Source organism: Capnocytophaga sp. oral taxon 336 str. F0502 (assembly GCF_000411575.1).
Taxonomy (GTDB): domain Bacteria; phylum Bacteroidota; class Bacteroidia; order Flavobacteriales; family Flavobacteriaceae; genus Capnocytophaga; species Capnocytophaga ochracea.
In genome coordinates this window covers 581,714-639,384 of sequence record NZ_KE150488.1, presented here as the reverse complement: position 1 = coordinate 639,384, position 57,671 = coordinate 581,714, and the positions used below count along the sequence as shown (strand labels likewise).

General features: G+C 40.4%; 59 protein-coding genes (2 of these 59 running past the window's edge). 14 read left to right on the top strand and 45 right to left on the bottom strand.

Annotated elements, in window-relative coordinates:
- Together HMPREF1528_RS02805 and HMPREF1528_RS02800 are read right to left on the bottom strand one after the other, a co-directional pair.
- A protein-coding gene (locus HMPREF1528_RS02805; RefSeq protein WP_016478548.1) for an ABC transporter ATP-binding protein crosses the window boundary here: on the bottom strand, window positions 1–1,437 show its 5' portion. The gene continues 285 nt to the left of window position 1, outside the view; only the first 1,437 of its 1,722 coding nucleotides appear in the window; it begins with the start codon at window positions 1,435–1,437; the stop codon falls past the left edge of the window.
- Window positions 1,438–1,443: 6 nt separating this feature from the next.
- On the bottom strand, window positions 1,444–3,180 hold the full coding sequence (locus HMPREF1528_RS02800) for an ABC transporter ATP-binding protein (RefSeq protein ID WP_016478547.1): 1,737 nt from the start codon (window positions 3,178–3,180) through the stop codon (window positions 1,444–1,446).
- Window positions 3,181–3,833: 653 nt separating this feature from the next.
- Between HMPREF1528_RS02800 and HMPREF1528_RS02795 the strand changes: the two genes are divergently transcribed.
- The 11 genes from HMPREF1528_RS02795 to HMPREF1528_RS02740 all read left to right on the top strand — a co-directional run bounded on the left by HMPREF1528_RS02795 (window position 3,834) and on the right by HMPREF1528_RS02740 (window position 14,946).
- Complete coding sequence (locus HMPREF1528_RS02795; RefSeq protein ID WP_016478546.1) at window positions 3,834–4,742, top strand: hypothetical protein; 909 nt, start codon at window positions 3,834–3,836, stop codon at window positions 4,740–4,742.
- 151 nt (window positions 4,743–4,893) lie between these two features.
- Window positions 4,894–6,015, top strand: a complete 1,122-nt coding sequence (gene recF, locus HMPREF1528_RS02790; protein ID WP_016478545.1) for a DNA replication/repair protein RecF — start codon at window positions 4,894–4,896, stop codon at window positions 6,013–6,015.
- Between the two features lie 57 nt (window positions 6,016–6,072).
- Window positions 6,073–6,291 carry a hypothetical protein gene (locus HMPREF1528_RS02785; RefSeq protein WP_016478544.1) on the top strand — a complete coding sequence of 73 codons (219 nt, stop codon included), beginning with the start codon at window positions 6,073–6,075 and terminating at the stop codon, window positions 6,289–6,291.
- A 373-nt stretch (window positions 6,292–6,664) separates the two neighbouring features.
- A complete protein-coding gene (locus HMPREF1528_RS02775) occupies window positions 6,665–9,154 on the top strand; it encodes an O-antigen ligase family protein (protein WP_016478543.1) in 2,490 nt (829 codons plus the stop codon).
- Between the two features lie 5 nt (window positions 9,155–9,159).
- Window positions 9,160–9,720 carry a bifunctional pyr operon transcriptional regulator/uracil phosphoribosyltransferase PyrR gene (gene pyrR / locus HMPREF1528_RS02770; protein ID WP_016478542.1) on the top strand — a complete coding sequence of 187 codons (561 nt, stop codon included), beginning with the start codon at window positions 9,160–9,162 and terminating at the stop codon, window positions 9,718–9,720.
- A 35-nt stretch (window positions 9,721–9,755) separates the two neighbouring features.
- Entirely contained in the window at window positions 9,756–10,442 is a 687-nt protein-coding gene (locus HMPREF1528_RS02765; protein ID WP_016478541.1) for a hypothetical protein, read from the top strand.
- 10 nt (window positions 10,443–10,452) lie between these two features.
- Complete coding sequence (locus tag HMPREF1528_RS02760) at window positions 10,453–10,803, top strand: SPOR domain-containing protein (protein ID WP_009410186.1); 351 nt, start codon at window positions 10,453–10,455, stop codon at window positions 10,801–10,803.
- 19 nt (window positions 10,804–10,822) lie between these two features.
- The gene (locus tag HMPREF1528_RS02755) at window positions 10,823–12,277 is read left to right on the top strand and encodes a sensor histidine kinase (protein WP_016478540.1); all 1,455 of its coding nucleotides are present in this window, start codon (window positions 10,823–10,825) and stop codon (window positions 12,275–12,277) included.
- A gap of 20 nt (window positions 12,278–12,297) precedes the next feature.
- The gene (locus HMPREF1528_RS02750) at window positions 12,298–12,741 is read left to right on the top strand and encodes a copper resistance protein NlpE (protein ID WP_016478539.1); all 444 of its coding nucleotides are present in this window, start codon (window positions 12,298–12,300) and stop codon (window positions 12,739–12,741) included.
- A 156-nt stretch (window positions 12,742–12,897) separates the two neighbouring features.
- Entirely contained in the window at window positions 12,898–13,506 is a 609-nt protein-coding gene (locus HMPREF1528_RS02745; RefSeq protein ID WP_016478538.1) for a bifunctional nuclease family protein, read from the top strand.
- Window positions 13,507–13,518: 12 nt separating this feature from the next.
- Window positions 13,519–14,946 (top strand): NupC/NupG family nucleoside CNT transporter, encoded by a 1,428-nt coding sequence (locus HMPREF1528_RS02740; protein WP_016478537.1) that lies wholly within the window; start codon window positions 13,519–13,521, stop codon window positions 14,944–14,946.
- Between the two features lie 741 nt (window positions 14,947–15,687).
- Here the strand turns inward: HMPREF1528_RS02740 and rplQ are convergent.
- The 34 genes from rplQ to HMPREF1528_RS02575 all read right to left on the bottom strand — a co-directional run bounded on the left by rplQ (window position 15,688) and on the right by HMPREF1528_RS02575 (window position 36,995).
- Window positions 15,688–16,173, bottom strand: a complete 486-nt coding sequence (rplQ, locus tag HMPREF1528_RS02735; protein WP_002675077.1) for a 50S ribosomal protein L17 — start codon at window positions 16,171–16,173, stop codon at window positions 15,688–15,690.
- A 31-nt stretch (window positions 16,174–16,204) separates the two neighbouring features.
- Complete coding sequence (locus HMPREF1528_RS02730; RefSeq protein ID WP_009411648.1) at window positions 16,205–17,197, bottom strand: DNA-directed RNA polymerase subunit alpha; 993 nt, start codon at window positions 17,195–17,197, stop codon at window positions 16,205–16,207.
- 22 nt (window positions 17,198–17,219) lie between these two features.
- Entirely contained in the window at window positions 17,220–17,825 is a 606-nt protein-coding gene (rpsD, locus tag HMPREF1528_RS02725) for a 30S ribosomal protein S4 (RefSeq protein WP_016478535.1), read from the bottom strand.
- A gap of 84 nt (window positions 17,826–17,909) precedes the next feature.
- Window positions 17,910–18,311, bottom strand: a complete 402-nt coding sequence (gene rpsK / locus HMPREF1528_RS02720) for a 30S ribosomal protein S11 (RefSeq protein ID WP_002675071.1) — start codon at window positions 18,309–18,311, stop codon at window positions 17,910–17,912.
- A 13-nt stretch (window positions 18,312–18,324) separates the two neighbouring features.
- On the bottom strand, window positions 18,325–18,699 hold the full coding sequence (gene rpsM, locus HMPREF1528_RS02715) for a 30S ribosomal protein S13 (RefSeq protein ID WP_002675068.1): 375 nt from the start codon (window positions 18,697–18,699) through the stop codon (window positions 18,325–18,327).
- 2 nt (window positions 18,700–18,701) lie between these two features.
- A complete protein-coding gene (gene ykgO, locus HMPREF1528_RS12140; protein ID WP_002676536.1) occupies window positions 18,702–18,818 on the bottom strand; it encodes a type B 50S ribosomal protein L36 in 117 nt (38 codons plus the stop codon).
- Between the two features lie 276 nt (window positions 18,819–19,094).
- On the bottom strand, window positions 19,095–19,310 hold the full coding sequence (infA, locus tag HMPREF1528_RS02710) for a translation initiation factor IF-1 (protein WP_016478534.1): 216 nt from the start codon (window positions 19,308–19,310) through the stop codon (window positions 19,095–19,097).
- 7 nt (window positions 19,311–19,317) lie between these two features.
- On the bottom strand, window positions 19,318–20,661 hold the full coding sequence (gene secY / locus HMPREF1528_RS02705; protein ID WP_002675064.1) for a preprotein translocase subunit SecY: 1,344 nt from the start codon (window positions 20,659–20,661) through the stop codon (window positions 19,318–19,320).
- 10 nt (window positions 20,662–20,671) lie between these two features.
- Window positions 20,672–21,124, bottom strand: a complete 453-nt coding sequence (gene rplO / locus HMPREF1528_RS02700; RefSeq protein WP_016478533.1) for a 50S ribosomal protein L15 — start codon at window positions 21,122–21,124, stop codon at window positions 20,672–20,674.
- Between the two features lie 17 nt (window positions 21,125–21,141).
- Window positions 21,142–21,324 (bottom strand): 50S ribosomal protein L30, encoded by a 183-nt coding sequence (gene rpmD / locus HMPREF1528_RS02695; RefSeq protein WP_002675060.1) that lies wholly within the window; start codon window positions 21,322–21,324, stop codon window positions 21,142–21,144.
- A gap of 11 nt (window positions 21,325–21,335) precedes the next feature.
- Window positions 21,336–21,860: a 30S ribosomal protein S5 gene (gene rpsE / locus HMPREF1528_RS02690; protein ID WP_002675058.1), complete on the bottom strand. Its 525-nt coding sequence runs from the start codon at window positions 21,858–21,860 to the stop codon at window positions 21,336–21,338.
- 5 nt (window positions 21,861–21,865) lie between these two features.
- Window positions 21,866–22,222: a 50S ribosomal protein L18 gene (gene rplR / locus HMPREF1528_RS02685; protein ID WP_002679484.1), complete on the bottom strand. Its 357-nt coding sequence runs from the start codon at window positions 22,220–22,222 to the stop codon at window positions 21,866–21,868.
- An 11-nt stretch (window positions 22,223–22,233) separates the two neighbouring features.
- Entirely contained in the window at window positions 22,234–22,776 is a 543-nt protein-coding gene (gene rplF / locus HMPREF1528_RS02680; protein ID WP_016478532.1) for a 50S ribosomal protein L6, read from the bottom strand.
- 21 nt (window positions 22,777–22,797) lie between these two features.
- Window positions 22,798–23,196 carry a 30S ribosomal protein S8 gene (rpsH, locus tag HMPREF1528_RS02675; protein WP_002675052.1) on the bottom strand — a complete coding sequence of 133 codons (399 nt, stop codon included), beginning with the start codon at window positions 23,194–23,196 and terminating at the stop codon, window positions 22,798–22,800.
- Window positions 23,197–23,216: 20 nt separating this feature from the next.
- Window positions 23,217–23,486, bottom strand: a complete 270-nt coding sequence (rpsN, locus tag HMPREF1528_RS02670; RefSeq protein WP_002675050.1) for a 30S ribosomal protein S14 — start codon at window positions 23,484–23,486, stop codon at window positions 23,217–23,219.
- Between the two features lie 4 nt (window positions 23,487–23,490).
- A complete protein-coding gene (gene rplE / locus HMPREF1528_RS02665; protein WP_002675047.1) occupies window positions 23,491–24,042 on the bottom strand; it encodes a 50S ribosomal protein L5 in 552 nt (183 codons plus the stop codon).
- 1 nt (window position 24,043) lies between these two features.
- Window positions 24,044–24,358 (bottom strand): 50S ribosomal protein L24, encoded by a 315-nt coding sequence (rplX, locus tag HMPREF1528_RS02660; RefSeq protein ID WP_084667239.1) that lies wholly within the window; start codon window positions 24,356–24,358, stop codon window positions 24,044–24,046.
- 16 nt (window positions 24,359–24,374) lie between these two features.
- The gene (gene rplN / locus HMPREF1528_RS02655; protein ID WP_002675043.1) at window positions 24,375–24,743 is read right to left on the bottom strand and encodes a 50S ribosomal protein L14; all 369 of its coding nucleotides are present in this window, start codon (window positions 24,741–24,743) and stop codon (window positions 24,375–24,377) included.
- Between the two features lie 2 nt (window positions 24,744–24,745).
- Window positions 24,746–25,003 carry a 30S ribosomal protein S17 gene (gene rpsQ, locus HMPREF1528_RS02650; RefSeq protein WP_002675041.1) on the bottom strand — a complete coding sequence of 86 codons (258 nt, stop codon included), beginning with the start codon at window positions 25,001–25,003 and terminating at the stop codon, window positions 24,746–24,748.
- A gap of 14 nt (window positions 25,004–25,017) precedes the next feature.
- Window positions 25,018–25,209, bottom strand: coding sequence for a 50S ribosomal protein L29 (gene rpmC, locus HMPREF1528_RS02645; RefSeq protein ID WP_002675028.1), 192 nt, complete (start codon window positions 25,207–25,209; stop codon window positions 25,018–25,020).
- Window positions 25,210–25,219: 10 nt separating this feature from the next.
- Complete coding sequence (rplP, locus tag HMPREF1528_RS02640; protein WP_002675025.1) at window positions 25,220–25,639, bottom strand: 50S ribosomal protein L16; 420 nt, start codon at window positions 25,637–25,639, stop codon at window positions 25,220–25,222.
- Between the two features lie 20 nt (window positions 25,640–25,659).
- Window positions 25,660–26,400, bottom strand: coding sequence for a 30S ribosomal protein S3 (gene rpsC, locus HMPREF1528_RS02635; RefSeq protein ID WP_002679516.1), 741 nt, complete (start codon window positions 26,398–26,400; stop codon window positions 25,660–25,662).
- Window positions 26,401–26,408: 8 nt separating this feature from the next.
- Window positions 26,409–26,819 (bottom strand): 50S ribosomal protein L22, encoded by a 411-nt coding sequence (gene rplV, locus HMPREF1528_RS02630; RefSeq protein ID WP_016478530.1) that lies wholly within the window; start codon window positions 26,817–26,819, stop codon window positions 26,409–26,411.
- 8 nt (window positions 26,820–26,827) lie between these two features.
- On the bottom strand, window positions 26,828–27,106 hold the full coding sequence (rpsS, locus tag HMPREF1528_RS02625) for a 30S ribosomal protein S19 (protein WP_002675018.1): 279 nt from the start codon (window positions 27,104–27,106) through the stop codon (window positions 26,828–26,830).
- A gap of 11 nt (window positions 27,107–27,117) precedes the next feature.
- Window positions 27,118–27,945 carry a 50S ribosomal protein L2 gene (gene rplB / locus HMPREF1528_RS02620; protein WP_002675016.1) on the bottom strand — a complete coding sequence of 276 codons (828 nt, stop codon included), beginning with the start codon at window positions 27,943–27,945 and terminating at the stop codon, window positions 27,118–27,120.
- A gap of 21 nt (window positions 27,946–27,966) precedes the next feature.
- Entirely contained in the window at window positions 27,967–28,254 is a 288-nt protein-coding gene (rplW, locus tag HMPREF1528_RS02615) for a 50S ribosomal protein L23 (protein ID WP_002675014.1), read from the bottom strand.
- 7 nt (window positions 28,255–28,261) lie between these two features.
- Window positions 28,262–28,891, bottom strand: coding sequence for a 50S ribosomal protein L4 (gene rplD / locus HMPREF1528_RS02610; protein WP_009411642.1), 630 nt, complete (start codon window positions 28,889–28,891; stop codon window positions 28,262–28,264).
- The gene (rplC, locus tag HMPREF1528_RS02605) at window positions 28,891–29,508 is read right to left on the bottom strand and encodes a 50S ribosomal protein L3 (protein WP_002675012.1); all 618 of its coding nucleotides are present in this window, start codon (window positions 29,506–29,508) and stop codon (window positions 28,891–28,893) included. The genes rplD and rplC overlap by 1 nt, the downstream gene beginning before the upstream one ends.
- A gap of 164 nt (window positions 29,509–29,672) precedes the next feature.
- Entirely contained in the window at window positions 29,673–29,984 is a 312-nt protein-coding gene (gene rpsJ / locus HMPREF1528_RS02600; RefSeq protein ID WP_002675011.1) for a 30S ribosomal protein S10, read from the bottom strand.
- A gap of 12 nt (window positions 29,985–29,996) precedes the next feature.
- Window positions 29,997–32,117 (bottom strand): elongation factor G, encoded by a 2,121-nt coding sequence (gene fusA / locus HMPREF1528_RS02595; RefSeq protein ID WP_016478529.1) that lies wholly within the window; start codon window positions 32,115–32,117, stop codon window positions 29,997–29,999.
- A gap of 8 nt (window positions 32,118–32,125) precedes the next feature.
- Window positions 32,126–32,602, bottom strand: coding sequence for a 30S ribosomal protein S7 (gene rpsG, locus HMPREF1528_RS02590; RefSeq protein ID WP_002675008.1), 477 nt, complete (start codon window positions 32,600–32,602; stop codon window positions 32,126–32,128).
- Window positions 32,603–32,634: 32 nt separating this feature from the next.
- Window positions 32,635–33,042 carry a 30S ribosomal protein S12 gene (gene rpsL / locus HMPREF1528_RS02585; RefSeq protein ID WP_002675007.1) on the bottom strand — a complete coding sequence of 136 codons (408 nt, stop codon included), beginning with the start codon at window positions 33,040–33,042 and terminating at the stop codon, window positions 32,635–32,637.
- A 428-nt stretch (window positions 33,043–33,470) separates the two neighbouring features.
- Entirely contained in the window at window positions 33,471–35,903 is a 2,433-nt protein-coding gene (gene pheT, locus HMPREF1528_RS02580) for a phenylalanine--tRNA ligase subunit beta (protein ID WP_016478528.1), read from the bottom strand.
- 177 nt (window positions 35,904–36,080) lie between these two features.
- A complete protein-coding gene (locus HMPREF1528_RS02575; protein ID WP_002675001.1) occupies window positions 36,081–36,995 on the bottom strand; it encodes an SPFH domain-containing protein in 915 nt (304 codons plus the stop codon).
- A 241-nt stretch (window positions 36,996–37,236) separates the two neighbouring features.
- Between HMPREF1528_RS02575 and HMPREF1528_RS13180 the strand changes: the two genes are divergently transcribed.
- Window positions 37,237–37,323 carry a glycosyltransferase gene (locus tag HMPREF1528_RS13180; protein WP_410492502.1) on the top strand — a complete coding sequence of 29 codons (87 nt, stop codon included), beginning with the start codon at window positions 37,237–37,239 and terminating at the stop codon, window positions 37,321–37,323.
- 446 nt (window positions 37,324–37,769) lie between these two features.
- On the opposite strand, the gene HMPREF1528_RS02570 is transcribed toward HMPREF1528_RS13180, so the two are convergent.
- Window positions 37,770–39,722 (bottom strand): RagB/SusD family nutrient uptake outer membrane protein, encoded by a 1,953-nt coding sequence (locus HMPREF1528_RS02570; protein WP_016478527.1) that lies wholly within the window; start codon window positions 39,720–39,722, stop codon window positions 37,770–37,772.
- 12 nt (window positions 39,723–39,734) lie between these two features.
- On the bottom strand, window positions 39,735–42,929 hold the full coding sequence (locus HMPREF1528_RS02565; protein WP_016478526.1) for a SusC/RagA family TonB-linked outer membrane protein: 3,195 nt from the start codon (window positions 42,927–42,929) through the stop codon (window positions 39,735–39,737).
- A 383-nt stretch (window positions 42,930–43,312) separates the two neighbouring features.
- Between HMPREF1528_RS02565 and HMPREF1528_RS12860 the strand changes: the two genes are divergently transcribed.
- On the top strand, window positions 43,313–43,399 hold the full coding sequence (locus HMPREF1528_RS12860; protein ID WP_232211455.1) for a glycosyltransferase: 87 nt from the start codon (window positions 43,313–43,315) through the stop codon (window positions 43,397–43,399).
- Window positions 43,400–43,909: 510 nt separating this feature from the next.
- Here HMPREF1528_RS12860 and HMPREF1528_RS02560 read toward each other — a convergent pair.
- On the bottom strand, window positions 43,910–44,566 hold the full coding sequence (locus HMPREF1528_RS02560) for a carbonic anhydrase (protein ID WP_016478525.1): 657 nt from the start codon (window positions 44,564–44,566) through the stop codon (window positions 43,910–43,912).
- A 287-nt stretch (window positions 44,567–44,853) separates the two neighbouring features.
- On the opposite strand from HMPREF1528_RS02560, the gene HMPREF1528_RS02555 reads away from it, so the two are divergent.
- Window positions 44,854–46,593 (top strand): glutamine--tRNA ligase/YqeY domain fusion protein, encoded by a 1,740-nt coding sequence (locus HMPREF1528_RS02555; protein WP_016478524.1) that lies wholly within the window; start codon window positions 44,854–44,856, stop codon window positions 46,591–46,593.
- Window positions 46,594–46,668: 75 nt separating this feature from the next.
- Here HMPREF1528_RS02555 and HMPREF1528_RS02550 read toward each other — a convergent pair whose 3' ends face one another.
- From HMPREF1528_RS02550 to HMPREF1528_RS02525, 6 genes are all read right to left on the bottom strand, one after another.
- Window positions 46,669–48,954 (bottom strand): glycoside hydrolase family 3 N-terminal domain-containing protein, encoded by a 2,286-nt coding sequence (locus HMPREF1528_RS02550; RefSeq protein ID WP_034567775.1) that lies wholly within the window; start codon window positions 48,952–48,954, stop codon window positions 46,669–46,671.
- A 9-nt stretch (window positions 48,955–48,963) separates the two neighbouring features.
- Entirely contained in the window at window positions 48,964–50,607 is a 1,644-nt protein-coding gene (locus tag HMPREF1528_RS02545; protein WP_016478522.1) for a family 16 glycosylhydrolase, read from the bottom strand.
- 36 nt (window positions 50,608–50,643) lie between these two features.
- The gene (locus HMPREF1528_RS02540) at window positions 50,644–52,188 is read right to left on the bottom strand and encodes a PKD domain-containing protein (RefSeq protein ID WP_016478521.1); all 1,545 of its coding nucleotides are present in this window, start codon (window positions 52,186–52,188) and stop codon (window positions 50,644–50,646) included.
- Between the two features lie 21 nt (window positions 52,189–52,209).
- The gene (locus tag HMPREF1528_RS02535) at window positions 52,210–53,691 is read right to left on the bottom strand and encodes a RagB/SusD family nutrient uptake outer membrane protein (RefSeq protein WP_016478520.1); all 1,482 of its coding nucleotides are present in this window, start codon (window positions 53,689–53,691) and stop codon (window positions 52,210–52,212) included.
- Between the two features lie 15 nt (window positions 53,692–53,706).
- Complete coding sequence (locus HMPREF1528_RS02530) at window positions 53,707–56,721, bottom strand: SusC/RagA family TonB-linked outer membrane protein (RefSeq protein ID WP_016478519.1); 3,015 nt, start codon at window positions 56,719–56,721, stop codon at window positions 53,707–53,709.
- 871 nt (window positions 56,722–57,592) lie between these two features.
- A protein-coding gene (locus HMPREF1528_RS02525; RefSeq protein WP_034567774.1) for a triple tyrosine motif-containing protein crosses the window boundary here: on the bottom strand, window positions 57,593–57,671 show its final stretch. It continues 2,726 nt past the right edge of the window; the window shows 79 of its 2,805 coding nt (coding positions 2,727–2,805); its start codon lies off the right edge, out of view — the gene reads right to left on this strand; its stop codon occupies window positions 57,593–57,595.

The window sequence follows — 57,671 nt, the reverse complement described above, 5'->3', positions numbered from 1 at the left end:
ACGTGCTAACTGGAAGCGTTGTTGTTCTCCTCCGCTGAGATGTACCCCTTGCTGACCGAAAAATGTGTTGTACCCATTGGGCAGATTCGTGATAAAATCGTGTATTTGAGCTGCTTTGGCAGCCTCTATCACTTCTTCTTCTGTTTTATCCATTCCCATACGAATATTGTCATACATTGTTTGTTGAAACATAAAGCTATCTTGGAAAACAAATGATACTTTTTGCATCAAACTTTCGGTGGGTAACTCTTTGATGTCAATTCCACCTATAGTAATTCGTCCTTCTTGGCAATCCCAAAAACGAGAGAGCAATTGCCCTACGGTACTTTTACCTGCCCCTGAGGGGCCTACTAAGGCAGTAACTGTACCTTCTTTGGCTGTGAAGCTAACGTTGTTCAATACATAGTTCTCGCCGTCGTAAGCAAAGCTAACCTTGTCGAAACAGATATTATAGTGAGTAGGTATCTGTGCATTATGTCCTTCGGAAAGAATGGGTTGATTGAGAATTTTATCAATCTGTTGTACGCCTTGTTCTATCAGTTGTAGCTGCATTGCCATATTGCTAATGGCAAAAACGGGACGCATATAGCCTGTGCCTATGATGAGGAAAAAGAGCATAGTGGCAAGGGTCACCCCATTGTGAAAATAAAGATATAGACCTAATGCCAAAACAGGCAACATTGCATTACTGGCAAAACTCATAAAGATAGCGTAAGGAGGTGAGCTATGACGTATCCACTGGCTTACAAAACGGTTGAAAGATTTTACTTTCTTGCCGTATTTATCAAAACTCTCAGCTGATTGTTGGAATATTTTCATCACAGGCATAGCACGTACGTATTCTACGATACCTGAGCTCATCTCTTCTAACGATTGGTGATATAGCTGGGTAAGATTTTTGTTTCTTCCTCCAAACATTATTGGGAAAATAAGCAGTAGCAACAATAAAGGCAAACAGCTGGCAAGAGCTAATCGCCAATCTTGACTGAACAGATATCCTAAGGTGAACAAAGGCAAGGCAATAGCTTTTACAAAATCGGGGATTTGGTGAGCAATAAAGGTTTCTATACGTTCTACATCGTCCGAAATAATTTTCTTAAAAGCTCCTGAATTGCGGTTAGAAAGATAGCCCATAGGCAATACGCCGACCTTTTCGGTAATCGTTTTCCTGAGACCGTAAAGAATGTTGAAAGCGGCGATATGTGATAAAATACCCGATAAGAAGAAAGCGACCATACTCACGGCTATCATTACAATGGCGTAGATTACGTATTGTTGAGCGGTAGCAAAATTGGGTATTTGCTGTGTGAGTTCTTGTATGATATAGAATACCAAGGCATAAGGAATCAAGCTCAGTACTGCGTGAATAATGGCTAAAGTGCAGGAGGCTAAGAGTAAGGTTTTACGCTGTCCTGCTATTTGTAATAATCTTTTCATAGTTCGTTAATTGTTAATTGCTGTCCAGCCAGAGGTTTGTTGTTGGAGTGTCCAGAGGCGATGATAAATACCTTTTTTAGTCAAGAGTTCGGGGTGCGTACCTTCTTCGGCAATACGCCCTTCTTCTAAAACAAGTATTTTATCAGCATTTTTAATGGTGGAGAGCTTATGGGCTATCACCACTACTGTTTTGTTTTTTACAAGTTCCTGAATGGCTTTTTGAATGTATATTTCGTTTTCGGGGTCGAGACTGGCAGTAGCTTCGTCTAACAAGATAATAGGAGCGTCTTTCAGCAAAGCACGTGCGATGCTGATACGTTGTTTTTGTCCGCCAGAGAGATGGTTGCCTCCTTCACCTACGGGAGTGTGCATTCCTTGCGGTAATTCCCACGCAAACGAAAGTACTTGTGCTTTTTCGGCAGCCTCTATAATTTGGCTTTCGGTAGCGTTAGGATTCCCTATTTTGATGTTATTGTAAATAGTATCATCGAATAGGTATACATCTTGGAATACTTCGCTGATAAGTCCATAGAAGCGGTCTTGCCGGATATTTCTAATATCTACTCCACCGATGGTAATTCTTCCATTATTCACGTCCCAAAAACGCGCAATGAGTGAAGCAATAGTGGTTTTACCCGAGCCCGAATGTCCTACCAATGCTACCATACTGTGCTGAGGAATGCTGAAATTAAGATTGTTAAGTGTAGTTTTATCTTCTAAATACGAGAAACTTACATTATCAAAATTGATATTAAAGTGAGAAGGGAACTCGTTTTTATCGGTTTCCATAGTGGGTTCTTTCAGTACATCAATGACACGGCTGAGGCTTTCGTTCATATAGCGCAACATCATATAATCTACTAATACTACTTTGATGGGGTTGTACAGAATATAGCCTAAAATTAGAAAAACGATAAGCACAGGAATAGTAATGGTGTTGTGAGTGAGATAGTACAAGCCTAAAGCGAGCATCAACACAAAGCTTATTTCCAAAACAGTGAACGAAAGCATTACAAAAGGTCCTGGTATAGCTTCTAAGCGGATACTCTTTTGGCGCAAATTCTCATAAGCCTTTTCGAGCATTCGGTAATTACTACCTGTAAGACCATAGGATTTTAGGTGTCGTATTCCTTGTACATATTCCAAGAATTTAGCTGATACTTCGTTTCGTGCCTTTACTTGCCCTTTGCTGAGTTCCCATTTATCGACCATAAAAATACCGAGCTTTAAGAACGGTATTACCAGTAGAATGCCAATGAGCAAACAAAGGGTGAGTCGCCAATCGCAATAGAAGAGGAAGCCTGAGAGCATAAGTGTACCGAAAAGAGCGGCTGCTAAATTGCCAAAACTGTGACTGAAAATATGCTCAAACGAGGCGACATCTTGCATAATCACTGAAGCAATTTCGCCGGGGTCGCGCTTTTTGAAGAAACCTAATGAGAATTTTTGGATATGGTTACCTAAGCGAATGCGTACTTTTTCGGAAATACCATATACTAATAGGTTGGACGACACAAGGGTGCGCGAGGCAACGAAGAACTGTAATAGGAGTAGGATACCCATTAGGGCTACCATTTCCCAGATAAGGGACAGATTGGGTTGCGGTTTAAAAAGCTCCCATAATATTATGAGTAATATGCCCGACGGAGCTGTGATAAAACCGTTATGCACAATTTCCCACAACACGCTCTGCCACGTACCTTTTTTATTAAAAGCTGTAATATACAGTAAATTGCGAATCATTTTATTTAAATGTTTGATTAACGAGGCAAAAATACTGTAAAAAGCTCTTACATAGATTTAATATAAATAGCTTTTTTTTAAATGTGAATAGCTTTTTTAATAATTAGAAAATGAGAAAATGTGAGAATGAGAAAATTAATAGATTAGTAAACGGAGACGAAGAAAATCGGAAAGGTTCGGAAGAGGATTGAGGGAATTTTTGGTGAAAAATGGCTGTAAGGAGGGTGGAGTTAGCTTATAGAGAGCTTATAGGAAGCTTATACGAATCTTGGACGATTGGTATAGAAAGGGTATATAAGTAGTTGATTCATACTGTGATACAACAACGCGAAAAACGTTAAAAACGGGGTTTCGTGGCGAAAGAAAGAGGAATAGGTGCTAGGCCTTAGGCCATAGGCACTAGGAGGGAGTGTGCCGGGAAAGAGATTTAGTAAATTAGAAAATTTGGAAATTAGAGAATTAGCAGATTAGGCGTGAGTGGCACGACTGGGAAATTAGAGAATTAGAAAATTGACAGATCAGGTGTGAGCACATAGGCAGGAAGGTTAGCAAATGGTTTGTGTTATATGTAAAACAAAAAAGATGATGAAATATTTGGTGGGGAACAAAAAAGTATGTACTTTTGTGCCGATTAACAAAATACTTTTTAAACGATGAAGAAAATATTTTTAGCCTTAATGGCAACAGCAACTTTCGTAGCTTGTAATAAAGAAGACAAGGACGAAGACGGTACTAGTGCTAAATTTCCTAAAGAAATTACTACTATTGTAGGAACAGAACGCACTGTTATTAAATATGAGATGCAAGATGCTACTCGTCCTAAAAAAGAAACAAGAATTACCTATCGAGGCAATTCTTCTTATGGTGATGAGACTTATCACGATTACGACTACGATAGCAGTGGCCGTTTACAAAGAAGAACTTACTACTCAAAGGAGCCCTACTTCCATAACTACATCTATACCTATAGAGCTGATGGGAAGTTAGAAAAAGAAGAAACGATAGCCTTGGGAACAACTCTTTACGCTACGAAAGTTTATGAATACAGAGCAGACGGACGTCTTGTGAAAAAAGAAGATAAGCCCGCCAACAACAACGACGGGAGCTACATCACGACTACTTTCGATTATCCCAGTACCAATGTGGTAAGAATTACCAAAAACACTTATGTGAGAAAAGATGGCAAAAACGGTGATGACACAAACGAATGGCATAGCTACACCTTAGACGCTAAAGGCAATGTGGTAAAAGATGAGTACACTACTACCACTCATAGCTATGAGGTAACCTATGAATATGATGCTAAAATCAATCCTGAGTATGTGAATTTTATAATACAAACTACTCCCGACCACTTTGTTACTCTTCTTACCCCTAATAATATCATTAAGAAAACAGTTGTAACTGCAGAACTCAATAAGCCAGAAAATGTTACTAAGACCGTATATCGCTATGATATTCAGTATGATGGGGATTATCCAATCCGAATTAAAGTTTACTCAGTGCCTAAAGATGAAAAAGCACCACAAGTACTTATCAGCACTACAGAATACAGCTATTAATTTTCTAAGAGAATTTTAACAAAAAGCATTACAGTATCAACTTTGCCAAAGGACGTAGCACGACAGACTATTACCTTTGGCAAAGTTTTTTATTACTCAATCGACAAATTTGGTAATTCACAAATTATTCGTACCTTTGCACTAACAAATGATGTTTCTCAAACAAATATCGGTCGTAAACTACAAGAACATACTCTCACAAGCGTATGCCTTTAGCCCTACTATCAACTGTTTTGTAGGAGATAATGGTGTAGGGAAAACAAATCTGCTTGATGCTATTTATCACTTAGGTATGGCGAAGAGCTACTTTACTACTTCGGCAGTGCAGAACGTACGCCACGGCAAGGAGTTTTATCTTATCGAAGGACAGTTCCGACAAGAAGAACGTGAAGAGCAGATAGTGTGTAGCCTTAAAAAAGGACAGAAGAAAGTAATGAAACACAACGGCAAAGCCTATGAACGTCTGGCTGACCATATAGGTAAATACCCTATGGTGCTCATTTCACCTTCCGACCGCGACTTGATAGTAGAAGGTAGTGAAACACGCCGTAAGTTTTTGGATAGTGTGATTTCGCAAACTGATAGGGCTTACTTAGAACTGCTCTTGCGCTACAACCGCACGCTCTTGCAACGCAATACGTTACTGAAACAAATGGCAGAAGGAGGCGTTTTCTCTTTAGAGACTTTGCACATTTACGACGAGCAGTTGGCGCCCTTAGGACAACACATTTATGAGAAACGGCGAGCTTTTATGAATGAGTTTTTGCCTATCTTTAGCGAGCAGTACGCTTATATTTCGGGGGGTAAGGAACGAGTGAGTTTGCAGTACGACAGCAGTTTGCACCAAAGCGATTTGACTACCCAGCTTGCCGAAAATACTGAGCGAGACTGCAGTGCGCAATACACTACCGCAGGTATTCATAAGGACGATTTGCTTTTTGAGATTGACGGCTACCCGATGAAGAAGTATGGTAGTCAGGGGCAACAGAAGTCGTTTTTGATAGCCTTAAAGCTATCGCAGTTTGAAGTGTTGAAGCAATCGTTAGGGATTACGCCCATAGTGCTTTTAGATGATATTTTTGATAAGCTTGACGATACTCGCGTAACGCAGTTGGTGCAGTTGGTTACTCAAAAACATTTCGGACAGCTTTTTATTACCGATACTCATTCGCAACGCACCGAAGACGTAGTGAAGCAAACGGGACTAGCGTATGAGATGATTCAAATAGGTAAAAGGTGCGAGCCACAAAAGTTGGTAAGAGGTAAAAAATAAAAGGTAAATGAGAAGAGAAAGAGACTTTTACAGATATTAATTGTTGATTAAAATAATATGTGTTTATTAGTGTATCCTAAGAATGAAATACAAAAAGCTGAATTAACCTCTTTGTTTGAAAAAATGGGAGTGGAATTTGAGTATGAACAATCTTTTTTATCTGATTCTCTTAAAAAAGAGTTGGATAAAAGAGTTATAGAGATAAAAGAGATCCCTTCTATTGGAATTCCTTTTGAGGAAGTAAAGAAGAAAATATCAGAGAAGTATGTCATTTAGTTTGATTTTCCACCCCAGAGCAGAAAAAGAGTTAAATGATATTATAATTATTACAATGTTTTTAGAGAAAATTTAGGTTTTGAAGCATATAATGAAATAGTAGATTATATAGAAACATTAAAAGACTTTCCCTTTGTTGCTCCAAAGAAATATGAGGAGGTTCGTATTTTCTTTACTAAAAGATTCCACTTTGGAATTCATTATATTGTTTTGGAAGAATTGTCAGAAGTGATTATCATAGCCATTATTAACACCAAACAACAAATAAAAGAACACCAAATATTCAATAGAATTTCTGGTATAAAAGACTGATTATAATTGGAGGTAACTATCAAGATATAAGTAATTAAGAAAAATTATATAAATACATAAGATGAAACCCAACAAGAAGAAAACACCCAGCAAGAATCCTATTAAACCTACCCCCACAGTGAGTGAGGAAGGGAATTCGAGTATGAAGCTTTTGGCGAGTGTCTTGCTCATTGCCTATGGCTATGTAACGGTACTTACCCCTAACTGGATGGCATTCGACTCCAATGCTACAAAGTTTTACACCTTTGCTATTCTGAACTTGATAGTAGTAGGGCTTGTGTTTTTTATTAAAGAATTCAGAGAACGCACACAATTACTGTTTGGCTTTTTTACCAATAAAATAGGGATTGCTTACTGCCTGATAATGGTATTGGCATTGCTCTCGTTTACCAAAGCTATTGATATAGAAGAAGCGATTTTGCACTTCTTTAAGATATTTACAGCTTTCTCAGCTGCTTGGATGGTATCGGCTTTGGTAATTTACAACAAAAAGAGTTTAGTACATTTGGCAGTTGCGATGACAATTCTTTTGTGTTATGACTTTTTGGTAACCCTCGACGGGGTAAAAGGCATCATCAAGGGTATTAGTGCCGATTACAATATCAAAGGCTCGTATTCTAACAAGAATATTTTGGCTTCGGCTATGTTTATTAAGATACCTTTTGCTATCTGGTTGTTTTATTTTCAGAAAAACACCTTGCGTATCATCGGAGGGATAGGTGTTTTAGTCGGTACTTTGGCAATCTTCTTTATGAGTACCCGTGCTTTCTATTTAGCAACTATTCTTACAACGCTTATCTTCATCACGTATGGTGCTATCGACTATTTTATCTTAAAACGCCGTGAAACGGGCGTAAAAGTACTGATGCACGTAGGCTTGGTAGTTCTTGCTTTTGGTATTTTCTCGTTTGTACAGAACTATCTCTACCCTCAACAAGTGCGACAAAGCACCAGTTTCGGGGCTCGTTTAGCTGAGGTAGCTAACCAAGAGAATACCAGTAACAACTTGCGTAAAACTGCTTGGGTGATTACCACTACTGATATGATCCCGAACGACCCACTGTTGGGCGTAGGCATTGGTAACTGGAAGGTACGCTTCTTACAGTATGAGAATTCTTACAGTCCGCATTATATTTATATGTATAAGAACCACAACGACTTTTTGGAGCTCACCGCCGAAGCGGGAATCTTCGCAGGGTTGGCGTTCTTGGCTATCTTCCTCTTGACAGCTTATTATTTCCTAAGAGGCACTTATAAAAACAAGAATCCTGAGCAAGAGCAATGGTTTTTCTTACCATTATTTGGACTCTTTGCTTATTCGTTCGATGCATTCTTTAATTTTCCTCAAGACCGCCCCGAAATACAAGCCCTCTTTGGTATTTATGTAGGGATAGCAGTAGGCTTGGCAGTATTGTATTTCAGTAAGAAAAAAGCAGAAGAGCGCAAATTGCCAATGAGTGTTGTAGGTTTTATAGGATCAGTAGCCGTGGTGGCAATGGTTTTGAATGTAGTAGTAGAGCGTATGTACTTTGATTCTTCTAAAATACAACGTATGGTAAAAGAAGAGCAACAAGGGGTGCGTCCTACTAAATCACCTTCGGATTACCTGATACGCAACTATCCTCGTATTCCAAATCTCACGGCAGTGGCTGAGCCCGTGGATGTAGAAAAGGCGCGCTACTTGATAGACGAAAAGAAATTCGATGAGGCACGTAAAGTATTGGCTTCCATTCATTACCACCCTTATGATGCGCGCCCTGAGTATTTTACTGCTGTATCATACTTTATGGAAGAGAACAAAAACAACGATAGTATTTATAAATATGCTCATAAAGCCCGAATGATAAAGCCAAATTTCTTCGGTAACCTAAATTTAGAGACCTTTGCGCTGAACAATATGGGTAAAGAACAAGAATCGATTCACTTGCTCAAACAGTATTTAGGCTTGGAGAAAGACAGTGTGCAGAAACCACAACCTAAGTGGAAAACTATACTGAAAAACCGTTTCCACGTAGATGTAGATAGAGACGCTCTTCGCGGTAATCGCAGTGAGGTACAAGCGTGGAACTCTTTGGCTTATCTGCAAGAGAAAAATAACTTAATAGCTGATGCTCGTGCTACCTTAGATAGTGCCATTGTGTATTTGCCCGATAATAAAGATATAATTAATAACCGCAACAAGATTATCTCGCGTATGCAGGTAGAACAGTTTGCCCCTCTTTACACTCAGGCAATGCAACTCTATTTGCAGCAACGTTATGCTGAAGCAATTCCTATATTTACGAAGTTCTTGGAGAAAGTACCTGCTCATATAGACGGGCTCAGGTATCGTGCTATTAGTTACTACAACACGCAGCAATACCAAAAGGCTATTAATGATATGGCTGAAATGGAGAGCTTAGGAGTGCCCGTAGATGCTGTACTGAATAATTATCGCGCCTCTTGCTACTATATGTTGGGCGACAAAGCAAACGCCAAAGTCTTTTTCCAAAAAGCCGCTAGCGAGGGCAATGCCGATGCTCAACGCAACTTAAATACCCTCAGTTTTTAAGTCAAATGAATACCTATACAAAACAAATCCTCAGCGAGAAGGAACTCCAAGTAATGCTACATCGCCTTGCTTGTGAGCTGATAGAAAACCATAACGATTTCTCGAATACGGTTTTTATCGGTATCCAGCCCCGTGGCACTTATTTAGCTGGGCGATTGGTAGAACTACTCACTAACGAATACCACATTGCTGATATTCCATTAGGCTTATTAGATATTACTTTCTTTCGCGACGATTTTAGGCGCACAGGTAGACCTCTTGAAGCCAACTCTACCGCTATCGACTTTATCGTCGAAAACAAGAGAGTGGTATTTATAGACGATGTGCTCTACACAGGGCGCAGTATTCGCGCTGCTCTCAGTGCCATACAGAGCTTCGGGCGCCCTTCTGAAATAGAACTCTTAGTGCTTATTGATAGGCGCTTTAGTCGTCATCTTCCCATACAACCCGATTACAGTGGTAAGCAAGTAGACGCTATCAATGATGAGCGTGTGGTAGTACACTGGAAACAAAACGACGGAGAAGACTCAGTAGAGGTAATAAGTAAAGTCGGTGAGCTGGCGTAGCTGAGAATGTAAGTAAGAGATAAGGGATATGTGATATGGTAATAGCAATTCTTACAGTCTTTATAATGCTGAACGTAGTGCTGAAACTCAGTTTTTGGAAACTGTGGCAACAGGCGTTATTTGCAGCTGTTTGTTTCTTGTTTGTATGGTTGGCTACTGATTTTGCCTCAGAGCAGTCACAAGTTACCCTCCAAACAATGCTCAGCAACCCCAAAGTACTTGGCAATATCACCGTACTGCTCACCGTAGAGACTGCTGTGTGTATGGCGTATTGTTTTACTTCACTACGGACGCTTTTCAAAGGTAAAGAAAGTCGCTGGCATAAAGTTTTGCAGTGGTATCCTAACCTGCTTATTTTTCCTGCATTGTTCTATGTGCTCACTCAAGCCATCTTTTATTATACAGGGGTATCGTTTGAGCATATTGCCTTTTGGATAGGTGCGAGCGTGGTAGTTTTTATTATATTAGGTTCTTTGGGTCTTCAAAAGCTGTTACCCGAGAAAGACCTGCGCTTAGAACTACACTTTTTGATGAGTTTGCTTATCACTCTCTTAGGACTTATAGGTACAGCTAACGGACAAATACTCTACGTTCCCCAAAGTGAACCTATCAATTTTAAAGTATTGGGAGGTATATTTACTTTCTTTATAGCCTTGTTTGGCATAGGCTTTGGATTTAGTAAATTGTATTGGTTCTTACGCCAAAGAAAACAAAAGAATTAAATTTACATTGATGATGAAAAACATATTTATAGCTGGAATACTATTGCTCACAAGCGCTTCCTATGCACAAATAACTATTAGTCAGGAAAAGAATATAGCCGATGCTATGGAACTCAAAAAGGAAATAGCTCGTACCGAGAGCGCTTTCCAAGTACAAATCTATAATGGCAATATCACCGAAGCTAATAAAGTAATGCTCGATGCCAAAAGCAAATACAAACAATACCCTGTATTGCTCACTTTCGAGTCGCCTAACTACAAAGTCCGCCTTGGTAGTTTCCGTACGCGTTTAGAGGCTGAGAAGAAACTTGTAGAGATTAAAAAATCTTATCCCGCAGCCTTTGTGATAGGCTTAAAATAACCTGTAATAAGGGGACACTATGTTTAAAAAAAACACCCTTCGCTTTCAGATATTCCTCAGTATGACCCTACTCGTGCTAGTAGCTTTCGCTATCTTAGCTTTCGTAATGATTGGGCAGTATAAAAAACAGGCATTAGAATATCACGATGAGCGACTTATCGACAAGGAAAACCAAATCAAGATGCAGATACAATATGTATTCTCGCAAACCACTTTCCCTGTCGAAACCCCTTATATACCTCTTATCTTTCGGGAGGATATCTACAGCATTGCCAATATCCAAAACCTAAACTTTGCCCTCTATGACCTCGACGGTGTGCTACTAAAAAGCTCCAAAGCCTCTCTATCCCCCGACCAAGATGCGTTTTTCATTCCTCCTGATGTATTGCATCAGCTTTCCGCTACACTCAATAAACGTCTTGTTGAGCACCACGAATTTGCAGGGCGTGGTTACCAAACTTCTTACAGTTATATTACCGATTTGCAGTTCAAGCCTATCGCTATTCTCAACATTCCTTATTTCGAGAACGACACCTTCAACGAGCGCGCTTTAAAAGGGTCGCTGTACAACTTAGCGATGGTGTATTTCTCGCTCTTGGTAGTTGCCCTTACGGTAGCTTACTTCATCTCTAAATATATTACCAAATCGCTTAAAACCATCGAAGGTCGTTTAGAGAAAACTCGTTTACTTTCCCAAAACGAAAAGATACTTCTCAAGTCTGCCCCTACCGAGATTACCGAGTTGGTAAATGCCTATAACGGAATGATTGATGAGATTGAGAACAGCAAAGCCCTTTTGGCGCAATCCGAACGCGAACAAGCGTGGCGCGATATGGCAAAGCAGGTAGCACACGAAATCAAAAATCCTCTTACTCCTATGCGTCTCTCCGTGCAAAGTTATCAACGCAAAGCCCTTCGAGAGCTTCAAACTGCTGAACAAACTAATGAATTCTGCGAATCTCTTATCCAACAGATAGACATATTGAGTAATATTTCTACTGCCTTCTCGGCACTTACCAATATGCCTGCTAAAAATGATGAGGAATTCGATTTTGTGTCTGTTATCAAACGCACTTTAGATATCTTTAATTCTGATGAAATTCACTTCACCCATTCTCACGATGAGATTATAAGTGTATTCGATAAAGACCAGCTCGGTCGTGTACTTACCAATTTGGTGAAAAATGCGCTACAAGCTACCGAAAACGAACCTTTCCCTTCTATTGAAGTGAGCCTTAATAAAACCGATACCGATATTACTCTAAAAGTAAAAGACAATGGTACGGGTATCCTCGACGCCGATAAAGAAAAGATATTCGAACCAAAATTCACTACCAAAACCAGTGGTAGTGGCTTGGGATTAGCAATGGTGAAAAACATCGTACTTTCCTACGGGGGTAGCATTCATTTTACTTCCGAAGTAGGAAAGGGAAGTGAATTTACTGTAGTATTGGTACACTTTTTGAATAAGTAAATAAATAAACATTATATTTTATGAAAAGACACATCTTAACATTAGGAGTTGCTGTGCTTATGTTCGCCTCCTGTCAAAACAATCCTTCGCAAAATGCCAACAATGTGGTAAGCGACACCACTACTATGATGGAAAACACTATGGATAACGTATCTGAAAAGATGACTCCTGAGTTAGTGGCTACTTATGTAGGTACCCTTCCTGCTGCCGATTGTGGCGGAGTGGCTACCGTTATCCACCTCTATGCCGATAATACTTATGTAAAACAAGAAAGCTGCGCTAGCAAAAACTACGAAGCTAAAGAAGAAGGTAAAGTAACGCGCACCGATAAAGGTTTTACCCTCACCTCCGATAAAGGTGATAAATCTTTCTACATTACCAAAGGTGATAACATTGTTCAAGTAGGCGAAGATGGTAAAGAACCTCAAATGGTGAAAGAATACACCCTCACCAAACAAATGTAACAAGTAAAATCTTATGTAAAGCGAAGGCTGTTCAATCTTGTATTGAACAGCCTTTTCTTTTACAAAGAAGAAAAAAATATGTAAAAAATCTTTTGTAGTTAAAATAATTGTTATAACTTTACCCCCTAATTTGTATTTTATGTTAGCAAATTTCCAATGGATTTAGTGCGTCTTTTCATAAAAAGGATATCATACAATCAATCGCAGAACGATGCCTTTGTGCTTATAATGCACGAGGTCGAGACCGATTTAAAGTTACCCATAGTCATTGGTACCTTTGAAGCACAATCTATTGCCTTGGAATTAGAGAAGAGTCTTGTACCTCCTCGACCCCTTACGCACGACCTCTTCAAGATATTCGCCGATACTTTCAGTATACAAATAAAAAGAGTCGTGATTTACAAATTAGAAGAAGGCATTTTCTACTCCAATATGCTCTGTGTACAAAGTGGTCAAGAATACACCATCGAAGCTCGTACCAGCGATGCCATTGCCATTGCCTTGCGTTGCAACGCACCCATCTACACCTATCGAGATATCATTCAAAGGGCAGGCATTTATATCCCTTTGCTCAACGATGAGCCCTCCAATACCATAAGTCCTTCGTTAGATAATGTTGATGAGGAAGATAGCAGCCGAAACAGATATACTAAATACGCCTTACCCGAACTAAAAACAATGCTAAATGACTGTATCGAAAATGAAGATTACGAAATGGCAGCGCTTATCAGAGATGAAATCTCTAAACGCGATAGTACTTTTTAAAACTATATACCAATGAAAAAAAACATAACCATCGGAAGCCTTAGTTTCCTTTTACCACTCATAAGTGTCGCACAAGACGCTACACAATCTCCTACTACACAAACCACCACTACACAAGTAATGAAGGCTGTCGCTAGCGAAGGTTTCACTCTCGAAAGTTTTACTCGTGGTGTGGTAGGTATGATTACCCTCCTGTTTATCGCCTATCTTTTCAGTAGCAATAGGCGCGCTATCAATTGGAAGACTATTGGCATAGGCTTAGCCCTACAACTCTCCATTGCAATAGGTATTCTAAAAGTAGGCTTTATACAAGACGCCTTCGATTTTGCCGGTAGTATCTTTGTGCTCATATTAGATTTTACAAGAGCAGGCAGTCAGTTTCTCCTCGGTAACTTAGTCGATACCAATAGCATAGGCTATATCTTCGCTTTCCAAGTGCTCCCCACCATTATCTTCTTTTCTGCACTCACCTCCCTATTGTTCTATTTAGGTGTTATTCAGGTAATAGTGCGTGGAATGGCGTGGGCATTGTCTAAACTGCTGAATATCTCAGGTGCCGAAAGTCTTTCGGTTACGGGGAACATCTTCTTAGGACAAACCGAAGCCCCTCTGATGATTAAAGCCTATTTAGCCAAAATGACTCGCTCCGAAATCCTCCTTGTGATGATAGGCGGAATGGCTACCGTAGCAGGAGGCGTAATGGCTGCTTATATCCAATACCTCGGTGGCGATGACCCCCAAATGCGCTTGCTCTTCGCCCGACACCTCTTAGCAGCTTCCGTAATGGCAGCCCCCGGTGCTATCGTAGTTTCCAAGATGCTATGCCCTCAAACCGAGCAATTCTCTAACGATTCGCACGTCTCTATGGAGAATGTAGGTTCCAATGTGCTCGACGCTATCGCCAATGGTACTACCGAAGGACTTAAACTCGCTGCCAATGTAGCAGCTATGCTTTTAGTATTTGTGGCTTTTATCGCAATGATTAATTATTTCTTTAATTGGGTAGGTTATCAAACACATCTCAACAATATCATAGCCAGCAATACTCCTTATAACGGACTCTCTTTAGAAATGATTTTAGGTACCGTTTTCTCACCCGTTATGTGGCTCGCTGGTATTGCCAAAGAAGACGTTATGCTGATGGGACAATTGCTCGGTATTAAGCTCTCCTCCTCAGAATTTGTGGCTTACACTCAGTTAGCCACCTTAAAGGATATGACGAGTGCTCCTCACCTAATGTATAACAAATCTATCATTATGGCAACCTATATGCTTTGTGGTTTTGCCAATTTCGCCTCCATAGGCATTCAAATAGGAGGCATAGGAGCCTTAGCCCCCAACCAACGTAAAACCCTCTCTCAATTCGGCTTAAAAGCCGTTCTTGGGGGTACTTTAGCCTCTCTGTTATCCGCAACTATCGCCGGAATGATTATCGGGTAACCACACTTTTCTAAATAACACAAGCTTAAAATCGCTTTTTATACCATAACACTTTGCCAAAGGTTCTGAACACCTATCGTTCTACAACTTTGGCAAAGTTTTTTATAGCCTATTTTGCTACAATCTCCCGTGTAGCTCGTACCCGCTCGTCTGTATCACTCCTAATCTGCTAATTCTCTAATTTTCTAATTTGCTAATTCTCTTTCCCGTCACACTCCCTCCTAGTGCCTATGGCCTAAGGCCTAGTGCCTTTTCTCTTTCTTTCGCCTCGAAACCTCTTTTTTAACGTTTTTTACGTTGTTGTATCACAATGTGAATCAACTACTTATATACCCTTTCTATACCAATCGTCCAAGATTCGTATAAGCTCTCTATAAGCTAACCCCACCCTCCTTACATCTCATTTTTTATCTTTTACCTGAATTACTTCTTCCGAACTTCTCCGTTTCCTTCCGAACCCCTCAACTCTCCAAATTTGCTAAATCAACAGCCTGTGTGACTCACACTGCTGTGTGGCTCGCACGTTTGGCAAAGTTAAATATTTCTGGTATTATTAGCTTTTTCAGGTAGCTTATTGCCCATTTGTTCGATTTTTTAAAGATTTGTACGATTTCTGTAGCGTAAGCTACACTTTTATATAAAAGACTAAAAACAGCCTTTAAAAAGATTCTTACACAATAAAAAAGGGCTTGCCGACGGCAAGCCCTTTTTTATAATTTACGAACCTAATAAACTGCAATATTATTCAGTAGCTTCAGCAGTAGCCTCTGGTTTAACTTCGGCTGTAGCTGGAGTTTCTTCAGCAGTTGCTTTCTTTCTACCACGGCGGGTAGTTTTCTTCTTAGCGGTTTTAGCTACGTTGTAAGTAGTGTTGTAATCTACAAACTCAATCATAGCCATTTCAGCATTATCGCCCAAACGGTTTCCTAATTTAATGATACGAGTGTATCCCCCTGGGCGGTCGCCTACCTTTACAGCTACTTCTTTGAAAAGCTCGGTAACAGCATATTTATTGCGCAATTTACTAAAAGCGATACGACGGTTGTGAGTGGTATCTTCTTTAGATTTGGTTACCAAAGGCTCTACAAATAATTTTAAAGCCTTTGCTTTTGCCAAAGTAGTGTTAATACGTTTATGCTCAATCAGTGAGTTCGCCATATTGGCAAGCATTGAATTTCTGTGAGCAGTTTTTCTTCCTAAATGATTAATTTTATTTCCGTGTCTCATTTTTCCTTAGTTAAAATATCGCAAGAGCGAGTTAATCTTTATCCAATTTATACTTCGAGGTGTCCATACCAAACACTAAACCTTTATTGACTACCAACTCATCAAGCTCAATTAATGATTTCTTTCCGAAGTTTCTAAACTTCATCAAATCGGCTTTATTGAAAGATACCAAATCACCTAATGTTTCTACTTCGGCAGCTTTCAAACAATTGAGTGCACGAACAGATAAGTCCATATCCACCAACTTAGTTTTTAGCAACTGGCGCATATGCAATGATTCTTCATCATAAGTATCAGTTTGTGCTATTTCATCAGCTTCTAAAGTAATTCTCTCGTCAGAGAAGAGCATAAAGTGATGAATGAGTGTTTTTGCAGCTTCTGTAAGTGCTTGTTTAGGGTGTATAGACCCATCGGTTTTAATTTCAAAGACTAACTTCTCATAGTCTGTTTTTTGTTCAACACGATAATTTTCAATAGAATATTTCACATTTTTAATAGGGGTAAAGATTGCATCAGTAGCAATTACACCTATCGGTGCATTTGGTTTTGCATTTTCTTCAGCCGAAACATAACCGCGTCCTTTTTCAATAGTAATCTCTATTGTAAAAGAAGCTGAAGAATCCATATTGCAAATCACCAAATCAGTATTTAATACTTGAAAACCTGAAAGAGCTTTTTGAAAATCACCGGCAGTCAATTGTCTTTTACCAGAAACAGTAATAGTTGCTGTTTCGTTTTCTATATCCTCAATCTGGCGTTTAAAACGTATTTGTTTCAAATTGAGAATAATTTCAGTAACATCTTCTCTTACTCCTGATATAGTAGAAAATTCGTGTCCTACTTTATCAAATTTCACAGAAGTGATTGCAAAACCTTCTAACGAAGAAAGCATAACTCTTCGTAATGCGTTACCTATTGTTAAACCATACCCTGGTTCCAAAGGGCGAAACTCAAATCGTCCTTCGAAATCAGATGATTCAATCATTATAACTTTATCTGGTTTTTGGAAGTTGAATAATGCCATAATTTGACTGCTGTCTTTATTATTATTTAGAGTACAACTCTACGATTAACTGTTCTTTAATATTTTCAGGAATCTGAATACGTTGAGGTACTGCTACGAAAGTACCTTCCAATTTTTCAGGGTTCCAAGTGATCCATTCGTATACGGTGCTGTGAGCAGCCAATGAATTTTCGATCACACTTAAAGATTTTGATTTTTCGCGAACGCCTACTACATCACCTGGTTTAAGAGAGTAAGACGGAATGTTTACAATATTTCCGTTTACAGTGATGTGACGGTGAGATACCAATTGGCGGGCTGCACTACGAGTAGGAGCAATGCCCATACGGTATACTACATTGTCTAAACGAGATTCGCAAAGTTGAAGAAGCACCTCACCGGTAATACTTTTACTTCTTTTTGCTTTTTCATATAGATTATGGAATTGTTTTTCTAAAATACCATAAGTATATTTAGCTTTTTGTTTTTCTTGTAGCTGGATAGCATATTCAGAGCGTTTTGCTCTACGGCGTGCCAAACCGTGTTGTCCGGGAGGATAGTTTTTTCTTTCAAAAGATTTATCATCTCCGAAGATAGTTTCACCAAATTTACGAGCTATTTTTGTTTTTGGTCCTGTATATCTTGCCATTTTAAATTGTTTAAATGAAAGGTAGTTATGAATTAAGGCATTCCTTCGATAACAACTCACCTTTCTTACTTGTTAGTATTGAAATTAGACTCTACGTTTTTTAGGAGGGCGACATCCGTTGTGAGGTAGTGGAGTAACGTCGATAATTTCAGTTACTTCTATACCTGCATTATGAATAGTACGGATAGCAGATTCTCTACCATTACCCGGTCCTTTCACGTATACTTTTACTTTTTTAAGACCTGAGTCAAAAGCTACTTTAGCTGCATCTTCTGCGGCTACTTGGGCAGCGTAAGGAGTATTCTTTTTAGATCCTCTGAAGCCCATTTTCCCTGCTGATGACCAGGCAATTACGTCTCCTTTTTTGTTGGTAAGAGAAATAATAACATTGTTAAAAGTAGCTGAAACGTGTGCTTCGCCTACTGACTCAACCACTACTTTTCTCTTCTTAGAGACTTTTGCATTCTTTGCATTTTGTTTTGCCATACTCTACTACTTATTATTTAGTTGCTTTCTTCTTGTTCGCAACAGTTTTTCTTTTACCTTTTCTTGTACGAGAATTGTTTTTAGTTTTTTGTCCGCGCAAAGGCAATCCGTTACGATGGCGGATACCGCGATAACAACCGATGTCCATCAAACGTTTGATGTTCAATTGGATTTCGGAGCGCAATTCTCCTTCAATTTTATAAGACGCAACCACTTCGCGAATACGAGTGATTTCGTCATCATTCCATTCGCTTACTTTTGTGTCTTCGTTTACTTGAGCTCTACTTAAGATTTCTTTAGCTCTACTTTTTCCAATACCAAAAATATAGGTTAAACCAATAACCCCTCTTTTGTTTTTTGGTAAGTCAATACCTGCAATTCGTGCCATAATTATCCTTGTCGTTGTTTAAATTTAGGATTTTTCTTGTTAATTACGTACAATCGTCCTTTTCTGCGCACAATGATGCACTCTGAACTTCTTTTTTTAATTGATGCTCTAACTTTCATTTCGTTTTGTTTATATCAATAGAGTGCGCAAAACTACAATTTTTTTTTGTAATAGCCACATTTTTAGCTCACAAAAATGCAATTATACATTCCGCTCACTCATCTTTAAGCATAAAAAAACATATTCAAGATACTGAATACAAATGTTTTATACTAAAAATACTACAAATAAAAAATTCTTTTTTATGATTATAATTTCTCACAGATATTACTAAAATAGAAAAAATATCTGTGAGAAATTAACAACCAAAATATTGGAAGAATTCTCTTAATTAACTAATAACGGTAAGTGATACGAGCTTTACTTAGGTCGTAAGGACTCATTTCGAGTTTTACTTTATCACCAGGAAGAAGCTTGATGTAGTGCATACGCATTTTTCCTGAGATATGGGCAATCACTACGTGACCGTTATCCAATTCAACTCTGAACATTGCGTTAGACAAAGCTTCTACAATGGTTCCGTCTTGCTCAATTGCTACCTGTTTAGCCATATATTAATTAAGATACTTTTCTGTTTTTACCTGTTTTCATCAAACCATCATAATGGCGATTGAGCAGATATGAATTTACTTGTTGCATAGTATCAATTGCAACCCCTACTAAGATGAGTAGTGAGGTACCACCGTAGAACAATGCCCATTGGTCTTGCATTCCGATGATTTTAAGCAGAGAAGGGAATATTGCTACCAAGGCTATAAATATAGAACCTGGGAGAGTGATAAGCGACATAATTTTATCTAAATAGTCGCCTGTTTCTTTACCTGGACGTATACCTGGTATGAAACCTCCACTGCGTTTTAGGTCATCGGCCATTTTGTTTGTAGGCACTGTGATTGCAGTATAGAAATACGTAAAAAGTATAATCATAGCTGCAAATAGCAAGTTGTACCAAAATCCGAAGACGTTTGAGAAGGCTGCTTGAACACTTTTTGCAAATTCTGACTGTGATAGTCCGGCTACAGTGGCTGGGATAAACATCAAGGCTTGAGCAAAGATGATAGGCATTACCCCTGCAGCATTAATTTTTAAAGGAATGTATTGGCGAGCTCCGAAGATGTTTCTCTCGTTAGTAGTTCCACCATCAGCTGTTCTGCGTGCATATTGTACTGGGATTTGACGTACTGCTTTGATTAGATAAATACAAAGCAAAATGATTACAAACCAAAGAATTATTTCGATAAGAATCAATAGAGGTCCTCCATTACCAGTAAGGCGAGAGGCTGTTTCAGACAAGAATGCACGAGGCAAACGGGCAATGATACCCACCATAATGAGGAGAGAGATACCGTTACCTATTCCTTTATCGGTGATTTTCTCACCTAACCACATTGCAAAAATAGTTCCTGTTACTAAGATAAGCACTGCTGGAACAATAAAATTGAGTCCCTTACCTAAAAGGAAGGCAGAATCAGGGACTCCTAATCTATTGATACCGTATAAGTATACAGGTGCTTGTACAATACATATTGCAATAGTAAGCCATCGAGTGATTTGGTTTATCTTTCTTCGCCCGCTTTCACCTTCTTTTTGTAGTTTTTGGAGATAAGGAATAGCGATTCCCATCAACTGTACTACGATAGAAGCCGAGATGTAGGGCATAATCCCGAGCGCGAATACTGAGGCATTAGAGAAAGCGCCCCCTGTAAAAGCGTTGAGGATGTCAAGCAATCCGCCACCTGAGGTTTTCGTTGCTAACTCGTGGAGTTGAGCGGAGTCGATACCAGGGAGGACGATGTGAGCTCCAAAGCGATAAACTAACAAAATTCCGAGAGTTAAAATAATTCTATTTTTTAACTCTTCAATTTTCCAAATGTTGGTCAGGTTCTCGATAAACTTCTTCATAAATTAAATATTACAAGGTTACAGCTTCACCACCAGCTGCTTCGATAGCAGCTTTAGCACTTGCTGTAAACTTATGAACAGATATTTTTAGCTTAAATTTTAGTTCTCCACCACCTAATATTTTCACCAAGTCAGTTTTTTTAATGAGGTTTAGTTGAACTAAGATTTCAAGGTCTACTTTATCAGTAATTTTACCATTATCAACGAGTTCTTGTAGTCTACCCAAGTTGATACCTACGTATTCCTTACGGTTAAAGTTTTTAAAACCGAATTTTGGTACGCGTCTTTGGAGGGGCATTTGTCCACCTTCGAAGCCAATCTTATTAGAAAAGCCTGAACGAGATTTAGCTCCTTTGTGACCACGGGTAGCGGTTCCACCTTTACCGGAACCTTGACCGCGACCTACGCGCTTCCCTTCTCTGTGAATTGAACCCTGTGCGGGTTGTAAATTACTTAAGTTCATAACTTTGTATAAAAATATTATTTAACTTCTTCTACAGAAATTAAGTGTTTTACCTTATTGATCATACCAAGGATACTTGGTGTAGCTTCGTGTTCCACGGTTCTACCGATTTTGGTAAGTCCTAAAGCCTCGAGAGTAAGTTTTTGGTCTTTTGGACGTTTGATGCTACTTTTAATTTGTGTTACTCTAAGTTTTGCCATTGCTATAAAAATTAACCTTTAAACAATTTTTCTAAAGAGATGCCACGTTGAGCAGCAACAGTTTTAGCGCTACGCAACTGCAATAAAGCATCGAAAGTAGCTTTTACCACGTTGTGAGGGTTAGAAGAACCTTGTGATTTAGAAAGTACGTTATGGATACCTACTGATTCCAATACGGCACGTACTGTACCTCCTGCGATTACTCCGGTACCCTCAGTAGCTGGTTGTAAGAATACACGAGCTCCGCCGTATTTTCCTTTTTGTTCGTGGGGCAAGGTAGTACCGTTAAGAGGGATACGCACTAAGTTTTTCTTAGCGTCTTCTACTGCTTTAGCAATAGCTTCAGAAACCTCTTTAGATTTTCCTAAACCGTGACCAACCACGCCGTTTTCGTCGCCTACTACAACGATAGCAGAGAAACCGAAAGCGCGACCACCTTTAGTTACTTTAGTAACACGTTGTACTCCTACCAAACGGTCTTTCAATTCCAAACCACTTGGTTTTACATATTCTACATTTTTATATTTCTGATACATAGTTATTAGAATTTAAGTCCGCCTTCTCTAGCACCGTCGGCTAATGATTTTACACGTCCGTGGTAAAGGTATCCCCCGCGATCGAAGGATACTTTTTCGATACCTTGTTTTAAAGCTTTTTCAGCAATAGCTTTACCGACCAATGCTGCTTTTTCAGTTTTAGTACCTTTGGCGGCACTAATTTCTTTATCACGTGAAGATGCAGCCAACAGGGTAGTACCTTTAGTATCGTCTATGATTTGGACATAGATTTCATTATTACTTCTGAAAACAGCCAAACGAGGTTGTTCAGCAGTACCTTTTACTACTTTTCTGATTCTGCTTTTAATACGTTGTCTTCTTTCTATTCTTGATAATGCCATTGTTCTAACTATTAAGCTGATTTACCTGCTTTTCTTCTCAACTCTTCGCCTACAAATTTCACACCTTTACCTTTGTAAGGTTCGGGTTTGCGGAAGCTACGGATTTTAGCCGCTACTTGACCGAGTAGTTGTTTATCGTGAGAAGTTAATTTAATGATAGGGTTTTTACCTTTCTCGTTAATTGTCTCGAGTTTAATTTCTTTTGGCAATTCGAGAATGATGTTGTGAGAGAAACCGAGGGCTAAATCTAACTTTTGTCCTTGGTTAGCTGCACGGTATCCAACCCCTACTAACTCTAATTCTTTAGTGAATCCTTCAGAAACACCTACGACCATATTGTGGACTAAGGCACGGTATAAACCGTGTTTAGCATTTTGGTCTTTGGTAGCATCTGTAGTTTCAAAAACTAAATATCCATCTTCTTGCTTTACAGCAATGTCTTTAACCTCTTGGGTTAATTCGCCTAATTTCCCCTTTACGGTTACGACGTTATCTTTGATAGTAACAGTAACGCCTGCGGGAATATTGATGGGTGCTTTACCTATTCTTGACATTCTTTATTGTCTTTTTATTGATTAGTAAACGTAACAAATTACCTCTCCACCGATATTGAGTTCTCTAGCTTTTTTACCTGTCATCACGCCTTGTGATGTAGAGATGATAGCAATACCCAAGCCGTTTAATACGCGAGGTAGGTTATCAGCGCCAGCGTACTTTCTCAGACCTGGACGGCTGGCTCTTTCAATATGCCTAATAACGGGTTCTTTAGTCACTTTGTCGTATTTCAAAGCTATTTTGATAGTACCTTGAACGGTAGAGTCATCAAATTTATAGCTAAGGATGAATCCTTGGTCGAAAAGGATTTTAGTAATTTCCTTTTTGAGTTTAGATGCAGGGATTTCTACAACTCTATGACCTGCGCTATTAGCATTTCTAATTCTTGTTAAATAATCTGCGATAGGATCTGTATACATAAATTTGTCCTTTTAAATTATTACCAACTTGCTTTTTTTACACCAGGAATTAATCCTTTGTTTGCCATTTCGCGGAATAACACACGTGAAATTCCAAAAGTGCGCATATACCCTTTAGGGCGTCCTGTAAGTTTGCAACGGTTATGCAGACGGACAGGAGAAGCATTTTTAGGGATTAGCTGAAGTGCTTCATAATCACCAGCTTCTTTTAGAGCTTTGCGTTTAGCAGCGTATTTAGCTACTAACTTTTGACGTTTCACCTCGCGGGCTTTCATTGATTCTTTAGCCATATACTTAGTTCTTTTTAAAAGGTAATCCTAATTCGCTTAATAATGATTTAGCTTCTTTATCAGTGTGAGCTGATGTAACGAAGGTAATATCCATACCTGCAATCTTGTTGATTTTATCAATGTCGATTTCAGGGAAGATGATTTGTTCAGTAACACCTAAGTTGTAGTTACCTCTACCATCGAAGCCATTTGCTTTCACGCCTTGGAAGTCTCTTACACGAGGAAGAGCTGTAGTGATAAGGCGATCTAAGAACTCATACATTCTTTCGCCGCGAAGGGTAACTTTGGCACCGATAGCCATACCTTTACGGAGTTTGAAAGAAGCTACGTCCTTTTTAGAATAAGTGGCAACAGCTTTCTGACCAGTAATTTTGGTAAGTTCGTCTACAGCATAGTCGATTTGTTTTTTATCGGCTACGGCTGAACCAACACCGCGGCTCACAACTATTTTTTCAAGTTTAGGAACCTGCATTACGTTTTTATAGCCAAATTCTTCTTTTAGAGCCGCAATAACGCGCTCTTTGTATTCTTGTTTTAATCTAGGTACGTAAGCCATATTATATTACTACATTAGATTTTTTAGAAATTCGCACTTTTTTACCGTCACGTACTTCGAATCCTACACGAGTATTTTTTTTCGTTTTAGGGTCGATGAGGGCGAGGTTAGAAATGTGAATAGATGCTTCTTTTTCTACGATTCCACCTTGAGGTTTTTGAGCGTTAGGTTTAGTGTGCTTTTTCACCAGGTTAACTCCCTCAATAATCGCTCTGTTCTTCTCGCGATCTACACGTAATACTTTGCCTTCTTTACCTTTTTCGTCTCCAGCAATTACTTTTACGGTATCTCCAGTTTTAATTTTTAGTTTCATCATTTACTTTAGTTAAAAATTAAAGCACTTCTGGTGCTAATGAAACGATCTTCATAAATTGTTTATCACGAAGTTCGCGTGCTACGGGACCGAATACACGGGTACCTCTCATTTCACCAGCTGCGTTCAAGAGAACGCAAGCGTTTTCATCAAATCGGATATAAGAACCATCGGCACGGCGTACTTCTTTTTTAGTTCTTACTACCACCGCGGTAGAAACTTGTCCTTTTTTTACGTTTCCGTTAGGGGTAGCTTCTTTGACGGTAACTACAATCTTATCGCCAACAGAGGCGTATCGGCGCTTAGTACCACCGAGTACACGGATTGTTAGCACTTCTTTAGCGCCAGTATTATCGGCTACTTTTAGTCTTGATTCTTGTTGTACCATAATTACTTAGCTCTTTCAATGATTTCTACTAATCTCCAACATTTGGTTTTGCTCAATGGACGTGTTTCCATTATGCGCACAGTATCACCAATGTTGCAATCGTTTTTTTCGTCGTGCGCAACATATTTTTTAGTGCGCAACACGAACTTACCATACATAGGGTGTTTTACACGTTTCACTTCTGAAACTACGATAGATTTATCCATTTTGTTGCTTGTAACAACCCCTATTCTTTCTTTTCTTAAATTTCTTTTTTCCATAAGGCAGGTTCGAATTATTGTAATTCTCGTTTAGTTAGCTCACAAGCTAATCTCGCGATAGTTCTTCTTACATTACGTAATTGAATTGGTTTTTCCAATGACGAAATTGCGTGTGCCATTTTCAAATCTGCATACGATTTCTTAAACTCACCAAGCTTTTCTTGTAGCTCAGTTATTGTCAATTTGTTAATTTCAGACTGTTTCATTGTTCTTTAATTAATTTTGATAATCTCTTGCTACAACGAATTTTGTTTTCACAGGTAACTTTTGAGCTGCGAGGCGTAGCGCTTCTTTGGCTACGTCGAGCGGCACACCGCCTACCTCAAACATTATTCTTCCTGGTTTTACTACGGCTGCCCAGTATTCTACGGCACCTTTACCTTTACCCATACGTACTTCCAAAGGCTTTTTGGTAATAGGTTTATCTGGGAAGATTTTGATCCAAAGTTGACCTTCACGTTTCATATAACGGGTAGCAGCTACACGAGCTGACTCGATTTGGCGAGAAGTGATGAATGCTGAATCTAACGATTTAATTCCGAAAGTACCATTAGAAAGGAGTGCCCCGCGGTGAGATACACCTTTCATTCTGCCTTTTTGTTGTTTACGATATTTCGTTCTTTTTGGCTGTAACATCTTTCTTGTTCTTTAAAAAATTACTTTTTGCGACGCGCTCTTTTGGGTGCACCCGCAGGCTTGTCAGTTGATTTACCAGAGAAGTTTCCACCGGTGGCTTTTTTAGTCATACCTACGAGTGGGGAGAGTTCTCTTTTACCATAGATTTCGCCTTTCATAATCCACACTTTGATTCCCATACGACCGTATGTAGTGTGAGCTTCGTCAATAGCGTAATCAATATCAGCTCTAAAGGTTGAAAGAGGGATACGACCTTCTTTAAAGCTTTCGGAACGTGCCATTTCGGCTCCATTCAAACGACCTGAAATCATTACCTTGATACCTTCGGCGTTCATACGCATAGCTGAAGCGATAGCCATTTTGATAGCGCGTTTGTAAGAAACACGACCTTCGATTTGGCGGGCGATGCTTGCTGCAACGAGAGCTGCGTCGAGTTCAGGGCGTTTGATTTCAAAAATGTTGATTTGGATGTCTTTACCGGTGATTTTCTTAAGTTCTTCTTTCAACTTGTCTACCTCCTGACCGCCTTTACCGATGATGATACCGGGGCGAGCGGTGGTGATAGTAACGGTTACAAGTTTGAAAGTACGTTCGATAATCACGTGAGCAACACTAGCTTTAGATAAACGAGCGAGAACATATTTTCTGATTTTATCATCTTCAGCGAGTTTATCTCCGTAATCATTGCCTCCATACCAGTTAGACTCCCATCCTCTGATAATTCCTAGGCGATTTCCGATTGGATTTGTCTTTTGTCCCATAGTTTATCTTAGCTTTCTGTGTTAAAATTTTTAGCTCCAAGCACCAAAGTTATGTGGTTAGAGCGTTTTCTAATTCTGTGTGCTCTTCCTTGTGGAGCTGGGCGTAAGCGTTTAAGGATAGCGCCACCATCCACACGGATTTCTTTGATGAATACTCCTGCTTCTTCCAAGTTAGTGTCCTCGTTTTTAGCTTGCCAGTTAGCGATAGCTGAAAGCAACAATTTTTCTAAACGAGCGGCTGCTTCTTTTTGGTTGAATTTCAAAATAGCCAAGGCTTTATCTACTTGCTGTCCACGTACTAAATCCGCTACTAAGCGCATTTTTCGAGGAGAAGTAGGGCAGTTATTTAACTTCGCGAAAGCCAAGCTTTTTTTAGCTTCTTTAATTTCGTCTGCTCTTAATTTTTTTCTAACTCCCATAGCCTTAATTATTTTTTACCTTTATTTTTTGCACCTGCATGTCCACGGAAGGAACGAGTAGGTGAAAATTCTCCTAATTTATGTCCCACCATATTTTCAGTGATGTATACAGGGACAAACTGACGACCGTTGTGAACTGCAATAGTTTGGCCAACGAAATCAGGTGTAATCATAGAAGCGCGTGACCAAGTTTTGATAACGTTTTTCTTACCTGATTGTATATTTTGTTGGATTTTCTTTTCCAAGCTATAGTGAACGTAAGGTCCTTTTTTTAATGAACGTGCCATTTGTTAGTCTCTTATTTTTTTCTGCGTTCTACAATATACTTATTACTTGCTTTGGTTTTAGAACGGGTTCTATAACCTTTAGCTGGTATTCCTTTACGTGAGCGTGGGTGACCACCGGTAGCACGACCTTCACCACCACCCATTGGGTGATCGACAGGGTTCATTACTACTGCACGGGTACGAGGACGGCGTCCTAACCAGCGTGAGCGACCTGCTTTACCTGAAAGTACCAATTGGTGATCAGAGTTTGATACGGCTCCTATGGTTGCGAGGCAAGTGAGGAGGATCATACGGGTTTCACCTGAGGGTAGCTTTACAGTAGCATACTTACCATCTTTTGCCATTAGTTGAGCAAAAGTTCCTGCAGAACGAGCAATGTTAGCTCCTTGTCCAGGGCGCAATTCAATACAAGAAATTACAGTACCGAGGGGAATTTGAGAGAGCGGCATTGCGTTACCGATTTCAGGGGCGATATTTTCTTGACCTGAAACGATTACTTGATCAACCTTCAAACCAGCGGGAGCGATGATGTAACGTTTTTCGCCGTCGGTGTATTGAACGAGAGCAATAAACGCTGTTCTGTTTGGGTCGTACTCGATAGAAACTACTTTGGCGTCTACGCCGAATTTGTTTCGTTTGAAGTCGATAATACGGTACTTTTTCTTATGACCACCACCAATGTAACGCATGGTCATTTTTCCTTGATTGTTTCTACCACCAGTCTTTTTCAACGGAACGAGCAGGCTCTTTTCCGGCTTATCAGTAGTAATGGTGTCGAATTCGTTTACTACTCTAAAACGCTGACCGGGGGTAATCGGTTTTAATTTTCTAACTGACATTTTTGTCTATTTGTTAAATACTTATATATTACTATAAAAATCTATAGTTCCATCTTCTACTTGCACAACTGCTTTTTTAACAGCGTTAGTTTTAGCAATTTGCAAGCCTGTTTTTGTATAACGAGTAGATCGTTTAGGCCCGTAGTTAAGAGTACGTACGGATTTCACTTTAACGCCATAAGTAGCTTCAACTTCATTTTTGATTTGAATCTTGTTAGCGTCCTTAGCTACTACGAACGTATAGCAGTTTCTCAACTCGCTATTGTCGTTTGCTTTTTCTGTATTTACAGGTTTAATTAATACGCTCATTTTCTTCTTATTTTGTTAAAATTGACTCTAAAACTGCTACTGAGCTCTCAGTAAGTACTACGTTTGAAGCATTCACTAATTGATAAGTGTTTAACTCTGAAGCGGTTACTACACTTGAAGTAGGTACGTTACGAGAGGACAAATATACATTATTATTTGTATTTGGTAACACAAAAAGTGATTTTTTATTTTCTAAGCCCAAAGATTTTACAACTGCGGTGAAATCTTTAGTTTTTGGAGCGTCGAAATTTAAATCTTCAACTACAACGAGGGCTTGGTTTTGTAGTTTAGCGCTGAGGGCAGAACGGCGAGCCAAGCGTTTTACGTTTTTAGTAAGTTTTTGTGTATAGTCTTTAGGACGAGGACCAAATATGCGTCCACCACCCACAAATACAGGAGATTTTACGCTACCTGCACGAGCTGTACCTGTACCTTTTTGTTTTTTAATTTTGCGAGTACTTCCAGCCACTTCGTTTCTTTCTTTAGCCTTGTGAGTACCTTGACGTTTGTTAGCTAAATAGCGTTTAACATCTAAGTATACTACGTGATTATTAGGCTCGATACCGAACACAGCATCAGAAAGGGTTACCTTTCTACCTGTTTCTTTTCCTTGTATGTTTAATACTGCTACTTCCATTATTTGTGAATAGTTACATAAGCATTTTTGTGACCTGGAATACAACCTTTTACTACTAAAAGATTTTTCTCAGCAACCACTTTCAATACTTTCAAGTTTTGTACTGTTACCTTTTCAGCTCCCATACGTCCAGCCATACGCATACCTTTGAATACGCGAGAGGGATAAGACGAAGCACCTACTGAACCTGGTGCTCTGAGGCGGTTATGCTGACCGTGAGTAGTTTGACCTACTCCGCCAAAACCGTGGCGACGCACTACCCCTTGAAAACCTTTACCTTTAGAAACGCCTGTGATATCCACAAACTCTCCTTCGGTGAAGAAATCGACGGTGATAGTATCACCTAATTTGTAATTGTCTTCAAAACCTTGGAATTCAACAACTTTTTTCTTTACAGAAGTACCTGCTTTTTTGAAGTGACCAAGCTCTGCTTTGGTAGCACGTTTTTCTGCTTTGTCATCGAAACCAAGTTGAAGAGCATCATAGCCATCAACCTCTTTGGTTCTGACTTGGGTAACTACGCAAGGACCTGCTTCGATGATGGTACAAGGTATATTTTTACCGTTCTCATCAAAAATGCTGGTCATTCCTACTTTTTTTCCGATTAACCCAGACATAAAATTAAATATTAAATTAGTTATTAGTTCTTTTTAATTAACAATTGATAATTGACAATTATTATAATGTTTCAGGGTCAAAAAATGCCCGAGACTTTTTAACCCTGAATCATTTTTATCCGTTTTTCCCTAACCCGCAGTTTCGGGACATTTTAGTAAAGTTATCAAACTTTGATTTCTACTTCTACACCACTTGGCAATTCCAATTTCATCAAAGCATCAATAGTTTTTGATGAAGAGCTATAGATATCTAAAAGACGTTTATGAGAGCTCAATTGGAACTGTTCACGTGCTTTTTTATTTACGTGAGGTGAGCGCAACACAGTAAAGATTTTCTTGTGTGTAGGTAATGGAATAGGACCTGTAACTACTGCACCTGTTGCTTTTACTGTTTTTACGATTTTCTCAGCAGATTTATCTACCAAGTTATGGTCGTAAGATTTTAACTTTATTCTTATTTTTTGTTGATTACCCATTTTTTCAATAAATTAGTTGCCTCTGGCATTTTTAATTACTTCGTCTGCAATGTTTGAAGGAGTTTCAGCATAATGAGAGAACTCCATTGTAGAAGTAGCACGACCTGATGAAAGAGTGCGAAGCGCTGTTACATAACCGAACATTTCAGATAGTGGAACAAATGCTTTAATTACTTTAGCACCGTTACGGTCGTCCATATTGTTTACTTGACCACGACGGCGGTTCAAGTCTCCTACGATATCACCCATATTTTCCTCTGGAGTAATAACTTCCAATTTCATAATAGGCTCCATCAATACAGCTTTTGCAGCACGAGCAGCTTCTTTGTACCCCAATTTGGCTGCCAACTCGAATGACAATGAGTCTGAATCGACAGGGTGGAATGAACCATCGATAAGAACAATCTTCATCGCGTCCATTTCGAAGCCTGCCAAAGGTCCATTTTTCATTGCTTCTTTGAAACCTTTTTCAACTGATGGGATATACTCTTTAGGAATGTTACCACCTTTGATTTCGTTTACGAACTCAAGACCTACTTTGCCTTCTTCGGCTGGTTCCATACGGAATACGATGTCGGCAAATTTACCACGTCCACCTGTTTGCTTTTTGTAAACTTCGCGGTGGTCAGCTTTAGCAGTGATAGCCTCTTTATACTCTACTTGAGGTTGTCCTTGGTTTACTTCTACTTTGAACTCACGTTTGAGACGGTCTACAATGATATCCAAGTGTAACTCACCCATACCAGAAATGATAGTTTGCCCAGAGGCTTGGTCAGTTTTTACTTGGAAGGTTGGGTCTTCTTCAGCGAGTTTAGCTAAAGCCATACCTAATTTATCAACGTCGGCTTTTGTTTTAGGCTCTACAGCGATACCGATTACTGGATCAGGGAATACCATACTTTCGAGTACGATAGGATATTTCTCATCGCAAAGGGTATCACCCGTTTTGATATCTTTAAAACCTACTGCAGCCCCTATATCACCAGCTTCAATATATTCGATAGGGTTTTGTTTATTAGCGTGCATCTGGTAGATACGAGAGATACGCTCTTTATTGTTTGAACGAGTGTTCAACACATAAGAACCTGCATCGAGGTGACCAGAATAAGCGCGGAAGAATGCTAAACGACCTACGTAAGGGTCAGTAGCAATCTTGAATGCCAAGGCTGCAAAAGGAGCGTCAACGGCTGGCTTGCGGAGTGCAGGCTCACCTGTTTCAGGATTAGTACCCTCAATAGCTTCTTTATCAAGCGGTGATGGCAAATAACGACATACCGCATCAAGCATAAATTGTACCCCTTTATTTTTAAATGATGAACCGCATACCATAGGAATGATAGCCATATCCATTACTGCTGCGCGCAATGCCTTATGGATTTCGTCTTCAGTAATTGAGCTTTCATCTTCCATAAATTTCTCAAGTAATCCTTCGTCATAGCCCGCTACTTCTTCAATTAATTGAGCGCGGTATTTGGCTACATCCTCTTTCATCTCGGCAGGAATTTCTACTACGTCGAAAGTAGAACCTGAATTTTCTTCGTGCCATACGATGGCGCGGTTTTTAATCAAATCTACAACGCCTTTAAAATCAGCCTCGTCACCGATAGGCAATACGATAGGAACCGCGTTAGATTTGAGCATATCTCTCACCTGGTTGCAAACGTTTAAAAAGTTAGCCCCTTGACGGTCCATTTTGTTTACAAACCCAATACGAGGTACTTTGTAGTTATCAGCCAAACGCCAGTTGGTTTCCGATTGAGGTTCTACCCCATCAACGGCAGAGAAAAGGAATACTAAGCCGTCGAGTACACGCAAGGAACGGTTTACCTCAACAGTAAAATCGACGTGACCTGGGGTATCAATAATGTTGAAGTGATACTCTTTAGCATCGGCGGTAGGTTTACCATTTTCGGTAGGGAAGTTCCATTTACAGGTAGTAGCCGCTGAAGTAATAGTAATACCGCGTTCAGCCTCTTGTTCCATCCAGTCCATAGTAGAAGCACCATCGTGTACTTCACCAATTTTGTGCGTTTTACCGGTATAGAAAAGGATACGCTCGGTAGTTGTGGTTTTACCGGCATCAATATGCGCGGCAATACCTATGTTTCTTGTATATTTTAAATCTCTACTCATCGTGTTAATTAAAATCTAAAGTGTGAGAATGCTTTGTTAGCTTCAGCCATACGGTGCGTATCCATTTTTTTCTTCACAGCAGCACCTTCTTCTTTAGAGGCAGCGATAATTTCGGCAGCCAATTTCTGAGCCATTGATTTCTCATTGCGTTTACGAGCGAAACCGATGAGCCATTTCATCGCCATAGACACTTTACGGTCTGGACGGATTTGCATAGGGATTTGGAAGGTAGCACCACCCACGCGACGTGAACGCACCTCAACGTGAGGCATCACATTGCTAAGAGCGTCTTTCCAAACATCTAATGCCGACTTTTCGTCGTTATTCTTCTTTTGTTCTACGATATCAATTGCGTCGTAGAATACTTTAAAAGCCACTGACTTTTTACCGTCCCACATAAGGTTATTCACGAAACGCGTAACCAATTGGTCGTTAAACTTAGGGTCTGGTAAAAGGGGGCGTTTTTTAGCCTGTCTTTTTCTCATTTCTTTTCAGTTAAAAGATTTTGTGTGTTAAATTACTTTTTCTTTTTGTCGGCGGGAGCTGCTTGTCCTGGTTTAGGGCGTTTCGCACCGTATTTAGAACGGCGTTGCGTTCTACCTGCTACACCAGCCGTATCGAGAGCACCACGAACAATGTGGTATCTAACACCTGGTAAATCTTTTACCCTTCCGCCTCGTACCAATACTATCGAGTGCTCTTGGAGGTTGTGACCTTCACCAGGTATGTAAGCGTTCACCTCATTGCCATTAGTCAAGCGAACACGAGCTACTTTACGCATAGCTGAGTTCGGCTTTTTAGGCGTTGTGGTGTACACACGTGTACATACACCTCGGCGTTGTGGGCACGAATCCAAAGCAACCGATTTACTCTTCTTGGTAATTCTGGTCCTTCCTTTTCGTACTAATTGTGAAATTGTTGGCATAATTTACAATACTATATATTTGTTTATTTGTTTACTTGTTGTCTGTCCATAGACATTAGTTCATAGGACTTAGAGGTTTGGACTTAATATCCAAAGCGGGTGCAAAAGTACAACTATTTTTTAAAACTGCAAAAGTCTCTGATAGATAAGAGGTGAGAAATAAGAAATAAGAGATAAGAGATAGGAGTTAAGAAACAAGAGGCATAGACACCATATTGTTATTGATTACCAATATTTTAATAAGGTTTAGTTTTAGGAATTAGTATAACATAGGTAATTATGAAAAAGTTGTGATTTGTTACAAATATCACAAAATAATTCTATTTTTGTTCTATAACAATAGTCTTAATTTGAGAACTAAACCATTAAGGAGCATAAAAAAATAAGACGGCTTTTTTACGCCGTCTTATTTTTTTCTAAATTTATTTTTACTCTCTTAATGCTGCTCCAAATTGCTTTTCAAAAGCGTCTTGGAGGCGTTGCATCGTTTTGTCGATTTGTTTATCGGTAAGAGTTTTATTGTTGTCTTGAAGTACAAAACTGAGGGCATAGCTCTTCTTGCCTTCGGGTAGTTTGTCGCCTTGGTACACATCAAAAAGATTTACGTGTTTTAATAGGTTTTTCTCGGTAGCGTATGCCTTTTCGTAAAGGTCGGCGAAGGTTACTTTCTCATCAAGCAAAAGAGCTAAGTCACGACGTACTTCGGGGTATTTAGAGATTTCCTTGTATACCACTTTATGGTCTTGTACTTGTTCTAAAATCACTTCCCAATGCAAATCAGCTACAAGCACCTCTTGTTTGATATCGAAATCTTTAAGCACTTTGCTTTTTACTACTCCTATCGTTCCTAAAAGGGTCTCCCCTATTTGCCAACGGAATCCTTCACTACTCAACGTGTCGTTAGCTTCTAAAGGTAAAATAGTGATTTCCTTCAAGCCGAGACGTTCGAAGAGAGATTCTACTACTCCTTTGAGCTCAAAGAAAGAGGTTTTTTGAGCGGGAGCGCCCCAATACTCAGGTTGGGTATTACCTGTGAGATACAACACCAAATGCTTGCTTTCAGTATAATTACCATCGATATAGTGATAGTTCTTGCCAAACTCGAACAACTTCAAATCGGAGCGTTTGCGGTTGTTATTATAAGCAATCACTTCTAAGCCTGAAAACACTAGATTTTTACGCATATAGCCCAAATCGCTACTCAAAGGATTGAGGAGCTTTACTGCTTGCTCTGGATTTCCGGCATAAGTAGTAATCTCTTTTTCTGACACAAGACTGTTGGTCATTATCTCAAAGAAGCCTTGTGCTACCAACTGGTCGGCTACCACATTTTGTATATTGTGGTCGTCGTATTTGTTAGAATACGCCATTGTAGCATTTAGCTTTTCAGAGAAAATGACATTGTTATAACCATAGATACGAAGGATTTCCTCTATTACATCGGCTTCACGCTGTACATCTACGCGGTACGAAGGGACTGACAAACCTAACCCACGTTCGGTAAACGAATTTACTTTGATATCTAAAGAGTGTAAGATAGCCTTAATTGTATCGCGTGAAATCTTCTGACCGATAAGTTTATCTATTTTCTCAAAAGTAAGAAACACCTGAAAATCTTCTTGCTTTTTAGGATAAAAATCTATCACATCTGATGATATAACCCCTCCTGCAATATTTTCAATCAGTACTGCGGCATACATTAGGGCGTATTTACAATCTTCTATATTAATACCGCGCTCAAAGCGATAAGAAGCATCGGTATTGATGCCGTGACGTTTGGCTGTTTTGCGCACCGATACAGCATCGAAATAAGCACTTTCTAAAAATACATTGCGAGTAAAATGAGTGATACCTGAGTTTTCACCGCCTAATACCCCTGCTATACAGAGAGGTTTTTCGGCATCACAAATCATAATGTCTTCAGCGTTGAGGGTGCGTTCTACTCCGTCGAGGGTTTTAAACTTTGTGCCTTCATCGGCATTCTTTACAATCACCTTGCGACCAATAATATGGTCGGCATCAAAAGCGTGAATCGGTTGTCCCATTCCGTGCAGTACGTAGTTTGTAGCATCTACTACGTTGTTCTTAGGAGTAATGCCTATGGCTTTGAGTTTGTTTTGTAACCATTCAGGCGATTCGCCTACGCGTACATTGCTAATGGTAACGCCGGTATAGCGAGGTACGAGTTTTTTGTTCTGCACCTCTATATCTATTTTAAGTGAGCGGTTATCGACGTGGAATTTTGTAATAGAAGGGGTGATGAGCTCTAATGAAATACCTTTTTGCATCAAGCCTGCACGTAAGTCGCGTGCTACGCCATAGTGACTCATTGCATCGGCACGGTTAGGAGTCAGTCCTATTTCGAATACCTCGTCGGTTTCTACCTCAAACACCTTACTGGCAGGGGTACCTACTTCGTACTTATCGTTGAGCACCATAATACCATCGTGACTTTCGCCTAAGCCGAGTTCGTCTTCAGCACAAATCATACCGTAACTCTCTTCGCCACGAATTTTACCTTTCTTAATTTCGAAAGGCTTACCTTCTTTGTCGTAGAGTACTGTGCCAATAGTAGCTACAAGTACTTTCTGCCCTTGTGCTACGTTAGGAGCTCCACAAACGATTTGCAAGGGTGCTTCGCCTCCTATATCTACTTTGGTGATTTTAAGTTTATCGGCGTTAGGGTGTTTTTCGCATTCGAGTACGTGACCTACCACTACCCCTTTGAGTCCCCCTTTTACGCTTTCGAAGTGCTCAATCCCTTCTACTTCTAAGCCTAAATCAGTAAGAATGACCGCTGTATCTTCAGCAGGCATTTCTAACTTCAAATATTGTTTTAACCAGTTATATGATATTTTCATAGTTGTTTTTTTTCAATCTTCAATCAAGCGCTACTATACTTTGACAGAGTGTATACCAATGTGTATACCGCAAAAAGTTATTACAGAGCGCAAAATTAGTAATTTTAGCAATAATCACAAAAAAAAGCTATTCAAAAAAATGAATAGCTTTTAAAATCTATATTATTTAACAGTGAGTTAGTCGTTTTTCTTCTTCTTCAAGGTTTCGGTTACTTGAGCTGAAGCGGTGAAGGAGGTAATCATATTGTTGAGCATCTCACTACCAGCTTCGGGTGAGTTAGGAAGTAGGATAAGATTACTATTGGTTTGCTGACCTACGGCTTGCAAGGTGTCGTAGTGTTGAGTAACCACAATAAGCGCTGAAGCTTCTTGCGAGCTGATACCTACTTTATGCAATACGTCTACACTCTCTACCAATCCGCGAGCAATTTCACGACGCTGGTCGGCGATACCTTGACCTTGCAAACGTTTGCTTTCGGCTTCTGCTTTTGCTTTTTCGACGATGAGGATGCGTTGTGCATCACCTTCGTATTGAGCAGCTACTTTTTCGCGTTCGGCGGCATTGATACGGTTCATTGCGGCTTTTACTTGGGCATCGGGGTCGATATCGGTTACTAAGGTTTTGATGATGTCGTAACCGTAAGTTTCCATTGATTCTTGTACTTCGCGTTTTACGGCGATGGCGATATCGTCTTTCTTAACGAATACATCGTCGAGTTTCATCTTAGGGACTTCGGCGCGGACTACGTCGAATACATAGCTGGTAATCTGGTCGTGTGGGTATTCGAGCTTGTAAATGGCATCGTATACTTTTTCTTTGATCACCACGAACTGTACTGATACTTTGATTTTGACGAATACATCGTCCAAAGTTTTGGTTTCGACAATGACATCAAGCTGTTGGATTTTGAGGCTGATGCGAGCGGCTACTTTATCGATGATAGGTATTTTCATTTGTAAACCCGAATGACGAATGCTTTCGAATTTACCGAAACGTTCTACTGACACGGCGGTTTGTTGGCGCACGGTGAAGAAAGTAGATAGCAAAAATACTAATGCAAAAAAGAATAAAATGTAAAATAAATAGGGCATAATGTGAATTTTTATGGGTTATTAACGGCTACAAATGTACTTTCTTTTTTTGAATTGTGCAAGAAATATGAGAACAGAATTTTGAGTTTAAAATAATTTAAAGAAAATGAGGAAATTAGAAAATGAGAGAATGAGAGAATTAGCAAATGAGGAAATATTGTTAGTTTATTCAACTTTGGCAAAGTTTTGAACTTTGCCAAAGTTTGAGATGAAAAAGTGATGAGTTGGGACTGTTAGGAGGATTCGGAAGGAAACGGAAAAGTTCGGAAGAGGGGAGGGAGTTTTTTTGGTAAAAAAAGGCTGTAAGAAGGGTGGGGTTAGCTTATAGAGAGCTTATAGGAAGCTTATACGAATCTTGGACGATTGGTATAGAAAGGGTATATAAACAGTTGACTCATAATATGATACAACGAGCATAAAAATGGTAAAAACGAGGTTTCGAGGCGAAAGAAAGAGAATCCTCACCTCGTCCCTCTCCCAAGGAGAGGGGGTGTAGGGACGAGTAACAAATAACGAATGACGAGGAAAACATCCCCCTTCTCACATACTCCGCTCTCGCGGTGCACATACCCAGCTGTCGCTGGCTACCTTCAAAGGGGGAATGTGGTGACGGAAAAGGGAAGTAATGACGGGGGACGAATGATGAGTGACGAAAAGTGGATCGATGAAAAAGTTTATAGCAAATAACTATAAAATAGAAAAAGCTACCTTTTAGGGGTAGCTTTTTCTATTTAAACAATAAAAATTATGTTATGAAAGATGTTATTTTAGACATTATTCAGTAGGAATACCATCGGCTTGTACTGGCCAACCTGGGTTTTGGTAGATAACACTGGTAGCTACATTTCCTCCTTTGGAAGTGCGTAAGAAGTTTTCAAAGCCTATGGGTGATAGGTAGTGTGCTTTCGTCCAAGTGATACCGTTGTAATACAAGTTGTTTTGTTGTATAATTTGATAAGGACGAATGTACACGCTCAATGTTTTTGCTGATATGTTGGGGCTGGCAGCAGGCAAGGCTACTAATTTAGAAGTCCCGTTATTATTTTTATAAGTAGGTTTATCATACATACTTGTCCAAAGGTTCATACCTTCTATTTGGTAGTTTCTTAACTGATCCATAGCGCGCCAACGGCGGAGGTCGTTATTACGTATTCCTTCAGCTATAAACTCACAACGGCGTTCACGGCGAATGTTGTAAAGGGTTGCATCTACTTTTTGTCCTGCTGAATATACCGCCCAGTCGTTTTCTTTGGTGAGATCGGTAGCGGCTATGGTAGCATTGTAATTTTCACTTACCCCTGCACGAGCGCGTAATGCTTTCCAATAACGGTCGGCATCACTATCGAGAGTGTTATTTTTTACATAACAAGCTTCAATATAATTAAGATAGGCTTCTGCGGTACGGAATACAATACAACCTGCCTCAGTAAGTACCGCATCAGTGAGGTATTTGGCATCTCCATTTAGCCCTTTTTTCACATTATAGCCTGTAACAGCTTTTCTTTCGGTTACCGAGTTAATAATGTCAGGATAACTGTTATCTTGCTGAGTAACGGCTAAATAATCACCTGGTACACGCATAAAAAGCTGCAAGCGCTCGTCTCTATCTACTTTCACAGTTGTAAGATCAGCATCACCTTGGTAACCCGAACCTGATGCGTAGATAGGTAAACCATTTTTCATCAAGAAAGCATCCACAAAACCACGTGTATAACCACTATTAGCGCCTCCTGTCAAGAAACCATTGGTATAATGCCCAACACTTTTATCAGCGCTGTATTGTCTCCAAAAAAGCACTTCTGAATAACCTGACTGACTGTTATCACCATACATTTTGAAATAAGGATTGCTAAACACAGCTGTTCCAGTGGTATTGTGGTCATTGGCTACCAATGGGAAAGCATCGGCTACGACCTTAGCAGAAGCCATTGCTTCTGTCAAAAAGTAATTAATTTCACTATCTATATTGATAGAAAAACCGGATAAATAAGAGACTTTAGTCCCTGGCCAGCCCATACCTCCCGGCACTTGGGCAGTGCCCTTATGATATTTGAGCCAAGTTCCTTCAAAAAGCGCTACACGTGAGCGGAAAAGCTGAGCCACTTCTTTACTGATACGGTTTTTGCCTTCTACTGGGCTTGACTTTAACAAGCTGATAGCTTTGTCTAAATCTTGCAAAATAAAGCGAGCTACTTCATTACGAGGGCGACGTTTAGAAGCCTCTATGAGCTCATCTTCATTATCGGGGAGTACGGTTTTCACAATAGGATAATCACCATAGGATTGTAAACGATCGAAATACTCATAAGCTCTTAAAAAGTAGGCTTCTCCTAAATAGTGATTGATATTAGCAGGTGTTCCTGTTATTTTTCCTGCCTCTATTTTCGGGGTTACTTCTGCTAAAAAATAGTTGATAGCACGAATATTACCAAAATCATAGCCTTCTGTACCTTTAGGCACGTGCCATTGTCCTTTTACCCAAGCTACATTAGCATTTGTTGTAGCTTGGTTATCGGTGCCGTTATCATCTTTAAAAATCCCTATATTATACCCACCGTGAGTAGGGAAATTATAATAAGTGATAGTATAGGCTGCCAAATCTGATTCGGTATTGAAATATTGTTGAGGGGTGATATTAGAGAGCGGTTCTCTATCCAAAAATTTGTTACACCCTATAAGCCCTACCGAAAAGGTAGCTATGATTATATTTTTATATATCTTTTTCATTGTGTTAGTCTTTTAGAAGGTTAAACTTAATCCTGTTGAAATCACTCTTGAAAGAGGATATAGTTTTCCTTGTCCCCAAGAACCTCCATTAGCTTCAGGGTCGAATATTTTAGAGAGTTTGGTAAAGGTAAATACATTATCGGCTGAGATATAAATTCGCAAATTATCTATACCTATAGTCTTCATAATATCAGTAGGGAAGGTATACCCCAATTGTATGTTCTTCAAACGTACATAAGCAGCGTTTTGTACCCAACGTGTTTGAGAGGCGAAGTTCTTACCTCCACCGTCCATAGTAGGTCGTGGATAATACGCATTTACATTAGAGCCAAAAGGGCTATTAGTGCCTTCGGGACGGAAGTAATCTAAGTGTTCTTTAAAGCCTGCTGATTGCCATACGTTTTGGTTAGCCCCTCTAAAATAAGGAGAATCATTGAAAATTAAATCACGCTTACCTGTGCCCTGCCAAAACATACTAAAATCTACGTTTTTGTACTTCAACTCTACTTGTACCCCAAAGTTATAACGAGGAGTGGTGTTACCAATAACTTTTCTATCACCTGGATCATCAAGGGTATTAGCTCCACTATTAATTTTACCATCGCCATTGAGGTCTTCATACATTATATCACCTGCTGCCCAGTTGTTACCCAAAGCACTTTGGTCGTGTGTTTTTAACCATTCGGTCATCTCTGCATCTGTTTTAGCAATGCCACGTGTTTGGTAGCCCCATATTTCACCTAAATACTGTCCTTCGTAAAAAGTTCCTAAAGATTTATTTTTGTTAGGATATTTAGTAATTTTTTGACGGCTATCAGTTAAGTTAGCTGAAATACCATAAGAGAAATCCTCTCCTATTTTGTCTTTCCAGCTCGTTACAATCTCAAAGCCGTTTGATACCATATCGGTATTGTTAATACGAGCAGGGGCAGTACCCAATACAGGAGGTAGTTGAGGAGCAGGTCCTACCATATTATAGGTTTTACGACTAAACAACTCGAATGTGAATTTAAGACGGTTCTTCAAAGCAGTAAGGTCAAACCCTACATTCCAAGAAGCTACTTTTTCCCAAGTGAGAGTAGAAGCAACCAATCCTGGCATTTTTGCTGTATTAGTTTTATCACCATTAAGAAGCCAACTACCATTATTAGCCCCTATGTTCATCGTTTGATAGAAAGGATACCAACTATCAGTGTTTTGGTTGCCCAATTCGCCATAAGACCCTCTAAATTTAAATTCACTTACCGCTTCTCCAAACTTACCGAAGTGTTTCCAAAAGCCCTCTTTGGCTATATTCCAACCTACTGAAGCTGAGGTAAACAAGTTCCAACGCTGGTCGCGCAAAAAGCGAGAGGTACCGTCATAACGAGCGTTTACTTCCAATAAATACTTGCTGTCGTAGTTGTAGTTGAGCCTGCCAAAGAAACCTGCGGTTGCCCAGTGTTGATAATCTCCACTTACATCATCATTCTTTCCTCCTGTAGTGTTGAGTGAAAGAGAGTTCTTGCTGTATATCTCATCGCGAGAAGCAGAAAATTGACGTGATTTGAATAGCTCTGATTGAAAACCTGCTAATGCAGTAACTGTATGTTTCTTAATCTCTTTAGTATAAGATGAATATATATTAGTATTAAAGAAGTTGTAACGGGCTGCCCATTCACTTATTTTTGAATGTCCAGCAGGAGCTTCCCCATCGCGCGAAATAGGAATAGGCTCTCCGTGTAAACCATATTTGTAGATAGGCAAGTAGTACCAATTATTAAAGATAGTAGAAGTGCGGTAGTTGAGCTCTACATTGGTTACCCATCCTTTTATAGGATTGAATACCAAAGCTAATTGTTGGGTAAGCTCATCTCTTTGTGTTTTATCGCGTCCTTCATTAAGCTGTGCAATTTCATTACCGTTCATATAATGACCATTAGGGTCTTTAAGTGGTAAGGTAGGCCAACGTCTGGCTATATTGTGGAAAAACAAACCTCCTAAATAAGAAGAACGAGAGAAATCTCTGCGACTGAAACGTGAGTTGTAATTCAACTTTAAATAAGGAAGTATTTGTGCTGATATCTTTCCTTGTGCTGAGTAACGTGACATTTTATCGGTATTATAACGCGATAACCCCTCAGCATCAAGCCAACCTAATGATACGTAATATTGTATTTTTTCAGTACCACCACGAGCTGTAAAATTGTGCTCTTGCGAAGGAGTAGAAGCTCTATAAAACTCTTTAAACCAATCTACATTTGCCCAGCTTTGCTTGTAGTCATTCCAAGCACCATTTCCATCTTTGGTAGGGTTCCAATCAGTAGCATCTTTTAGCTTCCCTGCTTTGTATGCCTTGATGTTCTGTATAATACGATCTTCAAATACAGGAGCCCCTCCGTTATTCTTTTGAGCTTCATTAAAATAGTTAGCAAAATCTTCTGAATCCAACATTTCAGGGAGGCCTACGGGTGAAGCAAGGCGGTAATTAGTACTATAATTTATCACCATTCTACCATCTTTACCTGATTTAGTAGTTACTAAAATCACTCCAAAAGCCGCACGCGACCCATAAATAGAAGCCGAAGCTGCATCTTTCAACACCGAAATACTTTCTATATCATTAGGATTTAAAGTATTCATATCGCCTTCCATACCATCTATAAGTACCAAGGGGTTTGCACTAGATCCTGACCCAATAGTACCTGTACCGCGAATATTGAAGGAAAGATTACTGTCCAACTGTCCACCTCCATTTCCTACAGAGAAGTTCACCCCCGAAACGTTCCCCTGTAGGGCTTGGGTTACATTGTTTACAGGGCGATTCTCTAAGGCTTTAGCATCTACCGAAGCTACAGCTCCTGTAAGGTTTTCTTTCTTTTGAGTGGCAAAACCTACCACTACCACTTCTGTAAGTTGGTGGGTATCTTCTTTTAGTTGCATATTAACTGTGTAAGAATTACCCCCCCCTACAACTTTTTTAGTCTGGGTAGTAAATCCTACAAAGCTAAACTCGAGCACATCGCCTGCTTTGGCTTGGATTTGGTAATTACCGTCAAAATCAGTAGATGTACCGTGCGTAGAGCCTTTAACCACTACAGAAACACCGGGTAAAGGCGTTTTTTTATCGTCAGTAACTTTACCTTTTACTGAGATGGTTTGTGCCATAAGAGTTGTTAAAAAGCAACCTAACACAAACATAACAAATGTTAAATACTTTTCTTTCATAAGTTTGGCTATTAAATGAAATTTACGGCGTAAAAGTAGCACTATTTATTATATCTACCAAATAATTATAGCTAATATTTTTAAATAATTTTATATATCTCGTTAAATAGAGGGGATAATCATATGAATTACAATAGATAAGGAGAAAATAAAAGAAAGTGTATTATTATTAATTTTAACACTTTTCAAAAGAAAAAGGAAGAAAGTGTGAGGTTGTAACACGACGGGCGGGGAAAATGAGAAAATGAGAAAATGAGAAAATTAGAGAATGAGGAAATGAGTAAATATTATTAGTTTATTCAACTTTGGCAAAGGTGCGAGCCGCACAGGCAGCCGTAGCACGGCAGGCGAGAAAAAATTAGCAAATGGAGAAGTGTTGAGGGATTCGGAAGGAAACGGAGAAGTTCGGAAGAGGGGAGGGAGGGTTTTTGATGAAAAAAGAGTGTAAGGAGGGTGGGGTTAGCTTATAGAGAGCTTATAGGAAGCTTATACGAATCTTGGACGATTGGTATAGGAAGGGTATATAAATGATTGATTCATACTATAATACGACAAGGTTAAAAATGGCAAAAAGAGGGTTTCGAGGCGAAAGAAAGAGGAAGAGGCACTAGGCCTTAGGCCATAGGCAATAGGGGATAACCTCCCCCTTTACACATACTCCGCTCTCGCGGACTTCCTCTCCGAGGGGGAGTGTAGCGAAGGAAAAGTGTGAACCACACAGGCAGGTGTCAGTCGCACGGGCAATGAGGAATGAACGGAGAATGACGAGGGTGAGGCGTTGAAAAAGGTTTATGAGATAGGTTAAAAAAGTGGGTGCTGTCGGAGAGACTTAGGGAAGCAAAAAGATAGATGTGGTACAATAGGTGTTTATAAAGAAGCTTTAGAGAGAAATTGTATTTAATATAAGTTCGTTGTAAAGTAGCCAGAGAATAGTTGGAGCTGATATATGACGTCTTTTGACTTTTGACTACTGAGTGAAATTAGTAGGGTTTATACCATTCTTGTCCGGTGAGGTCGTATATCTTTTGGATTTTATGAAGGAAGGCTTCGAAGTCGAGGTTAAGGTCTATGAGTTCGCCGGTGTGAATATCGAATACCCAACCGTGAACAGCAGGGTATTGGTGTTTCAGATAACTTTCTTGCACAACTGCCATTTTGGTAACATTGAAGCACTGTTCTTCTACGTTCAGTTCTACCAAACGGCGGTAACGCTGGTCGGCATCAGTAATGGTATCGAGTTCTGCTTGATGCAAGCGGTATACATCGCGAATGGTACGCAACCAAGGGTTTAACAAACCAAAGTCTTTGGCTTGCATAGCAGCCTTTACACCTCCGCAATCGTAATGACCACATACGACAATATGCTTTACTTGCAGGTGTTCTACGGCATATTGTATCACAGCGGTAGAGCTCATATCGAGGGTGTTTACTACATTGGCAATATTGCGGTGTACAAACACCTTACCAGGACCTACACCCATTAACTCTTCGGCGGCTACACGACTATCGGAGCAACCTATATAAAGATAGTCGGGGTTCTGGTCTTCGGCGAGTTTCTCGAAGAAATGAGGGTCGCCCTCTTTGCGGTGTTTTACCCATTGACGATTGTTTTCAAATATTTTGTTGTAAGTAGGCATAAGTTATAATGATTAGTGGCTACTGAGGTGGCAAAGGTAGGTGTTTTTAGGAAAATGACAAATATTTGCAAAGAAATCTCCGAAAAGCTGAATATCAGTGTACATACAGTAACCCGTTATAGGCAAAATATCCTAAGAGGAAACGCACGCTGATAATGTGGAAGCTATTGCCTTCGCCAAAAGAATGAGAGTAATTGGTTAATTAGTAAATTAGGAAATTATTTGTATCTTTGCACCTTGAAAACAAGAATTAACTATCTACCATTCATCATTAATCATTAAAAAAGATGTCAGAAGAATTAAAAGAACAACGCTCTAATAACTTTATAGAAAATATCATTGAGGAAGACCTTGCGAAAGGCTTTCCCGCCAGCGCCTTACGCTTTCGCTTCCCTCCAGAACCGAATGGCTACTTGCACCTCGGTCACGCGAGTTCTATCTGCCTTAACTTTGGATTGGGGTTGCGCTACAACGCCCCTGTAAATTTGCGTTTCGACGATACCAACCCTTCTAAGGAAGAACAAGAATACGTAGATGCAATTCGCCGTGATGTAGCGTGGCTCGGATTCAAATGGGATAAGGAATGCTATGCTTCCGACTATTTTCAAGAACTTTACGACTGGGCAGTAATGCTCATCAAACAAGGGAAAGCCTATGTAGATAAACAAACATCGGAAGAGATTGCCGCTCAAAAAGGCACGCCAACGGTAGCAGGAACCGAGAGCCCTTATCGCAATACCTCTCCTGAGGAAAACCTCGCCCTTTTTGAGCGTATGAAAAACGGTGAATTCGAAAATGGCACGTATGTACTCCGCGCCAAGATAGATATGGCATCGCCCAATATGCTAATGCGCGACCCTATCATCTACCGCATTATGAACGCTTCACACCACCGCACGGGCGACAAATGGCACATCTACCCTATGTACGACTGGGCGCACGGCGAAAGCGACTACCTCGAACAAATATCACACTCCCTTTGTACATTGGAATTCTTACCACACAGAGAGTTGTACGATTGGTTTTTAGACCAGGTAATCTCCTCCCCAGCCCTCCCAAAAGGAGAGGGGAGTAACATCCCCCCTGCCCCCCTTCAAAGGGGGAGTGTGCGACCCAAACAGAGAGAATTTGCACGGAGGAATTTGAGTCATACGATTGTGAGTAAACGTAAGTTGTTGCAATTGGTAACCGAAAATTATGTGGCTGGCTGGGACGACCCTCGTATGCCTACTATCTCAGGCTTACGTCGCCGTGGGTATACCCCCGAAGCCATTCGTAAATTCGCTGACACCATAGGTATTGCCAAACGCGAAAACCTCATCGATGTATCGCTATTGGAATTCTGCGTGCGCGAAGACCTCAATAAAAAAGCTAACCGTGTAATGGCAGTGCTCGACCCTGTGAAGGTGGTGATTACTAACTATCCCGAAGGACAAGAAGAATGGCTTGACGCCGAAAATAATCCCGAGATAACTCCTATGACCTATCGTAAGGTGCCTTTCAGTAGAGAAATTTATATCGAGAGAGATGACTTTAGAGAAGAAGCTGACAAGAAGTATTTCCGATTGAAATTAGGAGGAGAAGTACGTTTGAAGAATGCTTATATCATCAAAGCTGAAAGCGTAGTGAAAGACGCTCAAGGGAATATTACCGAAATACATTGTACTTACGACCCTGATAGCCGTAGCGGTAGTGGTACCGAAGCGAGTATGCGCAAGGTAAAAGGCACATTGCATTGGGTGTCCATACCCCACGCCGTGAAAGCCGAAGCGCGCCTCTACGACCGCCTCTTTACCGTTGCTGAACCCGACCACCAAGAAGATAGCTTCTTAAACTACATCAACCCCAATTCTCTAAAAATAGTAACTGCTTATGTAGAGCCAAGCCTCAAGACCGCCCAAGCAGGCGACACGGTACAGTTCCAACGTCTGGGGTATTTCAGTGTAGACCCTGATACTACCCCTGAAAAATTGGTGTTCAACAAAACCGTCGGCTTAAAAGATACGTGGGCTAAGATTAGCGAATAAGATATCATACACTAAAACAAAAAAAGGATTGCCCTAGAAGAGCAATCCTTTTTGCGTGTAATGAAAGAAAAAAATCTACTTTAGTTCAAAATCTTTTTCGTTGCTGTTATCAGCAGAGTGTTGGGCTACCCAGAGTTTGAAAGCGCCGGGTTCGGTTACTTTTTTCAAATCGGCGTTGTAGAAGGCTAAGAGGTCTTCGGTAATTTCAAACTGCACTTGTTTGCTTTCGCCGGCTTTGAGTGCGACTTTTTGGAAGCCTTTGAGCTCTTTCACCGGACGGGTTACACTACCTACCAAATCGCGAATATATAATTGCACTACTATTTCACCATCGCGCTTGCCGGTATTGGCTACTTGGGCTGTAACAGTGATCTTGCTTCCTTTGCTGAGGGTGGCACTGCTGAGCTGTACATTACTAATATTAAAGGTGGTGTAGCTCAATCCGTAACCAAAAGGATAGAGAGGTGTGACAGGCGCATCCTCATATTTAGAACGGTAATCAACTGTTGGGTTATTAGGATCAACGGGGCGACCAGTATTCTTGTGATTGTAATAGATAGGTACTTGCCCAACATTACGAGGGAAACTCATCACCAAACGCCCTGAAGGGTTGTACTTACCTGATAATACATCGGCGATACCATAACCTGACTGGGTACCAGGGAACCACACTTGCAAAATAGCATTGGCTAATTCACTCTCTTCACTGAGATCGAGCGGACGACCGCTATACACCAATAATACTATAGGTTTGCCTGTTTGTTTGAGAGCGCGGAGCAATTCGCGTTGAGGCGCGCGCAAACGTATATCGGTAAGGCAAGCAGATTCACCAGACCAGTTATAGTCTTCACCTAAGGCTACCACTGCTATATCGGCGGTGCGTACGGTGGCTACTGCTTTGGCTATATCGGCAGAAGTAGTGGCGGTAAGGGTACAACCTTTGGCATAGCTAAACTGCACCTTACTATCTTTATACACTTCTTGCAATCCTTTGAAAAGAGAAGCACTGAGCTCACGGTCGCCACGACCTTGCCACTCGCCATTTTGGTTGATAGAATCTTTTACCATAGGTCCTATGAGAGCTACCTTTTTCGGCATATCAGGAGTGATAGGCAATACCTCGGCGTTGTTTTTGAGCAATACCACCGATTTAGTAACGGCAGTGCGGGCTACTTGCAAGAACTCCGGTTTCATAAGGGTTGTTTTGGCGCGATTCTCATCGAGGAACTTATAAGGGTCGTCAAACAAGCCTAATACGAATTTCATTTCTAAGATACGGCGTACAGCGGTGTTGATAGTCTCTTCTTTTACCTTACCCTCTTCAACTGATTTTTTGAGGTGCTTGATAAAGTTAGCGCCTGTCATATCCATATCAATACCAGCATTGATTGCTAACTCGGCAGCGTGCTTATTATCAACCGCAACACCGTGAGGAACCAGTTCGTTAATACCGGTATAATCGGTTACTACAAAGCCTTTAAAGCCCCATTGCTTGCGAAGGATATCCGTCATTAGGTAGCGATTGGCAGTTGCAGGGATACCGTTTACCTCGTTGAAGGAAGCCATTACGGTGCCCACTCCTGCATCAATTGCTGCTTTATAAGGTGGTAGATAGGCATTCCAAAGAGTGTGCTGAGAGAGCTCGGCAGTATTGTAGTCGCGCCCTGCTTCGGCAGCACCATAGGCAGCAAAGTGTTTTACACACGCTAAGACAGTATTGGTTTTGCTAAGCGAATGCCAGTCGGTTCCTCCTTGAAAACCTTGTACGCGAGCTTTGGCGATTTCACTTCCCAAGAAGGGGTCTTCGCCAGCGCCTTCCATCACACGCCCCCAGCGTGGGTCGCGAGCTAGGTCGACCATAGGGGCGAACGTCCATTTGATGCCATCGGCAGCAGCTTCTTCGGCAGCAATAGCAGCGGTTTGGCGCATTAGGTCTAAATCCCAAGAGCAGGCTTCAGCAAGCGACATAGGAAATATGGTTTTATAACCGTGAATCACGTCGTAACCAAATAGAATAGGGATACCCAAGCGAGTTTTCTTGACAGCTATATCCTGCAATTTGCGCACCCCAGGCACGGTAACAGCGTTGAACACACTGCCTACGAGACCTTTTTCGAGATAAGGCTGAAAGTCATCGGACATTACGGGACCTGTTACATCCCAATTGGCGGCAAACTGAGTAAGTTGTCCTATTTTTTCTTCTAAGGTCATCAGCGATAGCAAAGAATCTACCTTGCGTTCGATATTTTTATCGCCACTGAAGGACTCCCATTTTATGGGGGTGGTAGCATCCTCTTTAGAGGAACGGTTACACCCCACTATGGCAATAGCCATAAGAATGCAATATGTTATTCTCTTCATAAATTATGATTATTGATAAATTCTTACGTAATCGATTTCAAGGCTATCTTCGGTGAAGTTGGCAGCGACATTACCCCCCAAAGAACCTCCCATTGCTATATTGAAGATGAGGAAGAATTTTTGATTGAAAGGTAACTTGTCATTGTTATTCATCTCGAAATAGTTTTGATTATCGACTGCAAAGATAATCTTTTTTTCTGTCCACGTCATCGTATAGATATGAAAATCTGCAGAAGTGTTTGCAAATTCAGTTTCTTTGTCGTAATCACCTTGATGGTTGTTATCGGTGTCGTACCAATGGCAAGCGCCGAGAATATGGGTCTTTTTATTACCTTTTTGTTCAAGCATATCTATTTCGCCACATTTAGGCCAGCCGTCGGTAGCGAAGTTATTGCCCAAGAACCACATTGCAGGCCAGGTACCTTTGGCAGCAGGTAATTTGGCTTTAATTTCCACTTTGCCGTATTTGAAACCATACAAACCTTCAGTTTTGAGTCGTGCAGAAGTATACCCTCCACTGCCATCGGCTTTGGCAGTAATTTTTAGCACACCGTTTTCCACTTTCACATTTTCGGGGTCTTTGGTGTATGTTTGTAACTCGTTATTACCCCAACCATTGCTACCTTTGCCTAAATCATACGTCCATTTGGTAGCATCGGGAGTTCCCGCTTTGTTGAACTCGTCAGACCACACAAGATTGGTAAAGTTATTTTCGGAAGGTTTGGTAGTGGTGAAAATGTGATACCACGCATACTGACTGTTAGGTTGCATCACGCGCACGATGAGTTGTGTATCAGTAAGGCTGATGATGTCATAAGTACTTGCGCCTACCCACCAGCCGAGCATACCGCCATTGGAGAGCTCGATAGCTGTACCGCGATAGGCTTTGTTGTTGTACTTACCTTGGGTAGCGGCTTTAGAAGTAGAAGGCACGAAGGATACTTGTTTCTCGCCTGTAATCGTAGGTACTACATCGGTGCCGTGACATTGGTCTTTAGCTACACCTAACACCTCAGCATAGGCTCCTGGTATAAACACGTGATCGGCAGTTTGTTTATAGGTAATACCATTAGCTGTATGGGTGAAAATAAAGGAATTTTCGAACATACAAGTACGAGTAGCATCGAATGGTGTTGCTTGCCACCAAGCGGGATAACCATATTCGCCATTATCGCCACTTTCTTGAGGTCCTAAGCCTGCATATCCCGCTACATTGGCAGCCCAATACCAAGTTTTAGTATCGCCTACATTCTTACCTGCGAGCATATTTTCGGCTTCAGCATCGGAGAAGGAACTATATACTTCCAATTCTAAAGACACAGAACTCATAGAGCCTCCTGCACCTACAGCACTTACTACCGCTGTGAATTTGTTGGTACCTACTTTGGTATAGCGGTGTTGGATTTTACCAGAGGGAGCCATTTCGGTCTTGCCGTCGCCAAAATCGACACGGTAAGAAATGGCGTTTTGGGCGGTTACTACAAAGTTCACTAAGCCCGTGCCGTCGCCGTGAGGATGAGTGTTATCAGCCCCCACGATACTGAACGAGGCATTTACATTAGAAGGAGGTGTAAGGTCTCCAAACTCGTGCTTATCTTTACAACTTATAAAGACAAAAGCTACTAATAGGGTTAAAAGATTTAAGGTTTTCATTTTAATTTGTCAATTTAGTGCGAACCGCACGGGTAATTAATTCAGTGTTATTTCGTCGTAGTAATAAGTGGTATCATCGCCTTTTTCACCAAAGTCGAAGAAAACAACTACTTTAGTATAGGTAGTGCTGGTATCAATGCCTGTAAAGTCAAACGAAAGTTCTTCCCAAGTGTTCTTTTTGGTGATACGAGCATCTACTTCTTTAGCTTCATCGCTAGTAGCTCCTTCTAATTTCACTTTTACGGTAATACCTGCCTTAGGAGAAAAGGCTTTTAGCTTCAATACCTTGTGGGTTTTCATATCCAAACTTTCGGAAGTGAAGAACGCACCTGCCCACGTTTCACAACCTTTGGTGCGCACCATTTTGGCTACTTTGGTAGAAGTATTGCCTGTAGTATTAGGGTTGGCTACTACTTCTACATCTGCCATATTGCCAAAGGTAGTAAATTTAGGAGCTGTACCTTCAAAGTTTTCGATTATCACAGTATTCGATTTTTTGTAGAAATACAAGTTATCAATAAATACCGTACCTTGTCCTACCAATTTGATTTGGTGTACATCGGTGATTACAAATCCTTGTTTGGTGTAGTCGCTTAGCGGAATATCGATGCTTGTCCACTTATCGGCAGTAAGGGTCTTTTTGATAAACTTCTCACCGTCAGCGCCTGTGCTTTTGCTAATCAAATAGATATCTAAAGCGGTAGCATCGGCAGTCCAAACATCTAAATGCAAGAACTCCATCGCTGATAGGTCGATTTCTCGAGCAAATTGGATACCTTGATAATTGAGGTGAGCGTATTGCAAGATTTCATCGGTGCCCAACTTAAAGAGGTTGTAGGCAGTGGCTTGTCCCCAATTAGGGTTGAAATCAGTGTCTGCCACATTAGTATATCTTCCGCTGAAAAGCGAAACGACCTCTTGCGCTTTGCGGATAGGAGGTTGAGGAGCCGCCGTAGTAGGCTGTTGCAAGGCAATTACTCGTACCGTTTTTTGCACTTTAGTAGTTTGTTTGCCCGCACCTTTCACTTCTATGGTAAGGGTGTAAGTACCTACTTGCTTATAAATGTGTGAAACTTCCTCTCCTATATTGCCAGAGACCGGTTTTTCGTCGGCACTCTCACCGAAATACACGTCGTAAGTAATCGCAAAGTTGGCTTTAGCAGTTACATTCACTTTCTTAGAAACCGCTTGGTCATTGGCTACGGTTACTTCTACATTCTCAGGGGCGCGGAACGACACCTCTAAAGACAAAGTCGCTTCGGCTTCCTTGCCAGCGATGTTCACAGCTACTATTTTCACTTGGTAACTACCTTCAGCATAAGTGTGTGTTACCGAACCACCTGCTTTCACTGTAGTGGGAGTTGCAGTGCTATCGCCAAAATAGACCTTGTAGGAGGCTACTCCCGTAGCTACTGGCGTGATGGTTACAGCCCCTGAGTTATCGGTGCTCACCTGAAATTTCGCTGAGACATCGGTAGGAGCCGTGGCATTTTGGACGAAACTGAGATCGTCCTTATCTTTTTCGCAGGCCACTATTCCAATGAGAAACAGTAGTGCTATGAGGTTTTTGAGTGTTTTCATTTTAATTTAGATAAGAGGTAATTAGTATCCTTGGTTTTGTTGCCAATTGCCATTAGCAAAGCGTATTTCTTCGTAGGGTATGGGGAAAACTTCGTTTTTGTTGGCAGTAAAACCTTGTATTTCGGTGCCTTTTCCGGTGCGGACTAAGTCGAAAAAGCGCAAGCCTTCGCCTAAGAACTCTACACGGCGTTCTTTCCATATCGCTTCGGTAAGAGCAGAGCCTGATACCGTAATATTGTGATTTTCATTACCAAAGGCACGTTTGCGCACTTGGTTGAGGTAATCGCGAGCGCGTTCATCGCTGATATTACCACGGTTGAGCGCTTCGGCAGCCATTAAAAGCACATCGGCATAGCGAATAGCACGATAGTTATTAGGGTTGGTAAGGTTTTGGTCGGGGCTATTGAGGTCACCTTTGCGAGCAATATATTTTCTATTGAAATAGCCTGTATGTTTGTAACCTTCGGCATAAGTAGCGTTGTTCGCTGCTGCCCACGCGACGATATCCAAGATAGCAACATCTTTGCGGAGGTCGCCTGCTTCAAAAGCATCGACTGCCTCTTGTACAGGTACGTTAAAACTATAGCCAGAATCGAACACAGGGCCGTTATAGTTGCGGATACTGTTAAACCCTACCGCTACATTTCCTTTGCTACATTGCAAACAGTCAAAACTAGCACCTTCAGCATCGGTGTATTGTATCTCGAATACCGATTCAGCCCCGTTTTCACCTTCTTTTTCGAAGATAGAAGCATAGTCAGTTACAAGTGAATAGGTATTGCTGTGTATCACGGTTTCTAATACTTGAGCTGCTTCGGCAAATTTGTTTTGGTATAAATACACCTTGCCGAGTAGTGCTTGAGCGGCGCCTTTAGTAGCACGTCCTACTTGTCCGTCGGGTGGTGTTGTAGGCAAGTGAGGAATGGCTGCCAAAAGGTCTTTCTCAATAGAAGCATATACCTCACTCACAGGGGAACGGGGTATTTTTTGTTCGTCGCCACGCTCAAATCGTTTGTTTTCTTTGAGTGGAATTGCCCCAAACCATTTCACGAGCTCAAAATTGTAATAAGCGTGAAGGAAATGCGCTTCGGCAATAATCACTTCTTTGCCCTCAAAGGCTGTTTTGTCTTGGAATTCCAAGATATAAGCCGAGCGGTTTACACCGGCAAACATCCAGTCCCACAAGTTTTTGAGTTGGCTGTTGATAGGCGTGTGAATCATCTGGTCTATTTGTTGAAAACCAGGTACATCGGAAGCACTTTCACCTCCGCAAAGGGTATTATCGGAGGCAATTTCGCCCATAAGCACATTTATATACGTAGAATGTAACAAATTGTAAGCTGCAATCAGCGCATTTTGGTAGTCTTCCTTTGAATTGAAATAGGTCTCCGAATTGATTTCGTACTGTTTAGTCTTGTCGAGAAAATCGTCGGAACAAGCAAAGGCAAAGACAAAAAGCATAAGCCCTATTGTCCATTTCTGTATGTTATATATCGTTTTCATTTGTTTGTATGGGTTTTAGAATGATGTATTAAATCCTAAGATAAACTGACGAGCTTGTGGATAGAAGCCGTAATCAATACCTCCACCAATGGCATCACCAGAGGTAGCTGAAGGGTCATAACCTTTGTACTTAGTAAACGTAAAGGCGTTGTTTACTGAAAAGTACACGCGGAAGCTTTTCATCTTCACACTCTCCAATACCGATGCAGGAATCGAATAGCCCAACTGTATATTCTGAACGCGCAAGAATGAGGCGTCTTCTACAAAGAAACTTGAGAATAAATTATTGGTAGTTGCGCCTGTGGTTACACGAGGCACGCTATTGCTGGTGCCCTCACCACGCCAACGGTCAAGATAGGAACGATGGCGGTTTACGTTAGGTTGTGAACGCTCGTAGTTGCGCACCATCTCTTTGTCGAGCTCAGCATACATATAGGTCGAGAAATCAAAGTTTTTATACTTAGCATTGAGGTTCAAGCCCATATAGTAAGTGGCGGTAGGTTTACCCAAATAAGTACGGTCTTTAAAATCGATTACTCCGTCGCCATTCACATCTTTATACCTGATATCGCCAGGTTTGGCAGGAGCCCCTAAGGCAAGTTGTGAAGGGTGCGCATCTACCTCAGCTTGGTTTTGGAAGATACCATCGGCTTGCAAACCATAGAAGTAACCCATAGGTTGCCCTACTTCCATACGTGCAGGTGCTAACTGACCAACGCTGAACGCTCCTCCTTCTGGAATCACATCGCCATTGATTGAGACCACTTTGCCGTCCAAACGAGTAATGTTATAGTTAAAGCCCCAAGAAAAAGGTTTGGTTACATCACTTTTATAACCTAACGCCACCTCAAAGCCTTTATTTTGAGTATTACCAGCGTTCACAGTAGGGTTTGAAGCCCCTGGTGCAGCCGTTCCTATAATACCTGAGACAGGGAAATTAGAGATGAGCAAATCGTTGCGGTTTTCTATAAAATAATCGAATACTAACGACAAGCGGTTGCCAAGTGTATTGAAGTCAAAACCGACATCTAACTTTTCGGCTACTTCCCATTTGGCACTTGGGTTTGGCAATTTGCCTACAGCTTTTCCGCGCACTATTTTTCCGTTAAACACGTACACAGCCTCCCCGTTCAAAATTGCCTTATAAAGGTTTTTACCGGCATTGTTACCGAGTGTACCGTAACTACCGCGCAATTTGAGGAAGTCTATCCATTTGCTGTCTTTCAAGAAGCCTTCATCGGATACTTTCCAACCTGCTGTTACTGATGAAAACAAGTCGGCGCGGTTGTCTTTCGGGAAGTCTGAAGAAGCATCACGCCTAAGCATCGCCGATAGCAAGTATTTGCTCTTATAATCGTATTGCAATCTACCAAAGAAAGAGGTAAGACGCGAATCGTTCATATACGAGTTATCAGTTTTGCTGTTGTTAGTGCCTGTAGTAAGCCCTATATCAGCAAAATCCCAAGAGTTATTAGGCACATCGTAACCCGTAGCACTGAGTCCACTGCCCCAGTTCCGTTGCGCACTGGTTCCCACAGTGAGTGAAGTGTTGTGGTTTTTCCAGAAAGTTTTGTTATAAGTAGCAAAAGTCTCCCACGTATAAGCGTGCGTTTCGTTCTTTTCCTGAGTTACCGTACTACGACTGCGGTTGAAGATTTTGCCCGTACCAAAGAAGCTCAGCGGTTGAAAATCTTTCTTCTCATCACTATACGTTTTAAACCCGATACGCGAAGTGAGGTCTAAGCCTTCTATGAGATTATAGCTCAACTGGAAATTCCCCTCCAATCCATTGCCGTCATACTGATTATAGGTATTGTCTATTTGTGCCAAAGGGTTAATCACCTCATTACCCAAAAAGCCCGTTAAATCCTCATCGTGCAAACCGTAAGTAGGCGAGAAGTTCAAAGCGTTGAAAAGCACTGCTCCCAAGCCGTTTTCCTCAATGGTTTTGCGCTTGTTGTTGTAATAATTGGCAGTGAAGTTCATCTTAAGTTTTGGTGAAATATCAGCTCCCAAACTCACTTTCACGTTATTGCGTTTAAAGTTGGATTTTTCAGGGGCTACAATACCGTCTTGGGTAAGATGTGATGCCCCTAAGTAATAACTAAATTTCTCACCTCCACCCGAGATACTAGCTGTCATATCTGAAATAACAGAATTCTTAAACACCTCGTCTTGCCAATCAATGCCTTTGCCTAAAGAAGCCAAATTGCCAAAAGGCAACGCCTGTCCGTTGGCAGCATAACTCTCGTTGAGCAAGGCAGCATACTCGGTAGCGTTCATATAATCCAACTTTTTGGTAGTTTGCTGGATACCACTGTACGAGCTAATTTTTACTTCCAAAGGTGTGTTTTTGCGTCCACCCTTAGTAGTTACGAGTACTACCCCATTCGCCCCTTTGATACCGTAGATAGCCGCTTGAGCGTCTTTCAATACAGTAAGACTCTCAATATCCTCGGGGTTGATACTGTTCAGTGCCCCTTCGTAACCGTCGATAATTACCAAAGGCTCGTTGCTACCGTTAGAACTCACTCCGCGAATGAGAATGTTTATCTTCCCTCCAGGTGAGCCCGAAGCCTTGTTTACGCTCACCCCTGAGGTAGTACCTTGTAGGGCAGTAGCCGCATCCACAGGCTTTAGTTCGGTAATGGTTTTAGCATCTACTACTGATACCGAACCTGTTACGTCTTTTACCTTTTGAGTGCCATACCCGATAACTACCACTTCACCGAGGGTTTGGGTATCTTCTTTCAAGGTAACGTTCAGCGCATTGCCATTGTTCACAGTGATTTCTTGAGTGATGTAACCCACATACGAAAACACCAGAACCTGACCTCTCTTCACATTGTCTAAGGCAAAATTCCCTTCGAAATCGGTAGAGACCCCGTGGGTAGTGCCTTTTACAACCACCGAAACCCCCATCATCGGACTGTTAGGAGCTTCTTTCACATTTCCTTTTATGTTATAAGTTTGTGCCACTGCCAAACTCGTACATAAAAATAGCAACATTGGTAAAATAAATACTTTCATCTGAATTGCTCTTTTTAAATGGTATGTTAATGTATTATATTAGGTTTAACTTGTTTGTAACTTGCTCTTTTCTTTCCTTTACTTTCGCCTCACAACCTATTACTGATATTACTGGCATTGTTGTATTATATTATTAATCAACTATTTATACACCCTTTCTATACCAATCGTCCAAGATTCGTATAAGCTTCCTATAAGCTCTCTATAAGCTAAGTCTATCATCTAGTAAAAATCCCTCTCTTTTTTGGATAAAGTTAAGAATAATTTTCGTGCGCTTTCGTTCTTTCTTTCCCCGTGGTAACTTTTGATAAGTTTTATCTCAAAAAGGATAAATTATGGTCTTAATTTCAAAATAACAAATCACCTTTTTCAGTTGGTTTTGCCTCCAAACTTTGTCAAAGCCTCTAAAACTACATAACTAATAATACTACTTACTGTCCCTAACTTAGCCTAAACTTTAATCCTTCACTAATTTTATACTTTTAATCAGTATTATTGGTATTTCTGATATTAACTCAGTATTACCTTCTCTTTCTTTTATTTCTCTTTCAATCACGCAACAAAGATAAACGCAATTATTCAACACGCAAAATATTTTACCTATACAAAAAATATACAAGGAGTATTTTTAACGTAAATGTATAGCTACTATTAATTAGAATTGAAAAACAACCCTCTGTTAATCTTATATTTAAACTCATATATAAAAATTCTATGTAAAGGTAACAACAAATAGAAAACACCTCTTAAAAAGAGGTGTTGTATAGGTAATGTATATATTTTTTTAAGAAAAATCCATTTACGTTTTCTACTCGCTCGTACGACTCACATCTGCCTGTGCGGCTCGCACCACTAATCATTAATCATTAATTTAGAGCTTTAGAATATAGTCAGTAAGGTTCTGGTTGCGCTCTAAACGCATCTTTTTGCGTAAGCGGTAGCGCTTTATC

Bases quoted from the DNA above. Each gene is read 5' to 3' on its own strand.
- HMPREF1528_RS02740 (WP_016478537.1), top strand. From the start codon at position 13,519: ATGAAAAAAAACATAACCATCGGAAGCCTTAGTTTCCTTTTACCACTC.
- HMPREF1528_RS02560 (WP_016478525.1), bottom strand. From the start codon at position 44,566: ATGCCTACTTACAACAAAATATTTGAAAACAATCGTCAATGGGTAAAA.
- rpsM (WP_002675068.1), bottom strand. From the start codon at position 18,699: ATGGCACGAATTGCAGGTATTGACTTACCAAAAAACAAAAGAGGGGTT.
- fusA (WP_016478529.1), bottom strand. From the start codon at position 32,117: ATGAGTAGAGATTTAAAATATACAAGAAACATAGGTATTGCCGCGCAT.
- pyrR (WP_016478542.1), top strand. From the start codon at position 9,160: ATGAATACCTATACAAAACAAATCCTCAGCGAGAAGGAACTCCAAGTA.
- infA (WP_016478534.1), bottom strand. From the start codon at position 19,310: ATGGCTAAACAGGTAGCAATTGAGCAAGACGGAACCATTGTAGAAGCT.
- rplW (WP_002675014.1), bottom strand. From the start codon at position 28,254: ATGAGCGTATTAATTAAACCTGTAAATACAGAAAAAGCAAACGACAAT.
- rpsS (WP_002675018.1), bottom strand. From the start codon at position 27,106: ATGGCACGTTCATTAAAAAAAGGACCTTACGTTCACTATAGCTTGGAA.
- HMPREF1528_RS02575 (WP_002675001.1), bottom strand. From the start codon at position 36,995: ATGCCCTATTTATTTTACATTTTATTCTTTTTTGCATTAGTATTTTTG.
- rpsQ (WP_002675041.1), bottom strand. From the start codon at position 25,003: ATGGAAAAAAGAAATTTAAGAAAAGAAAGAATAGGGGTTGTTACAAGC.
- rpsK (WP_002675071.1), bottom strand. From the start codon at position 18,311: ATGGCAAAACAAAATGCAAAGAATGCAAAAGTCTCTAAGAAGAGAAAA.
- rpmD (WP_002675060.1), bottom strand. From the start codon at position 21,324: ATGGCAAAACTTAGAGTAACACAAATTAAAAGTAGCATCAAACGTCCA.
- recF (WP_016478545.1), top strand. From the start codon at position 4,894: ATGTTTCTCAAACAAATATCGGTCGTAAACTACAAGAACATACTCTCA.
- rplQ (WP_002675077.1), bottom strand. From the start codon at position 16,173: ATGAGACACGGAAATAAAATTAATCATTTAGGAAGAAAAACTGCTCAC.
- rpsH (WP_002675052.1), bottom strand. From the start codon at position 23,196: ATGTATACAGATCCTATCGCAGATTATTTAACAAGAATTAGAAATGCT.
- rplB (WP_002675016.1), bottom strand. From the start codon at position 27,945: ATGTCAGTTAGAAAATTAAAACCGATTACCCCCGGTCAGCGTTTTAGA.
- HMPREF1528_RS02785 (WP_016478544.1), top strand. From the start codon at position 6,073: ATGTGTTTATTAGTGTATCCTAAGAATGAAATACAAAAAGCTGAATTA.
- rplN (WP_002675043.1), bottom strand. From the start codon at position 24,743: ATGGTACAACAAGAATCAAGACTAAAAGTAGCCGATAATACTGGCGCT.
- rpsN (WP_002675050.1), bottom strand. From the start codon at position 23,486: ATGGCTAAAGAATCAATGAAAGCCCGCGAGGTGAAACGTCAAAAGTTA.
- HMPREF1528_RS02765 (WP_016478541.1), top strand. From the start codon at position 9,756: ATGGTAATAGCAATTCTTACAGTCTTTATAATGCTGAACGTAGTGCTG.
- rpmC (WP_002675028.1), bottom strand. From the start codon at position 25,209: ATGAAACAGTCTGAAATTAACAAATTGACAATAACTGAGCTACAAGAA.
- pheT (WP_016478528.1), bottom strand. From the start codon at position 35,903: ATGAAAATATCATATAACTGGTTAAAACAATATTTGAAGTTAGAAATG.
- rpsE (WP_002675058.1), bottom strand. From the start codon at position 21,860: ATGTATCAGAAATATAAAAATGTAGAATATGTAAAACCAAGTGGTTTG.
- HMPREF1528_RS02565 (WP_016478526.1), bottom strand. From the start codon at position 42,929: ATGAAAGAAAAGTATTTAACATTTGTTATGTTTGTGTTAGGTTGCTTT.
- rpsG (WP_002675008.1), bottom strand. From the start codon at position 32,602: ATGAGAAAAAGACAGGCTAAAAAACGCCCCCTTTTACCAGACCCTAAG.
- HMPREF1528_RS02550 (WP_034567775.1), bottom strand. From the start codon at position 48,954: ATGAAGAGAATAACATATTGCATTCTTATGGCTATTGCCATAGTGGGG.
- HMPREF1528_RS02745 (WP_016478538.1), top strand. From the start codon at position 12,898: ATGGATTTAGTGCGTCTTTTCATAAAAAGGATATCATACAATCAATCG.
- rplF (WP_016478532.1), bottom strand. From the start codon at position 22,776: ATGTCAAGAATAGGTAAAGCACCCATCAATATTCCCGCAGGCGTTACT.
- rplD (WP_009411642.1), bottom strand. From the start codon at position 28,891: ATGGAAGTAGCAGTATTAAACATACAAGGAAAAGAAACAGGTAGAAAG.
- rpsL (WP_002675007.1), bottom strand. From the start codon at position 33,042: ATGCCAACAATTTCACAATTAGTACGAAAAGGAAGGACCAGAATTACC.
- HMPREF1528_RS02795 (WP_016478546.1), top strand. From the start codon at position 3,834: ATGAAGAAAATATTTTTAGCCTTAATGGCAACAGCAACTTTCGTAGCT.
- HMPREF1528_RS02535 (WP_016478520.1), bottom strand. From the start codon at position 53,691: ATGAAAACGATATATAACATACAGAAATGGACAATAGGGCTTATGCTT.
- rplX (WP_084667239.1), bottom strand. From the start codon at position 24,358: ATGATGAAACTAAAAATTAAAACTGGAGATACCGTAAAAGTAATTGCT.
- HMPREF1528_RS02775 (WP_016478543.1), top strand. From the start codon at position 6,665: ATGAAACCCAACAAGAAGAAAACACCCAGCAAGAATCCTATTAAACCT.
- HMPREF1528_RS02545 (WP_016478522.1), bottom strand. From the start codon at position 50,607: ATGAAAACCTTAAATCTTTTAACCCTATTAGTAGCTTTTGTCTTTATA.
- HMPREF1528_RS02530 (WP_016478519.1), bottom strand. From the start codon at position 56,721: ATGAAAGTATTTATTTTACCAATGTTGCTATTTTTATGTACGAGTTTG.
- secY (WP_002675064.1), bottom strand. From the start codon at position 20,661: ATGAAGAAGTTTATCGAGAACCTGACCAACATTTGGAAAATTGAAGAG.
- rpsD (WP_016478535.1), bottom strand. From the start codon at position 17,825: ATGGCAAGATATACAGGACCAAAAACAAAAATAGCTCGTAAATTTGGT.
- rplP (WP_002675025.1), bottom strand. From the start codon at position 25,639: ATGTTACAGCCAAAAAGAACGAAATATCGTAAACAACAAAAAGGCAGA.
- rplV (WP_016478530.1), bottom strand. From the start codon at position 26,819: ATGGGAGTTAGAAAAAAATTAAGAGCAGACGAAATTAAAGAAGCTAAA.
- rpsC (WP_002679516.1), bottom strand. From the start codon at position 26,400: ATGGGACAAAAGACAAATCCAATCGGAAATCGCCTAGGAATTATCAGA.
- HMPREF1528_RS02750 (WP_016478539.1), top strand. From the start codon at position 12,298: ATGAAAAGACACATCTTAACATTAGGAGTTGCTGTGCTTATGTTCGCC.
- HMPREF1528_RS02760 (WP_009410186.1), top strand. From the start codon at position 10,453: ATGATGAAAAACATATTTATAGCTGGAATACTATTGCTCACAAGCGCT.
- rpsJ (WP_002675011.1), bottom strand. From the start codon at position 29,984: ATGGGTAATCAACAAAAAATAAGAATAAAGTTAAAATCTTACGACCAT.
- rplO (WP_016478533.1), bottom strand. From the start codon at position 21,124: ATGAACTTAAGTAATTTACAACCCGCACAGGGTTCAATTCACAGAGAA.
- HMPREF1528_RS02800 (WP_016478547.1), bottom strand. From the start codon at position 3,180: ATGATTCGCAATTTACTGTATATTACAGCTTTTAATAAAAAAGGTACG.
- rplR (WP_002679484.1), bottom strand. From the start codon at position 22,222: ATGGCATTATCAAGAATAGAAAGAAGACAACGTATTAAAAGCAGAATC.
- HMPREF1528_RS02755 (WP_016478540.1), top strand. From the start codon at position 10,823: ATGTTTAAAAAAAACACCCTTCGCTTTCAGATATTCCTCAGTATGACC.
- HMPREF1528_RS02730 (WP_009411648.1), bottom strand. From the start codon at position 17,197: ATGGCATTATTCAACTTCCAAAAACCAGATAAAGTTATAATGATTGAA.
- HMPREF1528_RS02570 (WP_016478527.1), bottom strand. From the start codon at position 39,722: ATGAAAAAGATATATAAAAATATAATCATAGCTACCTTTTCGGTAGGG.
- HMPREF1528_RS02540 (WP_016478521.1), bottom strand. From the start codon at position 52,188: ATGAAAACACTCAAAAACCTCATAGCACTACTGTTTCTCATTGGAATA.
- rplE (WP_002675047.1), bottom strand. From the start codon at position 24,042: ATGGCTTACGTACCTAGATTAAAACAAGAATACAAAGAGCGCGTTATT.
- ykgO (WP_002676536.1), bottom strand. From the start codon at position 18,818: ATGAAAGTTAGAGCATCAATTAAAAAAAGAAGTTCAGAGTGCATCATT.
- rplC (WP_002675012.1), bottom strand. From the start codon at position 29,508: ATGTCTGGGTTAATCGGAAAAAAAGTAGGAATGACCAGCATTTTTGAT.
- HMPREF1528_RS02555 (WP_016478524.1), top strand. From the start codon at position 44,854: ATGTCAGAAGAATTAAAAGAACAACGCTCTAATAACTTTATAGAAAAT.